The 56663-nt window shown below is 70.9% G+C and carries 51 protein-coding genes and 3 tRNA genes (1 of these 54 running past the window's edge); 18 read left to right on the top strand and 36 right to left on the bottom strand.

Annotation, left to right across the window (positions count from 1 at the left end; all coding sequences use genetic code 11):
• The 3 genes from AXK61_RS07345 to leuC all read right to left on the bottom strand — a co-directional run.
• A partial coding sequence (locus AXK61_RS07345; protein WP_068744535.1) for an HU family DNA-binding protein occupies nt 1–654 on the bottom strand: 654 nt, incomplete at its 3' end.
• Between the two features lie 168 nt (nt 655–822).
• Nucleotides 823–1410 carry a 3-isopropylmalate dehydratase small subunit gene (gene leuD, locus AXK61_RS07350; RefSeq protein WP_068572317.1) on the bottom strand — a complete coding sequence of 196 codons (588 nt, stop codon included), beginning with the start codon at nt 1408–1410 and terminating at the stop codon, nt 823–825.
• A gap of 17 nt (nt 1411–1427) precedes the next feature.
• The gene (gene leuC, locus AXK61_RS07355) at nt 1428–2873 is read right to left on the bottom strand and encodes a 3-isopropylmalate dehydratase large subunit (protein ID WP_139057987.1); all 1446 of its coding nucleotides are present in this window, start codon (nt 2871–2873) and stop codon (nt 1428–1430) included.
• A gap of 86 nt (nt 2874–2959) precedes the next feature.
• Between leuC and AXK61_RS07360 the strand changes: the two genes are divergently transcribed.
• On the top strand, nt 2960–3682 hold the full coding sequence (locus AXK61_RS07360; RefSeq protein ID WP_068572313.1) for an IclR family transcriptional regulator: 723 nt from the start codon (nt 2960–2962) through the stop codon (nt 3680–3682).
• 36 nt (nt 3683–3718) lie between these two features.
• Here the strand turns inward: AXK61_RS07360 and AXK61_RS07365 are convergent, their stop codons facing one another.
• The 4 genes from AXK61_RS07365 to AXK61_RS07380 all read right to left on the bottom strand — a co-directional run bounded on the left by AXK61_RS07365 (nt 3719) and on the right by AXK61_RS07380 (nt 7031).
• A complete protein-coding gene (locus AXK61_RS07365; RefSeq protein ID WP_068572311.1) occupies nt 3719–4855 on the bottom strand; it encodes an AAA family ATPase in 1137 nt (378 codons plus the stop codon).
• A 2-nt stretch (nt 4856–4857) separates the two neighbouring features.
• A complete protein-coding gene (locus tag AXK61_RS07370; protein WP_068744536.1) occupies nt 4858–5895 on the bottom strand; it encodes an aliphatic amidase in 1038 nt (345 codons plus the stop codon).
• Between the two features lie 40 nt (nt 5896–5935).
• A complete protein-coding gene (locus tag AXK61_RS07375) occupies nt 5936–6550 on the bottom strand; it encodes an AmiS/UreI family transporter (protein ID WP_068744537.1) in 615 nt (204 codons plus the stop codon).
• A 106-nt stretch (nt 6551–6656) separates the two neighbouring features.
• Nucleotides 6657–7031, bottom strand: coding sequence for a MarR family transcriptional regulator (locus AXK61_RS07380; RefSeq protein ID WP_068572306.1), 375 nt, complete (start codon nt 7029–7031; stop codon nt 6657–6659).
• A 123-nt stretch (nt 7032–7154) separates the two neighbouring features.
• Between AXK61_RS07380 and AXK61_RS07385 the strand changes: the two genes are divergently transcribed.
• Entirely contained in the window at nt 7155–8201 is a 1047-nt protein-coding gene (locus AXK61_RS07385) for a substrate-binding domain-containing protein (RefSeq protein WP_068572301.1), read from the top strand.
• Between the two features lie 16 nt (nt 8202–8217).
• On the opposite strand, the gene AXK61_RS07390 is transcribed toward AXK61_RS07385, so the two are convergent.
• Both AXK61_RS07390 and AXK61_RS07395 read right to left on the bottom strand, forming a co-directional pair.
• Nucleotides 8218–9483: a DUF2235 domain-containing protein gene (locus AXK61_RS07390; protein WP_068744539.1), complete on the bottom strand. Its 1266-nt coding sequence runs from the start codon at nt 9481–9483 to the stop codon at nt 8218–8220.
• Nucleotides 9484–9528: 45 nt separating this feature from the next.
• Nucleotides 9529–12153 (bottom strand): helix-turn-helix transcriptional regulator, encoded by a 2625-nt coding sequence (locus AXK61_RS07395; protein WP_068572292.1) that lies wholly within the window; start codon nt 12151–12153, stop codon nt 9529–9531.
• A 277-nt stretch (nt 12154–12430) separates the two neighbouring features.
• Here AXK61_RS07395 and AXK61_RS07400 point away from each other — a divergent pair, with 277 nt between their 5' ends.
• Genes AXK61_RS07400 through AXK61_RS07410 form a run of 3 tightly spaced genes read left to right on the top strand, consistent with a single transcriptional unit; the run spans nt 12431 to nt 15280 of the window.
• Complete coding sequence (locus AXK61_RS07400; RefSeq protein WP_068572290.1) at nt 12431–13231, top strand: hypothetical protein; 801 nt, start codon at nt 12431–12433, stop codon at nt 13229–13231.
• Nucleotides 13228–14790, top strand: a complete 1563-nt coding sequence (locus tag AXK61_RS07405; protein WP_068572288.1) for an N-acetylmuramoyl-L-alanine amidase — start codon at nt 13228–13230, stop codon at nt 14788–14790. Before AXK61_RS07400 ends, AXK61_RS07405 begins: the two co-directional genes overlap by 4 nt.
• A gap of 58 nt (nt 14791–14848) precedes the next feature.
• Nucleotides 14849–15280 carry a phage holin gene (locus AXK61_RS07410; RefSeq protein WP_139057985.1) on the top strand — a complete coding sequence of 144 codons (432 nt, stop codon included), beginning with the start codon at nt 14849–14851 and terminating at the stop codon, nt 15278–15280.
• Between the two features lie 112 nt (nt 15281–15392).
• Here the strand turns inward: AXK61_RS07410 and AXK61_RS07415 are convergent.
• From AXK61_RS07415 to AXK61_RS07435, 5 genes are all read right to left on the bottom strand, one after another.
• Nucleotides 15393–15465, bottom strand: a tRNA-Glu gene (locus tag AXK61_RS07415).
• 71 nt (nt 15466–15536) lie between these two features.
• Nucleotides 15537–15609 (bottom strand) — tRNA-Glu (locus tag AXK61_RS07420).
• A gap of 37 nt (nt 15610–15646) precedes the next feature.
• Nucleotides 15647–15718, bottom strand: a tRNA-Gln gene (locus tag AXK61_RS07425).
• Nucleotides 15719–15810: 92 nt separating this feature from the next.
• The gene (gene gltX / locus AXK61_RS07430) at nt 15811–17325 is read right to left on the bottom strand and encodes a glutamate--tRNA ligase (RefSeq protein ID WP_068744541.1); all 1515 of its coding nucleotides are present in this window, start codon (nt 17323–17325) and stop codon (nt 15811–15813) included.
• A gap of 23 nt (nt 17326–17348) precedes the next feature.
• A complete protein-coding gene (locus tag AXK61_RS07435; RefSeq protein ID WP_068744543.1) occupies nt 17349–18122 on the bottom strand; it encodes a fumarylacetoacetate hydrolase family protein in 774 nt (257 codons plus the stop codon).
• 89 nt (nt 18123–18211) lie between these two features.
• Here AXK61_RS07435 and AXK61_RS07440 point away from each other — a divergent pair, with 89 nt between their 5' ends.
• Nucleotides 18212–19426, top strand: coding sequence for an MFS transporter (locus AXK61_RS07440; RefSeq protein ID WP_068744546.1), 1215 nt, complete (start codon nt 18212–18214; stop codon nt 19424–19426).
• A gap of 78 nt (nt 19427–19504) precedes the next feature.
• On the opposite strand, the gene AXK61_RS07445 is transcribed toward AXK61_RS07440, so the two are convergent.
• Genes AXK61_RS07445 through AXK61_RS07455 form a run of 3 tightly spaced genes read right to left on the bottom strand, consistent with a single transcriptional unit; the run spans nt 19505 to nt 23575 of the window.
• The gene (locus AXK61_RS07445) at nt 19505–20524 is read right to left on the bottom strand and encodes a 3-isopropylmalate dehydrogenase (protein WP_068744547.1); all 1020 of its coding nucleotides are present in this window, start codon (nt 20522–20524) and stop codon (nt 19505–19507) included.
• Nucleotides 20521–22107, bottom strand: a complete 1587-nt coding sequence (gene serA / locus AXK61_RS07450) for a phosphoglycerate dehydrogenase (protein WP_068744549.1) — start codon at nt 22105–22107, stop codon at nt 20521–20523. Before serA ends, AXK61_RS07445 begins: the two co-directional genes overlap by 4 nt.
• A 13-nt stretch (nt 22108–22120) precedes the next feature.
• Nucleotides 22121–23575 (bottom strand): MFS transporter, encoded by a 1455-nt coding sequence (locus tag AXK61_RS07455; protein ID WP_068744739.1) that lies wholly within the window; start codon nt 23573–23575, stop codon nt 22121–22123.
• 135 nt (nt 23576–23710) lie between these two features.
• Here AXK61_RS07455 and AXK61_RS07460 point away from each other — a divergent pair, with 135 nt between their 5' ends.
• A complete protein-coding gene (locus AXK61_RS07460; protein WP_068744551.1) occupies nt 23711–24931 on the top strand; it encodes an LLM class flavin-dependent oxidoreductase in 1221 nt (406 codons plus the stop codon).
• A gap of 9 nt (nt 24932–24940) precedes the next feature.
• Nucleotides 24941–26305 (top strand): NtaA/DmoA family FMN-dependent monooxygenase, encoded by a 1365-nt coding sequence (locus AXK61_RS07465; protein WP_068744553.1) that lies wholly within the window; start codon nt 24941–24943, stop codon nt 26303–26305.
• On the opposite strand, the gene AXK61_RS07470 is transcribed toward AXK61_RS07465, so the two are convergent.
• On the bottom strand, nt 26302–27522 hold the full coding sequence (locus tag AXK61_RS07470) for a helix-turn-helix domain-containing protein (RefSeq protein WP_068744555.1): 1221 nt from the start codon (nt 27520–27522) through the stop codon (nt 26302–26304). The two genes, AXK61_RS07465 and AXK61_RS07470, sit on opposite strands and share 4 nt — an antisense overlap.
• A 148-nt stretch (nt 27523–27670) precedes the next feature.
• Between AXK61_RS07470 and AXK61_RS07475 the strand changes: the two genes are divergently transcribed.
• Genes AXK61_RS07475 through AXK61_RS07490 form a run of 4 tightly spaced genes read left to right on the top strand, consistent with a single transcriptional unit; the run spans nt 27671 to nt 32738 of the window.
• Nucleotides 27671–29143, top strand: a complete 1473-nt coding sequence (locus AXK61_RS07475; protein ID WP_068744557.1) for a class I adenylate-forming enzyme family protein — start codon at nt 27671–27673, stop codon at nt 29141–29143.
• A gap of 25 nt (nt 29144–29168) precedes the next feature.
• Nucleotides 29169–30953 carry a DUF3556 domain-containing protein gene (locus tag AXK61_RS07480; RefSeq protein WP_068744559.1) on the top strand — a complete coding sequence of 595 codons (1785 nt, stop codon included), beginning with the start codon at nt 29169–29171 and terminating at the stop codon, nt 30951–30953.
• Entirely contained in the window at nt 30950–32362 is a 1413-nt protein-coding gene (locus tag AXK61_RS07485) for a phytoene desaturase family protein (RefSeq protein ID WP_068744561.1), read from the top strand. The genes AXK61_RS07480 and AXK61_RS07485 overlap by 4 nt, the downstream gene beginning before the upstream one ends.
• A gap of 52 nt (nt 32363–32414) precedes the next feature.
• Nucleotides 32415–32738, top strand: a complete 324-nt coding sequence (locus tag AXK61_RS07490; protein WP_068744563.1) for a DUF4286 family protein — start codon at nt 32415–32417, stop codon at nt 32736–32738.
• Nucleotides 32739–32756: 18 nt separating this feature from the next.
• On the opposite strand, the gene AXK61_RS07495 is transcribed toward AXK61_RS07490, so the two are convergent.
• The 6 genes from AXK61_RS07495 to AXK61_RS07520 form a co-directional block, all read right to left on the bottom strand.
• A complete protein-coding gene (locus tag AXK61_RS07495; protein ID WP_082789264.1) occupies nt 32757–33764 on the bottom strand; it encodes an AurF N-oxygenase family protein in 1008 nt (335 codons plus the stop codon).
• A gap of 91 nt (nt 33765–33855) precedes the next feature.
• Nucleotides 33856–34224, bottom strand: a complete 369-nt coding sequence (locus tag AXK61_RS07500) for a DoxX family protein (RefSeq protein WP_068744565.1) — start codon at nt 34222–34224, stop codon at nt 33856–33858.
• Nucleotides 34221–34820, bottom strand: a complete 600-nt coding sequence (locus AXK61_RS07505) for a TetR/AcrR family transcriptional regulator (RefSeq protein WP_068744567.1) — start codon at nt 34818–34820, stop codon at nt 34221–34223. The genes AXK61_RS07500 and AXK61_RS07505 overlap by 4 nt, the downstream gene beginning before the upstream one ends.
• 90 nt (nt 34821–34910) lie before the next feature.
• Nucleotides 34911–35924, bottom strand: a complete 1014-nt coding sequence (gene ilvC, locus AXK61_RS07510; protein WP_068744569.1) for a ketol-acid reductoisomerase — start codon at nt 35922–35924, stop codon at nt 34911–34913.
• A 43-nt stretch (nt 35925–35967) separates the two neighbouring features.
• Nucleotides 35968–36471 carry an acetolactate synthase small subunit gene (gene ilvN, locus AXK61_RS07515; RefSeq protein WP_068744571.1) on the bottom strand — a complete coding sequence of 168 codons (504 nt, stop codon included), beginning with the start codon at nt 36469–36471 and terminating at the stop codon, nt 35968–35970.
• Nucleotides 36468–38423: an acetolactate synthase large subunit gene (locus AXK61_RS07520; RefSeq protein ID WP_068744573.1), complete on the bottom strand. Its 1956-nt coding sequence runs from the start codon at nt 38421–38423 to the stop codon at nt 36468–36470. Before AXK61_RS07520 ends, ilvN begins: the two co-directional genes overlap by 4 nt.
• Nucleotides 38424–38729: 306 nt before the next feature.
• Here AXK61_RS07520 and AXK61_RS07525 point away from each other — a divergent pair, with 306 nt between their 5' ends.
• Both AXK61_RS07525 and ilvD read left to right on the top strand, forming a co-directional pair.
• Nucleotides 38730–39242: a PH domain-containing protein gene (locus tag AXK61_RS07525; RefSeq protein WP_197466768.1), complete on the top strand. Its 513-nt coding sequence runs from the start codon at nt 38730–38732 to the stop codon at nt 39240–39242.
• Nucleotides 39243–39328: 86 nt separating this feature from the next.
• Nucleotides 39329–41173, top strand: coding sequence for a dihydroxy-acid dehydratase (gene ilvD / locus AXK61_RS07530; protein ID WP_068744575.1), 1845 nt, complete (start codon nt 39329–39331; stop codon nt 41171–41173).
• A 60-nt stretch (nt 41174–41233) separates the two neighbouring features.
• Here ilvD and AXK61_RS07535 read toward each other — a convergent pair whose 3' ends face one another.
• Nucleotides 41234–42379 (bottom strand): DoxX family protein, encoded by a 1146-nt coding sequence (locus tag AXK61_RS07535; protein ID WP_068744577.1) that lies wholly within the window; start codon nt 42377–42379, stop codon nt 41234–41236.
• 78 nt (nt 42380–42457) lie between these two features.
• Here AXK61_RS07535 and AXK61_RS07540 point away from each other — a divergent pair, with 78 nt between their 5' ends.
• Nucleotides 42458–43588, top strand: a complete 1131-nt coding sequence (locus AXK61_RS07540; RefSeq protein WP_068744579.1) for a PQQ-dependent sugar dehydrogenase — start codon at nt 42458–42460, stop codon at nt 43586–43588.
• Nucleotides 43589–43610: 22 nt separating this feature from the next.
• Here the strand turns inward: AXK61_RS07540 and gatB are convergent, their stop codons facing one another.
• From gatB to AXK61_RS07565, 5 genes are all read right to left on the bottom strand, one after another.
• Entirely contained in the window at nt 43611–45122 is a 1512-nt protein-coding gene (gene gatB, locus AXK61_RS07545; RefSeq protein WP_068744582.1) for an Asp-tRNA(Asn)/Glu-tRNA(Gln) amidotransferase subunit GatB, read from the bottom strand.
• 25 nt (nt 45123–45147) lie between these two features.
• A complete protein-coding gene (locus tag AXK61_RS07550) occupies nt 45148–46347 on the bottom strand; it encodes a DUF4878 domain-containing protein (protein ID WP_068744584.1) in 1200 nt (399 codons plus the stop codon).
• Between the two features lie 67 nt (nt 46348–46414).
• Entirely contained in the window at nt 46415–47446 is a 1032-nt protein-coding gene (locus AXK61_RS07555; RefSeq protein ID WP_068744747.1) for an ATP-dependent 6-phosphofructokinase, read from the bottom strand.
• 49 nt (nt 47447–47495) lie between these two features.
• On the bottom strand, nt 47496–48152 hold the full coding sequence (locus tag AXK61_RS07560) for a response regulator (protein ID WP_068744586.1): 657 nt from the start codon (nt 48150–48152) through the stop codon (nt 47496–47498).
• A gap of 10 nt (nt 48153–48162) precedes the next feature.
• Nucleotides 48163–49431, bottom strand: coding sequence for a sensor histidine kinase (locus AXK61_RS07565; protein WP_068744588.1), 1269 nt, complete (start codon nt 49429–49431; stop codon nt 48163–48165).
• A gap of 112 nt (nt 49432–49543) precedes the next feature.
• Between AXK61_RS07565 and AXK61_RS24870 the strand changes: the two genes are divergently transcribed.
• Together AXK61_RS24870 and AXK61_RS07575 are read left to right on the top strand one after the other, a co-directional pair.
• On the top strand, nt 49544–50107 hold the full coding sequence (locus AXK61_RS24870; RefSeq protein ID WP_068744590.1) for a hypothetical protein: 564 nt from the start codon (nt 49544–49546) through the stop codon (nt 50105–50107).
• Nucleotides 50104–51297, top strand: a complete 1194-nt coding sequence (locus AXK61_RS07575) for an alpha/beta-hydrolase family protein (RefSeq protein WP_068744592.1) — start codon at nt 50104–50106, stop codon at nt 51295–51297. Before AXK61_RS24870 ends, AXK61_RS07575 begins: the two co-directional genes overlap by 4 nt.
• Nucleotides 51298–51390: 93 nt before the next feature.
• On the opposite strand, the gene AXK61_RS07580 is transcribed toward AXK61_RS07575, so the two are convergent.
• The 6 genes from AXK61_RS07580 to AXK61_RS07605 all read right to left on the bottom strand — a co-directional run bounded on the left by AXK61_RS07580 (nt 51391) and on the right by AXK61_RS07605 (nt 56459).
• Entirely contained in the window at nt 51391–52302 is a 912-nt protein-coding gene (locus tag AXK61_RS07580; protein ID WP_197466769.1) for an endonuclease domain-containing protein, read from the bottom strand.
• A 170-nt stretch (nt 52303–52472) separates the two neighbouring features.
• Nucleotides 52473–53963, bottom strand: coding sequence for an Asp-tRNA(Asn)/Glu-tRNA(Gln) amidotransferase subunit GatA (gene gatA / locus AXK61_RS07585; protein WP_068744596.1), 1491 nt, complete (start codon nt 53961–53963; stop codon nt 52473–52475).
• Between the two features lie 2 nt (nt 53964–53965).
• Nucleotides 53966–54274, bottom strand: coding sequence for an Asp-tRNA(Asn)/Glu-tRNA(Gln) amidotransferase subunit GatC (gene gatC / locus AXK61_RS07590; protein ID WP_068744598.1), 309 nt, complete (start codon nt 54272–54274; stop codon nt 53966–53968).
• 21 nt (nt 54275–54295) lie between these two features.
• Nucleotides 54296–54853: a dihydrofolate reductase family protein gene (locus AXK61_RS07595; protein WP_068744600.1), complete on the bottom strand. Its 558-nt coding sequence runs from the start codon at nt 54851–54853 to the stop codon at nt 54296–54298.
• Nucleotides 54850–55785 carry a helix-turn-helix domain-containing protein gene (locus AXK61_RS07600; protein WP_068744602.1) on the bottom strand — a complete coding sequence of 312 codons (936 nt, stop codon included), beginning with the start codon at nt 55783–55785 and terminating at the stop codon, nt 54850–54852. Before AXK61_RS07600 ends, AXK61_RS07595 begins: the two co-directional genes overlap by 4 nt.
• 62 nt (nt 55786–55847) lie before the next feature.
• Nucleotides 55848–56459 carry an antibiotic biosynthesis monooxygenase gene (locus AXK61_RS07605; RefSeq protein WP_068744749.1) on the bottom strand — a complete coding sequence of 204 codons (612 nt, stop codon included), beginning with the start codon at nt 56457–56459 and terminating at the stop codon, nt 55848–55850.
• 110 nt (nt 56460–56569) lie between these two features.
• Here AXK61_RS07605 and AXK61_RS07610 point away from each other — a divergent pair, with 110 nt between their 5' ends.
• Nucleotides 56570–56663, top strand: partial view of an ACT domain-containing protein gene (locus tag AXK61_RS07610; RefSeq protein WP_068744606.1) — the 5' end (the start) only. Its footprint extends 560 nt past the window's final position; 94 of the gene's 654 nt are visible here — the first part of the coding sequence; its start codon is at nt 56570–56572; its stop codon lies beyond the right edge, outside the window.

Raw genomic sequence — 56663 nt, forward strand, 5'->3', positions numbered from 1 at the left:
GGCCGGAGCCTTCTTGGCGGGGGCCTTCGCCGCGGTCTTCTTCGCGGCGGTGGTCTTGGCCGGAGCCTTCTTGGCGGGGGCCTTCGCCGCGGTCTTCTTCGCGGCGGTGGTCTTGGCCGGAGCCTTCTTGGCGGGGGCCTTCGCCGCGGTCTTCTTCGCGGCGGTGGTCTTGGCCGGAGCCTTCTTGGCGGGGGCCTTCGCCGCCGTCTTCTTCGCGGCGGTCGCCTTGGTGACCTTGGCAGGAGCCTTCTTCGCGGCGGCCTTGGTCGCGGTGGCCTTGGCGGCCGCCTTCTTCGCGGCGGCCTTCTTCGCGGGCGCGGCCTTCGTCGCGGTCGCGGAGCTGCGACGTACGGCGGGGCCCGAGGACGGCAGCTTGGCCGAACCCGAGATCACGGCCTTGAACTGCGCGCCCGGGCGGAAGGCGGGGACCGAGGTGGGCTTGACCTTGACGGTCTCGCCGGTGCGCGGGTTGCGGGCGACACGGGCGGCGCGCTTGCGCTGCTCGAAGACGCCGAACCCGGTGATGGTGACGGACTCACCCGCGTGCACGGCACGGACGATCGTGTCGACGATCGCCTCGACGGCTGCGCCGGCGGCGCGGCGGTCGGTGCCCAGCTTCTCGGTGAGCTCTTCGATCAGTTCTGCCTTGTTCATGAACAACTTCCCTCTGCGGTCGGTGGCTCACCGCTGAGCCAACTAGGGACACCGTAAACGCACAATTGCATTTCATCCAAGAGCCACGCCACATTTGATGGCGGGTGTGTCGGAAAGACAAGCGGCGGCACCGGTTCGATCCGGTGCCGCCGCCGGCCTCTCGAGAAGCTAGATCGTGACGGGTTTGTATGCAGGCCTGCGGCTTTCGAAATCCGAGATCGCGTCAGCCTGCTGCAAGGTGATGCCGATGTCGTCCAGACCGGCCATCAGGCGGTGCCGGACCGGGTCATCGATCGTGAAGGGAACTACCAAGTCTCCGGCGGAGACCGTCCGGTCCTCGAGGTCGACGGTGATCTCGAGCCCCGGGTCGTTCTCGAGGGCCTTCCAGAGCAGCTCGACGTTCTCCTGCTCCACGAGCGCGGCCACGAGACCGGCTTTGCCCGAATTCCCCCGGAAGATGTCTGCGAACCGCGACGAGATGACGACCCGGAAGCCGTAATCCATCAGCGCCCAGACCGCGTGCTCGCGCGAGCTGCCCGTGCCGAAGTCCGGGCCCGCCACCAGGACCGAGCCGTGGTCGTACGGCGGGGTGTTGAGGATGAAGTTCGGATCGGTGCGCCACGCCGAGAACAGGCCGTCCTCGAATCCGGTCCGGGTCACGCGCTTGAGGTAGACCGCTGGAATGATCTGGTCGGTGTCGACATTGGTGCGGCGCAGCGGGACACCGATGCCGGTATGGGTGACGATGGCTTCCATCTTCTACTCTCCTTCGACTACGGGCGGGCGTTGGCGCCGGCGACGGGGGCCAGATCGGCCGGGGCGGACAGGGTGCCGCGGACGGCGGTCGCCGCCGCGACGGCCGGAGAGACCAGGTGCGTGCGGCTGCCCTTGCCCTGGCGTCCCTCGAAGTTCCGGTTCGACGTGGACGCCGACCGCTCGCCGGCAGCGAGCTGATCGGGGTTCATGCCGAGGCACATCGAGCAGCCCGCCTGGCGCCACTCCGCGCCGGCGTCGAGGAAGACCTGCCCCAGCCCCTCCTCCTCGGCCTGCGCGCGCACCCGCATGGAGCCCGGTACCACCAGCATTCGGACACCGTCGGCGACCTTGCGCCCGCGAAGGATCTCGGCGACGGCGCGCAGGTCCTCGATCCGGCCGTTGGTGCACGACCCGACGAAGACCGCGTCGACCGCGATGTCGCGCAGTGGCGTGCCGGCCTCGAGACCCATGTACTGCAGGGCCTTCGCCGCCGTCTCCTTCTCACCGTCCGAGCCGAAGGACTCCGGATCGGGGACCGAGGCGCTCAGGGGCGCACCCTGCCCCGGATTGGTGCCCCAGGTGACGAACGGGGTCAGGGCGCTGCCGTCGATGTCGACCTCGGCGTCGAAGGTCGCTCCCTCGTCCGTGCGCAGGGCGTCCCACGCCTCGATCGCGGCGTCCCAGTCGGCACCCTTCGGTGCGTGCTGGCGGCCCTCGAGGTAGTCGTAGGTGATCCGGTCGGGGGCGATCAGGCCGGCCCGGGCGCCCGCCTCGATCGACATGTTGCAGATGGTCATCCGCGCTTCCATCGACAGCTTCTCGATCGCGCTCCCGCGGTACTCCAGGACGTAGCCCTGACCACCGCCGGTGCCGATCTTGGCGATGATGGCCAGGATCAGGTCCTTCGAGGTGACGCCCGGCTGCAGCTCACCGGTGACGTTGATCGCCATCGTCTTGAAGGGCTTGAGCGGCAGGGTCTGCGTGGCGAGCACGTGCTCGACCTCGGAGGTGCCGATACCCATGGCGATCGCACCGAAGGCACCGTGCGTGGAGGTGTGGCTGTCGCCGCACACCACCGTCATCCCGGGCTGGGTCAGGCCCAGCTGCGGGCCCATGACGTGGACGATGCCCTGCTCGCCGTCGCCCATCGAGTGCAGGCGCACACCGAACTCGGCGCAGTTGCGGCGCAGCGTCTCGACCTGCGTGCGCGAGACCTCGTCGGCGATCGGCTGGACCAGCGTGTCCGTGGGCACGTTGTGGTCCTCGGTCGCGATGGTCAGGTCGGGACGGCGCACCGGGCGACCGGCCAGCCGCAGACCGTCGAAGGCCTGGGGGCTGGTCACCTCGTGCACGAGGTGCAGGTCGATGTAGATGAGATCGGGCTCGCGCGAAGCGCCCTCACCCTCCCCCTTGACGACGACGTGCTGGTCCCAGACCTTCTCTGCCATTGTCCGCGGCTGCATGATTCCCACCTGCTCCATGATCGGGCCCCGACGGTGAGCGCGGGCTGCGCGTTGAATCCCACCATGCGAGAGCCTAGTATCGAACTATGGGACACGATACCGCACCGACCGACGCCCCCGAAAGTCTCACCCCGGTGAGCGGCATCGGCGTGCTGGACAAGTCGGTCGCCGTGCTGCGCGCCGCCGCCGCGGAGCCCGCGACGCTGGCCGACCTGTGCGGCCGCACCGGCCTGCCGCGGGCCACGGCGCACCGTCTGGCCGTGGGGCTCGAGCTGCACGGATTGCTCACCCGGGACGGCGACGGCCTGTGGCGCCCCGGATCCGCGCTGCGCGAGCTCGCGGCCAGCACCGCCGACGCCTTGATCGACACCGCCGCCATGGTCCTGCCCCGCCTGCGGGAGATCACTGGGGAATCGGTGCAGCTCTACCGCCGCGAAGGCGATCACCGCGTGTGCATCGCGGCCGCCGAGCCGCCCTCCGGCCTGCGGGACACGGTACCCGTGGGCTCGCGGCTGCCGATGACGGCGGGGTCCGGCGCGAAGGTGTTGGCCGCCTGGGGCGATCCGCGCAGCGAATCGTCCTTCAGCGAGCGCACGCTTGCGGACATCCGCAAGCGGGGGTGGGCACAGAGCGCCGGCGAGCGCGAGAGCGGCGTCGCCAGCGTCTCCGCGCCCGTGCGCAATCCCCGCGGCGAGGTGGTCGCGGCGATCTCGGTGTCCGGCCCGATCGATCGCATGGGGCGGCGCCCCGGCGCGCGCTGGGCGGCGGATCTGCTCCAGGCTGCCGAGGCGCTGCAGCGCCGGATCTGACGGGGCCCGACCCGACCGGGCCGGATCCGATTGCCGCTATGCGGCCACGATCACCCGGCAGCGGACGGCGGCACCGTCGACCTCGAGGACCGCGCCGACCCTGCTCGACGTGTCCGCCATCCGGGCGGCGCGGTGGGCGATGACGGCCTCGGCGACCACGGGCCAGGCGTCGTGCCGGATGGCGCGGCGCACGGACCGCGCGCCGTAGACCGGATCGAAACCGGTGTCCACCAGGTGCTTCGCGACCGCGGCGTCGATGCTCAGGTCCACGCCGCGCTTGCGCGCCCGCTCGGCGAACATGTCCAGTTCGTGCCGTGCGACGGCCAGCGCGGTGTCACCGGAGAGCTCCTCGAAGAGCGTGACCTCGTCGATCCGGTTGAGGAACTCGGGGTCGAAGAAGCGCGCGATCGACTGCTCGGAGATGCGGTCCAGGCGCCCCTCGAGGATCCGGTCCACACGCTCGGACGCCGCCGCGGGGAGGACCCGCGTCACCGAGCGCCCGGCGCGGTGCCACGGGCGCTCCTGCTCGGCCCGCAGCTCGCGGCTGCCGAGGTTGGAGGTCATGAACACCAGGCAGTTGCGGAAGTCGTAGCGCTGCTGGCCGTTCGCGAGCGTCAGCTGCCCGCGGTCGAGAACGTGCAGCAGTGCCCGCAGGACCGTCGTGTGCGCCTTCTCGACCTCGTCGAACAGGACGATCCCCGGCATGGAGACGGTGCCCTCGATGCGATCCCTGTCGAAGACGCTCAGGCCCTCCTTGGAGCCCGAATAGCCCGGTGGCGCACCGGCGAAGGACGCCGCGTAGTGCTCCTGCGCCATCGCGGACATGTCCACCTGACAGAAGTCGTCCGGGCCGGTCCGCAGCGCGGAGGCGAGTTGCCGAACGATCTCCGTCTTGCCGGTACCCGTCGGGCCGACGAGCAGATGACTCGCCAGGGGGCGCGTCTTATCGGTGAGGCCGGCCTGCACGACGGAGAGGGTCTTGAAGATCGACTCGATCGCGTGGTCCTGTCCGAAGACGTTGGCGCGCAGCTGCGCCAGGATCCGCGCCGCATCGACCCGCCCCACCGCCGCCTTCGCGAACTCGGCGTCGGTGGGACGGGACTCGGAGGAGCCGGACGCCCGGCCGCCGATGTCGACTCCCTCGGCGGCCAGGCGATCGGTGATGAAGGGCACGGTTACGCCTCGTGCGTCTTCTCGGTGGGGATGGTGCCGACGGGGCACTCGGCCACGCCGATCGTGTCGCGCGTGAAGGACTCGACCTGCTCGCGGGCGGCCTCGGCGTCGGTGACCCACAGCTTGTAGAAGTCGAAGGGGCACTCCGCGACACCCTTGTCCCCCTCGCCGGCGGCGTGGATGCCCGTGTAACCGCGGTGCAGGATCTTGAACAGGTGATTCTGCGACTGGTCGTGCTTGCGCGCGTCCCGGATCGTCGAGACCGAGAGCTGCGCGTACTGGATGCCGTACTCCTCCTCCCCCGTCTCACCGAGCGTGCGGCCGTCGAACCCGATGATCGACGAGTGGCCGAAATACGAGTAGACACCGTCGAACCCGGCGGCGTTCGCCACCGCGACATAGCAGTTGTTCGCCCAGGCCATGGCCTTGGCCATCAGCACCTGCTGCTCCTTCGCGGGATACATGTAGCCCTGGCAGCGGACGATGAGCTCGGCACCCTTCATCGCGCAGTCGCGCCAGATCTCGGGGTAGTTGCCGTCGTCGCACACGATGAGCGACACCTTGAGTCCCTTCGGGCCGTCCACGACATAGGTCGAGCTGCCGGGGTACCAGCCCTCGATCGGGGCCCACGGGATGATCTTGCGGTACTTCTGCACGATCTCGCCCTGATCGTTGATGAGGATGAGGGTGTTGTAGGGCGGCTTGTTCGGGTGGTCCTCGTGCTGCTCGCCGGTGATCGAGAAGACGCCCCAGGTGCCGGCCTTGCGGCAGGCGTCGGAGAAGATCTTCGTCTCCTCACCGGGAACGGCCGCGGCGGTGGCGTACATCTCGTCGGGGTCGTACATGATCCCCTGCGTCGAGTACTCGGGGAAGATCACGAGATCCATGCCCGGCAGGCCGGACTTCATGCCGACGACCATCTCGGCGATCTTGTGGCAGTTCTCGAGGACCTCCTCCCGGGTGTGCAGGCGGGGCATCTTGTAGTTGACGACGGCGACGCCGACGGTGTCCGGGCTCGAGGAGATGTCTCCGTGACGCATGAGAGGTGCCTTTCGTTGATTTCCGTTGCGATCGAGGGATTTACGCGTTGCCGGGAGCGGGCATGGGCAGCTGCGGCATGACCTTGGCGCCGACGGCGCTCACCACGACCAGGGCGACTGCGATGACTGCGGCCCACATCGCTGCGGTGCCGCTGGTGGGCCAGTTGCCGCGCCACATCAGGAGCGCGGGCACGGTGCACGTCAGGTGCGAGCCGATGAGGATCAGCCACCCGGTGAACGGCGACAGGGCGGCGACGCCGCACGCCAGGATGAGGAAGAACATCAGCCACATGAGCGCCCACACGAACCAGATCACCCCGAACACGGGGTCCGCGGCGAAGGAGAAGCAGCCGAACACGATCGCCATGGCGGCCACGAAGATCGAGTACCACCCGAGGCCGCGGCCGTCGTTGCCCATGAGGTTGTTGATGCCGACGAACAGGTAGGTGAAGCCGAACAGGTAGCTCGACCCCGCCCCGAAGATCCCGTGGAGGTCACCGTCGGCGGCGACGACGGCCAGCGTCGGGAGGACGACCTGCATCGCGCCGACGAAGAGGTTGAACACGCCCGCCTCGCGGGCGGAGATCGCCCCGAGGAACCAGGCCCCGTTGACGAACAGCACGGCTCCGACGAAGAGCAATCCGATTGTGGTCATCGCGACTCCCGATTTATTACCGATTCGGCACTATCTCTGATCGGTAGTATTCGCGCGCCGTGCGGCGCGTGTCAGCGGAATCGGCGAAAAACTTTGTCGAGAAGAGTCAGGAGAGGCGGGCGACGAGGGCTTCCCACACGTCACGGCCGGTGTCCGAGATCGACAGAAGAACGCTGCGACGGTCACCCGGGGCCGGGCGACGGTACGCCAGGTTGCGTTCGACGAGGCGGTCGACCAGCCGGGTGGTGGACGACGGGGTGGTGCCCGTGCGGGCCGCCAGCTCCCCGACGGTGGCGCCCTCGACCGCTGCGAGCAGGCGCAGGGCACGGAAGTGCTCGACGGTGAGATCGTGCTCGGCGAGTGCGGGCGTGAGAACGTTCATGACGAGATCGTCGGCGTCGCACACCGCCTCGAAGGCGGTGCGGCCCGGCGCCTCGGTGAGCTCCATCCGCCCGCTCATGTCCACCTCCGGAACGTCCACAGTGCCATTGCAATACGGCAGTACTGTACCGCGAATCGACGCATGCGGGGAGCGGCTCGGCGTACGCTGGCGTTCGACCGCCCGGTCCATGGTGCCGGCACGTGCGATGAGCGGACGTCAGTGATGAGCGAATACACCGTGGGGCTGCTCTACCCTCGGCGTGGCCCCGCGGGTCTGTTCGGCCCGTCGTGCCTGAGCTGCACCACTCTCGCCGCGGACGACATCAACACCCGGGGCGGGATTCTGGGCCGCGAGCTGACGGTGCGCCCGATCGATTCCGCGACGGGCGTCGACAATGTCACGCGTGAGGTCGAAACCCTTCTGGCCGCGGGCGAGATCGACGCGATCGTCGGCTGGCACACCTCCGACGTACGGCGGGCCCTCTCGGCGCGCCTGGATCTGCGGGTCCCGTACGTCTACACGGCGCTCTACGAGGGCGGGGAGTCGACGGCGGGCGTCTTCCTCACCGGTGAGACCCCGGAGGCGCAGATCCGGCCGGCGCTCGAGTGGCTGCGGCGCGAGCGCGGGGTCGGCCGATGGTGGATCGTGGGCAGCGACTACCTGTGGGCGCGCGACAGCGCGAAGGCGTGCGCGCGGTTCGCGCGCGGACTGGGCCATGACATCGTCGGCGCCGCGTTCGTACCGGTCGGCACCGACGACTTCTCCACGGTGATCTCGGACATCGCGCGTTCCGGGGCCGACGGGGTACTGATGCTGCTGCTGGGCCAGGACGCGGTCGAGTTCAATCGGGCCTTCGCCGCCGCCGGGCTCGACGGCGCCTTCATCCGGTACTCGCCGCTGATGGACGAACACATGCTCATGGCCTCGGGCGCCGAGGCCACGGGTGACCTGTTCGCCTCCGCCGGATACTTCGACTCGGTGGTGACCTCCGAGTCGATGGAGTTCGGCGCGCACTACTTCGGGCGGTTCGGACCGGACGCGATCACGCCCACGTCGATGGGCGAGTCCTGCTTCGAGGGCATGCTGCTCTTGGAGTCGCTGCTCACCACCGCGCGCAGCACCGACGTGCGCGACATCATGGCCGGTGTCGAGCGCGTGCGCTACGACGGTGCCCGGGGCACCATGGGGCTCCGTAACGGCCACACCCGGCAGACCATGTACCTGGCGCAGGCCGAGGGCTGCGACTTCGACGTGATCGATCAACTCTGACGAGCGCGGCACCCCGTCAGCTCCGTCGGGCAGTGCTGAGCTCCGCGAAGTCCGGTGCGGTCGCGTAGAGATTCTCCAGAACGGGAGGGTCGACGGTGCCCCGCGCATCACCGGGGAGTCGCAGTATCCGGCGCACCTGGTCGACCCAACGCCGCTCGTTCGGGTTGATCGCCCGCTGCGCCGCTCCCCGCTCGATCCGCACGTCGTACGCGCGGCCCGATCTCGCATCGACGGTCGGGGCCATGGTCCGCCATCCGCCCACGAAGACCGGCTCGGTCCCGGGACGCCGCCGCGACCACACGCCGCGGATGATCGCAAGCGCGTTGATGATCCGGTATCCGGGCCCCAGAGAGTCGTGTTCGACCGGGCCGGTGCTGCAGATCCCCGGCTCGAGCCGGGACCAGTCGAACCGGAGGCCGGGGTAGTCGTCGTAGTCCTCCGGCCGGATCGGGAGCCCCGGCCGCACCGACTCGCGCAGCCGCCCCCGCTGCGCCGCCTCGCCGATCATCCAGAACAGGGCACGATCGGAGTAGTAGCTGTTCTCGTAGCCCCCGCCCACGTCGAGGTGGACCCCGTCGAACCACACCTGCCGGATGTCCCTGTGCTCCCCGCCCCACAGACAGGGCGTGAAGATCCGCCGCCGCTCGGCGAGCGCCAGCGCCTGCCGCGCACGGCACACCTTCGGGGTGAGGTCGACGTTGTGGAACCGGTACTTCGCCCGGCCGATACCCGGGACACCGAGCGCGCCGACCGTGTCGAACACGCCGAGCGTGTCGATCACGACGGTGCCGGGATCGTGGCAGTACCCGCGCTGCTCGTCGAGGGCGGCCCGATGTCCGGGCGGCGCGGCGGTGTTCGGCGCGGGTCGGCTGCGGTAGAGCGCCATCGCCGCGGGCAGGCGGTCCTTCGCCAGGCCGTCCGGGCGCAGGAGCCCGGCGTAGTCGATCATCCCGACCAGGCTACGAGCGGTGTAGGCGCCCCTGCTGAATCCGAACACCGAGATCCGGTCGCCCGGCGCGTAGTTGAGTGCCAGGAAGTAGTAGCAGTCGAGGATGTTGTCATCGAGTCCGATGCCGACGGCCCCCGCCAGCAGCCGCTCCATCCGGCTCCCCGCGGACCCGACTCCGCGTTGGTAGAAGACGATCTGCGGTGCACCGTCGTGCCCGACGGGCGCGACCGAGCGGGCGATCTTCTCCACGTTGGACACGTACCGGCTGTCGGACCGCTGCCACGTGCCGTCGCAACAGATCACGAGCGTCCTCGGGCCTCGGGCGGTGTTCATGGTCCGACCGTACGAAGGGCTCGCGGCGAGGTCACGAGTACCGCGCTACTCGAGTCGGCCCGGACTGCGGCGGGCGCCGGTGAGGGCGTCGGCGAGGCCCGCGCGATCAGTCGCATCGACCTTCGCGCACGCGCGGTAGATGTGGCCCTCCACCGTCCGTACGGACAGGAACAGGCGGTCCGCGATCTGCTTGTTCGAGAGGCCCGCGGCGATCAGGTTGGCGATCTCCCGCTCCCGGGAGGTCAGCGGCAGCGGGTGCGACGCCTCCGCGAGTGCGGGGGTCCGTAGGCCGCCGCAGGCCGCGGCCAGACGGTCCGCCGTCGCCGCCGAGGCGTGCACTGCGCCGCGCTCCCCCGCCCGGTCGTGCGCCCCCGCGGCCGCGGCCGCGGCGTCCGCCGCGGAGGGTAGGACGCCGATCCGCTCGAACTCGGCGGCGCAGGCATCGAGCTCGGCACCGTCCCGCTGCGTCATCGCGCGGGCGCAGCGGGCGTACACCGGGATGAGGACACCGTCGATCCGATCGGCCAGCTGCTCGAGCCGTTCGGCGATGTCGGGCTCCGCGTCCCCGAGCCGGGTCACGGTGTGCAGCGCCTCGGCCTCGATGGCGAACTGACCGTGGGCGGCCGCCCGCGTCGCGGCCTCGCGGCACGTCGCGATCGCGAGGGAGACGGTGCCCGCCGCGGCCTGCTGCCACGCCCGGGCGATCGCGAGCTGGTGGTCGAACACCGCTACGTTGTCGCCGAAGTGACTGCGGGCGTCGGCCATCGCGGCCGCGGCCGCAGCGGCGTCCCCGAGCGCGGCACGGGCCTGCGCCAGCTGGAAACGCGCCGGGAACACCCAGGACACGTCCGGCCGGTCACGTACCGTCGCGAGCGTCTGCTCGGACTGCTGCACCACCCCGGCGAAGCCACCCCGGGCGAGTTCGACCGCGCTGACGTGGATGCCGGCGAGCGCCCACGCCAGGAATTGGCCCGCGGAACGGAACTCGACGTACCGCTGCGCGGCCTCGTTCGCCCGCTCGAAGGCGCCCGTGAGGGTGAGCGCGAGGATCTCGCCGTACCCGGCGGGGAAGCGGAGCACGCCGTCGGTGTGCCTCTCGGCCTCGCGGCCGCGAGCCGCGAGGGTGGCGACCTCGTCACCGCGCCCGGACAGGGCGCGCGCGAATCCTCCTGCGAAGACGGCCCATTCGACCGCCCATGGCGTGGCGTCGGGCGACCCCATCACCCGATCGGACAACTCGAGGGCGCGCGGCAGATCGTCCGCGAAGGCCGCGCACGCCGCTCCGATCCCGTCCACGATCAGCGCGAGCATCGGCGTGTCGATGCGCTCGCGAAGGAGGCCGAGGACCCGATCCGCCGCGGGCACGTCGCCCACGGCCCAGAACAGGTTCCCGATCCGCTGCGCTCCCCAGAGCACGAGTTGGACCTGGTCCAGCCTGTCGGGGTCGAAGGCCCGGAGTACGCGATCGGATTCGACCGCCTCGCCCCGCCACATCAGCGCGCGGGCGAGCAGGCAGGCCGCAGGCAGACCGGCACCGCCGTCCAGCGCCGCTCGCGCGAACCGCTCCCCCATCGGGACGTCTCCCAGCATCAACGCGTCGCGGGCGGCGTCGCACAACAGGCCGGCGTCGAGGTCCTCGTCGCTGTCGAGTGCCAGCTCCGCCAGGCGGATCCGGTCCGACGCCGACGTGATCGCACGGTCCCCGAGGGCCTTGACCAGGTGACCGCGGAGACGCCGGGAGGAGGCGAACCCGAGGCGGCGGCGGATCACCTCCGAGAACAACGGATGCGCGTAGTGCACGGACAGCGTGCGGCCCTCCCGGCCGATCCGGATCAGCCCCTCCGCCTCCGCCTTCTCCACGGCGTCGTCGCCGCCGAGGTCGGCCAGCACGTCGAGGTCGATCGGCTCGCACAGCGTCAGCAGTTTGAGGACGTGGAGGACGTCGTCGTCGAGATGGTCGACCCGCCCCTCGAGCAGCGACGCCAGCTCCGAGGTGATCGCCGCCCGCCCGCGCATCTGCCAGACCCCGTCGACCTCCCGCAGCGCGCCGGATTCGAGGGCGCCCTGCACGAGGTGTTTGAGGTACAGGGCGTTCCCGCCGGACGCCTCCCACATCAGGCGCGCGGAGAGACCCTCCAACCGGCCGCCGACGGCGGCCTCGACCAACTCGACGCTCTGCTCGAGGGTGAAGGGCTCGAGCGTGATCCGGACGACGTGCCCGTCCTTCCACAGGCTCGTGATGGCGTCCGGCACCGATTCCCCGCTGCGCACGGTCGCGATGAGGTGGACCGCGCGATCGATAGCGAGCTGGTGCAGCAGGGTCGCGGACAGCTCGTCCAGCAGATGCGCGTCGTCGATGCCGACCACCATGTGCCCGTCCGCCAGCAGCGATTCGCGGGCCGCGGACAGGTAGGTGACGGGATCGGTCGCGGTGGCCGGGCCGACGAGGTGGGCGAACACCCCGAGGGGGATGCTCCGCGCGGACTCCGTCCCGGCGACCCACCGCACCCGCAGATGCGATTCGGCGGCGACCGACCGCGCCAGCGTCGTCTTCCCGACCCCGGCGGCGCCCGTCAGGATCACTCCGCAGCCCGCCGAATCCGCTTCGAGCGCGGCGCGCACGTCCCCGAACTCACGCCCACGCTCGACGATCCGGAACCGCTCCCGCATGAACTCACATTCTAGTACCGAACGGGCCTCGAAGGCTCCGTCGAGAGGCGTCCGGATTTCCTGGCGGAGAAGTTCATTCGCGTACTAAGGGTCGGAAACTCGATCTTCGTCATCGCACGGTGCCGGCACGTGCCGTGCACGCCGCCCGCAGCGCGGAATCGGGTAGCGCGCTACTCGTGATCCCGGGGACGGCGACGATGAGACTTCTCCTCGAGTCACCGTATCCGCCCGGCGAACACCACCGGCTCGGCGACCTCCCACCTCGAAGGAGCGTTCCATGTCCGATTTCGTCTTCTGCGCCCGCGGCACCGGCGAACCGTACGCGGGGAACATGCTCGACAACGTCGTCGGCCGGCTGCGGGACGTGACCGTGGAGCAGGTCGTGCACAGCGCCTCGATCAGCCTGGACAACGCCGCCCGGGACCCGCTGGCACCGTCGGGCGACAACAGCGCGACCCAGATCGTGAACTGGCTCCGCACCCGGATCGCGGCCCTCCACCCCGGGGACCGGGACATCGTGCTGGGCTACTCGCTCGGGGCCGTCGGCGTGATCCGGTGGCTGAAGACGAGCCCCGACACCCGAGGGTGCCTCATGGTCGGCACCATCGCCGATCCCAGTCGGCGCGGCGGCGTGTCCTACGGCATGCCGATCGCAACGGACCGCAGCGGCATCTACTCGACGAGCGGCACCGGCACGGTCCCCCATGACCAGCGTTCACCGGTGCCGCTCATCGAGATCGCCAGTCCCGGCGACGTGATGACCTCCTGCCCTGCGGTCTCACCCCTGCACGCCTTCGCGGGGCCGGTGATGGCCTTCACGCTGACCGACCCGAACGCGCTCATCGCACAGCTGGTGGACGACGGGATCGAGGACGTGGTCTCCGATCTCGCGAACGTCGGGCACTGGTTCGAGCCGGGCTGGTGGTCCTGGCCGGCGGACCTCGCCGGCTTCGCGAGCGGAGCGCACACCACCGCGTACGGCCTGCCCATGTGGCGCGACAGCGCGAACCGGCCCGTCTCCGGGATCGATCTGCTGGCCCGCGTGTGCAGTTGGAAGCAGTCGGTGATGCCGGTATGAGCGCCTACACGCCCGACCAGGTCGCCGCCGCGTTCATCGTGGAGGGTCTCCGCTCCGGTGTCTCGGAACGCGGCATCGTCATCTGCCTCGCGACCGGACTGGTCGAATCGAACCTCACCGTCTACGCCAACCCCGCGGACCCGGAGTCGCTCGCCGAACCCCACGACGCCGTGGGGTCGGACGCCAACAGCGTCGGCCCGCTGCAGCAGCGGGCGCCGTGGTGGGGATCCAGCGCGCGGGAGCGCATGAACCCCACGCTGAGCTCGAGGCTGTTCTACCGGGCCCTGCGCGCGCTGCCCTACGACTCGCCCGCGCACTCCCCCGGCTGGTACGCCCAGCAGGTGCAACGGTCGGCCTTCCCGGACCGCTACGACCGGCGCATCACCGAGGCGCAGGCGATCTACGACCGCCTCGCCCCTACCATCTCCGTGGCCGCCGCCTCCGCACCGTCCCCCTCCCCGCAGAACGGATCCGCCATGACCACCGCACCCACCTACACCGAACTCGACCGCATGGGCGACTCCCGGTCCGGCCGCAAAGGCGCCCGCATCCGCAACTTCCTCCTGCACACCGAGGAGGGCACGAGCACCGCGGAACGACTCGCCGCCTACTGCAACGACGCGACGCACAGCGCCAGCTACCACTACACGGTGCGCGACGGCGTCGTCTGCGATCTGGTGGACACCGACTTCGCCTCGTGGAGCGTGCTCAGCGCGAACCCGTACACGATCAATCTGTGCTTCGCCGGGAGCAGCGCCGGGTGGACCCGTTCCGACTGGCTCGACCGCGGCGACGACATCCGCATCGCCGCCTGGCTCGCGGTCGCCGACGCACGCAAGTACGGCTTCGCGACCGACGTGATCACACCGCCCTACCGCGTCGCGGACGGCATCAGCGATCACTGCTACGTGACGCGGGCGCTCGGCATCGGCTCGCACACCGACGTGGGCGACGGCTTCCCGTGGGACTTCTTCGCAGCCGCCGTGGCGGAGTTCACGACCGGCACCGCGCCCGTGGGAGCGCCTCGCGTCCAGGGCGATCCGGCCGAGTCTCAGGCCGAGTCGGCGATCGCGGGGGCCGCGTCCCGGGCCGACGGGTGGATCGGCGAGCGGACCGATCCCGCGATCATCGCCTGCCCCGACGGCCGCGGCCGGTTCGCGATGTACGACCACGGCCGCGTCTACTGGACCGCGGCCACCGGTGCCCACCCGATCCCCACGCGACTGCTCGAGTCCTACACCGCCTACGAGCGGGAGGCCGGGCCGCTCGGCTACCCGGTGGTCGACCACACGAACCTCCCGGACGGCCAGGTCGAGGCCTTCGAACGGGGCGTGCTGTACCGCCGCACCGACGCCGCGGAGGGCTTCTTCGTCACCGGCCGGATCGGCGACCGGTGGGCCCGCGACGGGTACGAGAAGGGACCACTCGGCTGGCCCGTCTCCGCGCAGGCGGCGGCCGCCGACGGGAGCGTGCACCAGGACTTCCAGCACGGGCGGATGTACTGGTCCCCGACCGGCACCACCGTCGTCGGCGCGGCGGACGCCGCGGCGATCGCCTGACACCGCCGGTCACCGACCCGCGGTCCTCCGAACCCCTCCAGAACACCAGGTGGACAACATGAACGACATCAGAAGCCGGATCTTCCGGCGCCGGATCCCCGAGTCGGCCCGGCGAGCCGTGTACACCGTCGCCGGCCCGCTCATCACGATTCTCGCCGCGGGCGGGATCATCTCCACGAGCCACGCCGCGGCGTGGACCTCCCTCGTCCTCGCGATCGTCACGCTGGTGATCGCCGTCGTCAACGGAGAGGCCGGCTGGCGGAACGCCGTGTACGTCCTGACCGGGACCCTACAGGCCCTGCTGCAGGGCTACGGGATCGGCACCGATGCGGTCTGGGCGTCGGTCTCGGGCCTCGTCGTCGCCCTGCTGGGCATCGGGCTGGCCGCTGCGTTCACGCCGTCGGGCCTCACCGCCGAGGCCGCCGCACCGCCCGCCGCTGAGCCGGTCGTCGCGCCCCCGACCCGGCTGACCGTCGTCGGCACCGCGTGACGCCGGGCGATCGGGACCAGGCGCCGGGCCGGGGCGCACCGCGCGCCGACGACGGGGACGGCCCGGAAAACGACGAAGGCCCGGATCGTGAGATCCGGGCCTTCGTCCTACGTACCCCCGATGGGATTCGAACCCACGCTACCGCCGTGAGAGGGCGGCGTCCTAGGCCGCTAGACGACGGGGGCCAGAACTGGTGCTGCCGCGCCGAGGCGCCGCAGCAGTTCGATGAAGGTAACACAGCACCTGCACCGAAACGTACCCCCGATGGGATTCGAACCCACGCTACCGCCGTGAGAGGGCGGCGTCCTAGGCCGCTAGACGACGGGGGCTAGGACACGCCCCCACTCGCGCGGGGGCGTTGTCACGCTGGCCTACCAGGACTCGAACCTAGAACAACTGAACCAGAATCAGCCGTGTTGCCAATTACACCATAGGCCATTGGCTCTTCTCGAGGCCGTCTCCGACCTCGTTTTGAGCCGCGGTCAAGCTTACCCAGCCGCACTGGGAACGCCAAATCGCCAGGTCATCCCCTACTGGGGCGTGGCACCGTCCGCCGGCACCAGGGTGCGCGCGGAGGCCAGGCGACCGAGGGTCCGCTCCCGCCCGAGCAGCTCCAGCGACTCGAACAGGGGCGGGCTGATCGGCGAGCCGGTGACGCCCACCCGGATCGGCGCGTAGGCCTTGCGGGGCTTGAGCTCCAGCTCGTCGATCAGTGTGCTCTTGAGCGCGTCCTCGATCGACTCGGTGGTCCAGTCCGTGACGCCGGCGAGCGCCTCCGAGGCGGCGTCCAGCACCTGCCCCGCGTCGGCCTTGATGTTCTTGGCCGCTGCCGCGTCGTCGACCCGGAACTCGGCCTCGTCGACATAGAGGAACTTCAGCAGGTCCCACGCGTCCGAGAGGACCACGATACGGGTCTGCACGAGCTCCGCCACGGTCGGGAACTCCGGGCCGAGGCGGGCACCGTCGACGAAGCCCCGCTCGACGAGGAAGGACCGCAGGCGGGCCTCGAAGTCCGCCGGCGTGAGCAGCCGGATGTGCTCGGCGTTGATCGCGTCGGCCTTCTTCTGGTCGAACCGGGCCGGGTTGGAGTTCACCCGGTGCACGTCGAACGCGGCGATCATCTCATCGAGGCTGAACACGTCGTTATCGGCGGAGATGCCCCAGCCGAGCAGCGCGAGGTAGTTGAGCAGCCCCTCCGGAATGAAGCCGCGGTCGCGGTGATGGAACAGGTTGGACTCGGGGTCGCGCTTGGAGAGCTTCTTATTGCCCTCCCCCATCACGAAGGGCAGGTGCCCGAACTCGGGCGTCCGCTCCGCGACGCCGATCGCCACCAGCGCCTCGTACAGCGCGAGCTGCCGCGGCGTGGAGCTGAGCAGGTCCTCGCCGCGCAGGACGTGCGTGATCTTCATCATCGCGTCGTCGACGGGGTTGACCAGGGTGTACAGCGGGTCGCCGTTCGCGCGGGTGAGGGCGAAGTCGGGGACGCTGCCCGCGGCGAAGGTGGTCTCGCCGCGCACCATGTCGTTCCAGGTGAAGTCGTGGTCGGGCATGCGCAGGCGCACGACGGGGCTGCGGCCCCCGGCGAGGTAGGCGGCCTTCTGCTCCGCCGTGAGGTCGCGATCGAAGTTGTCGTAGCCCAGCTTCGGGTTGCGGCCGGCGGCGACGTGCCGCGCCTCCACCTCCTCCGGGGTCGAGAAGGCCTCGTAGGCGTAGCCGCCCTCGACAAGGCGCCGCACGACGTCCAGGTGCAGATCCTTGCGTTCCGACTGCCGGTACGGCCCGTACGGCCCGCCAACCTCGGGCCCCTCGTCCCAGTCCAGGCCGAGCCAGCGCAGCGATTCGAGGATCGCGGCGTAGCTCTCCTCGCTGTCTCGGGCGGCGTCGGTGTCCTCGATCCGGAAGACGAAGGTGCCGCCGGTGTGTCGCGCGTGGGCGAAGTTGAACAGCGCGGTGCGCACCATGCCGACGTGCGGCGTGCCGGTGGGCGACGGGCAGAAGCGCACGCGCACGGGCGCGTTCGACGGTGCGGGGGTCGAGTCAGTCACGCCGTCCAGCGTAGTCGGCGCGCCTATCGGTCCTCGGCGAGGCTGGTGAGCGTGCCGATGCCCTCGACGGTGACCGCCACGTGCTGCCCGGCGGTGATCGGGCCGACGCCCTCCGGCGTGCCGGTGAGGATCACATCGCCCGGCAACAGGGTCATCACGGACGAGATCCACTCGACGATGTCGCCGATGGAGTGGATCATCAGCGAGGTGCGGGAGTCCTGCTTGATCTGGCCGTCGAGCTCGGTGTAGATCCGCGCGTCCGACGGGTCGAACTCCGTCTCGATCCACGGGCCGAGCGGGCAGAACGTGTCGTAGCCCTTGCCGCGCGTCCACTGACCGTCGTGCTGCTGCTGATCGCGCGCGGTGACATCGTTCGCGACGGTGTACCCCAGGATCACGTCCTTCGCGCGCGCGGCCGGCACGTCGCGGCAGGGCTGGCCGATCACGACGGCGAGCTCGCCCTCGTAGTCCACCTGCTGCGAGCTGCGGGGCAGCTTGATCGGCGCGAGCGGGCCGATGATCGAGGTGTTGGGCTTGATGAAGATCACCGGATCCTTGGGCGCCTCGCCGCCCATCTCCGCCGCGTGCGCCGCGTAGTTCTTGCCGATGCAGACCACCTTGCTGGCGAGGATCGGCGCGAGCAGGCGCACGTCGTCCAGCGCCCAGCTACGGCCGGTGAACTCCGGTGTGCCGAAAGGATGCTCGGAGATCTCGCGGGCCCGAGCACCATCCTCCGGGTCACCCTCGATGGCCGCGAACGCGACCCCGTCACTGCTGGCGATTCGTGCAAGGCGCATACGGCAAGCCTACCGGTCGACGGCAATACTTCGACCAGCTAGGCTTCATCTCACAATGTAAGCTACGCGTTCCACTGATTGGGATTCATATGGAGATGTCAGCCGCCCGCCGCTGGTGGATCCTGGTGGTGTCGATGACCGCCGCGATCACCACGACCGCCGCCGTGAACGCCGCCGCGTTCCTCATCCCGCAGCTCATCCGCAGCGGCCTCCCGGTGCAGAGTGCGGGCCTGTTCGCCGCAGCGGCGCCCGCGGGCCTGCTGCTCACGACGATCCTGTGGGGCGCCCTCATCGACCGGTACGGCGAGCGGCGGGTCCTGCTGATCAGCATGGCGGGGGCAGCAATCGCGCTGGCGGCCACCGTCGCGTCGTTCGCGACGCGCGCCCCGCTGTACCTATCGGCGATCGGCCTCTTCTTCGCCTCCGCGATGGCCGCCAGCGGGAACGGCGCGAGCGGCCGGATCGTGGTCGGCTGGTTCCCCGCATCCAGCCGCGGCACCGCCATGGGGATCAGGCAGACCTCGCAACCCCTGGGCATCGCGATCCTGTCGCTCACGATGCCGTTGCTGGCCAATCGCATCGGCCTCACCGCGGCGATGACGGTCCCACTGATCGTGGCCGTCGTGTCCCTGATCCTGGTGTGGGTGTTCATCATCGACCCGCCCCGCCCCGAGGCCGGGCCGGCGGCGACCGCGGCGCAGGTGAACCCCTACCGGGAGGACTCCTTCCTCGTCCGTATCCACGCCGTGTCGCTGCTCCTGGTCCTGCCGCAGGGCGCGATCTGGACCTGGGGCATCACGTGGCTGATCGTCGGCCTGCACTGGGCGCCGGCGACGGCGGGTCTCCTGATCTCGGTGAGCCAGCTGTTCGGCGCCCTCGGACGGATCGCCGCGGGCGCATGGTCGGACCGACTGGGATCGCGCACCGCCCCGATCCGGTGGATCGCACTGGCGGCCGCCGCAGCGGTGGGCGGACTGGGCGCGCTCGCCGCGATCGGCTCCCCTGTCGCAGTGGTGGTGTTCCTGATCGCCTCAGTGGTCACCGTCGCCGATAACGGGCTGGCCTTCACCGCCATCGCCGAGAAGGCCGGCCCGTTCTACAGCGGTCGCGCGCTGGGCATCCAGAACACCGGACAGTTCGTCGCCACGACCGCGGCCGGGCCGATCCTGGGTGCCCTGATCCACGCGACGAGCTTCGGCGCCGCCTTCGCGATCGTGGCCCTGGCGCCGCTGCTCGCCTATCCGCTCGTCCCCTCCGACGCGAAGCCCGCGGACCTGCCGGAGGCGGCACCGTCGACCCCCTGAAAGTGACTTAACAGCGTTAGCCCATAGAGAACCCGCAGGTGGAGATATGGGCTAACGCTGTTAAGTCAGGGGTGGGGGTTACGCCGTGAGGGCGGCGGCGATACGGTCGCCGACCTCGGCGGTGCGGATCGGGGCGTCACCGCGGGCGGCGAGGTCCGCGGTCACCGCGTCCTCGATGCGCTGCGCGCCCTCGGCGTTACCGAGGTGCCGCAGCAACATCGCCGCCGACAGGATGGCCGCGGTGGGATCCGCGACGCCCTGGCCGACGATGTCCGGGGCGCTGCCGTGCACAGGCTCGAACATCGACGGGTTGGTGCCCGTCGCGTCGATGTTGCCCGACGCGGCGAGGCCGATGCCGCCGGAGATCGCGCCGGCCTCGTCGGTGAGGATGTCGCCGAAGAGGTTGTCGGTGACGATCACGTCGAACCGCGACGGGTCGGTCACCAGGTAGATCGTCGCCGCGTCGATGTGGCTGTAATCCACCGCGACGTCAGGGAACTCCTGCGCCACCTCGTCGACGGTGCGCTGCCACAGCGAGCCGCCGAAGACGAGCACGTTCGTCTTGTGCACCAGCGTCAGCTTCTTCCGCCGGGTGCGCGCCAGCTCGAAGGCGAAGCGCACCACGCGCTCCGCGCCGAACCGGGTGTTGACCGAGGTCTCGTTGGCGACCTCCTGCGGGGTGCCGACCCGGATCGCGCCGCCGTTGCCCGTGTACGCGCCCTCGGTGCCCTCGCGGACCACGACGAAGTCGATCTCGCCCGGGTTCTTCAGGGGCGACTCGACGCCCGGGAAGAGCTTCGACGGGCGCAGGTTCACGTGGTGGTCCAGCGCGAAGCGCATCTTCAGCAGCAGCCCGCGCTCGAGCACGCCCGGCGGGACCTTGCGCGGGTCGCCGATGGCGCCGAGCAGGATCGCATCGTGCTCGCGCAGCGACGCCAGGTCCTCGTCGGTGAGCAGCTCGCCGTTGCGCTCGTAGCGGCGCGCGCCCAGGTCGTACTCGGTGGTCTCGATCTCGCCGACCACCGCGCGCAGCACCTTGAGCGCCTCCGCCGTCACCTCGGGGCCGATGCCGTCCCCGCCGATCACCGCGAGCTTCACGAGAGATCCACCTGCGCGATGGTGGTGGCCGCGACGGCCTCACCGATGGCCTGCTGGACCTCGGCGGGCACGGCCTGGCTGACGCGCAGCAGCACCGTCGCCCCGTCGCCCTCGGCGTCCTGGCTGAGCGCAGCGGCCTGGATGTCGATGCCGGCATCGCCGAGGAGCGTGCCGATCTTGCCCAGCGAGCCCGGCTGATCGCCGTAGGCGATGAACAGGTTCAGGCCCTCGGCGCGCAGGTCGAAGTTGCGGCCGTTGATGTTGGTGACCTTCTCCACCCGGCCCAGGCCCGACAGGGTGCCCGAGACGTTCGCGACCGTGCCATCGCCGTACACGGCGCGCACGTCCACGAGGCTGCGGTGGTTGGGGCTCTCGGAGACCTTCTCGAGCTCGACGGTGACCCCGCGCTCCTCCGCCAGGGCGGGGGCGTTGACGAAGGTGACCGCGTCCTCGATGACGGCGGAGAACAGGCCGCGCAGCGCCGAGAGCTGCAGGATGTCGACGTTCTCGCTGGCCAGTTCACCACGGACGGTGACGCCGATCTTCTCAGGCAGCTGGCCGGGCAGGCCGCCGAGCAGCACGCCGAGCTTGCGGGTGAGCTCGAGCCAGGGCGCGACCTCCTCGTCGACGGCGCCGCCCTTGACGTTCACGGCGTCCGGGACGAACTCGCCGGCCAGGGCCAGACGCACGCTCTTGGCGACGTCGGTGCCGGCGCGGTCCTGGGCCTCCGAGGTGGAGGCGCCGAGGTGCGGCGTCACGACGACCTGGGGCAGCTCGAACAGCGGGCTGTCCGTGCAGGGCTCGGTCTCGAAGACGTCGAGGCCGGCGCCGAAGACCCGACCCGAGGTGATCGCGTCCGCGAGGGCCTGCTCGTCGACGAGGCCGCCGCGGGCGGCGTTGACGATGATGACGCCCTGCTTGGCCTTGGCCAGGAGCTCGCGGCCGATGAGGCCCTTGGTCTCCGGGGTCTTGGGCAGGTGCACCGAGATGAAGTCGGCGCGCTCGACGAGCTCGTCGATGCTGACCAGCTCGATGCCGAGCTGCGCGGCGCGGGCCGGGCTGACATAGGGGTCGTACGCGATGATCTTGGTCTCGAACGCGGCGAGGCGCTGCGCCACGAGCTGGCCGATGCGGCCCATGCCGACGACGCCCACGGTCTTGCCGAGGATCTCGACGCCGTTGAACGAGCTGCGCTTCCAGGTGTGCTCGCGCAGGGTCTTGTCCGCGGCGGGGATCTGGCGCGCGGTCGCGAGCATCAGCGCGACAGCGTGCTCGGCGGCGGTGTGGATGTTCGAGGTGGGGGCGTTCACCACGAGGACGCCGCGCTCGGTGGCGGCGGGCACGTCCACGTTGTCAAGGCCGACGCCGGCGCGGGCGACGATCTTGAGCTTGGTGGCGGCGGCGAGGACCTCCGCGTCGACGGTGGTCGCGGAGCGCACGAGCAGCGCGTCGGCCTCGGGGACCGCGGCGAGCAGCGCGGGGCGGTCGGGGCCGTCGACCCACTTCACCTCGACGTCGTCACCGAGCGCCTCCACAGTCGACGGTGCCAGCTTGTCGGCGATCAATACCACGGGACGGGTCACTTGCGCTCCTCATTCACGGTGCCGGTTGCACCGTCAGCTTAGTGACCTGGTGCTCGGCGGAACTCGGGCGGGTCGCGCGGCGCCGCGCATCGAGCACCGCGCAGCCGAGCCCCGCGACGAACATCGCGAGGCACAACGCCAGCGCGAGAACCAGTCCGCCCGCGTCGTGCGGGCGGGCCAGGTACAGGCCCGACGTCGCAGTGAGGGCCACCGTCGCCGACAGTCGCTGCACCAACTGGAGGAAGCCCGCCGCCACGCCGTTCGCGGCGGGCGGGGCGTACTCCAGCGTCAGGGCCCGATTGGGGGCGTCGACGAGGCCCGACGCCACGCCCGAGGCGGTGGACAGGGCCGCGACCACGATCAGCACGCCCGGGCCGCTGAGCACGCCGACGGCGCTCACGTAGGCGACGACGATCACGGCCTCGGCGACCAGCGCCCAGACCACGGTCGCCCGGCCGAACCTCGCGGCGACCCGCCACCCGACCCCGGAGGACGCCGCCATGGCCAGACCGCCGCCCACCAGCACCAGGGCCGCGTGCAGGGCGCTGAGCCCCTGGCGCTCGATCAGATACATCGTGAGGACGGTGTTCGCGGACAGCGCCGCACCAAAGTAGAAGGTCGCCACGCCGGCACCGAGCGTGAAGCCGCGTGCGGCCAGCAGCTCGGGGACGAGCACCGGGGTACCGCCGCGGCGCGCGTAGCCGCGCTCCCAGCGCACGAGGAGCACGACGATCACTCCGGCCGCGACGACGCAGGCGGCGGCGCCCACCGCTCCGAGGCGCGCGACGAGCGGGACCAGCACCAGCAGCACCGCGGCGGCCAGCAGCGCGAGCCCGACGAGGTCGAACCGGGCCGCGCCGCGCGGCGCACCGTCGCGGCGCAGGAACACCGCGGCACCCACCAGCGCGAGCACCCCGAACGGGACGTTGAGCGCGAGCGCCCACCGCCAGCCGGTCTCCTCCCCCGCCAGGCCGAGCACCAGGCCCCCGGTCACCGGCCCGGCCACGCCCGCCAGCCCGATCGCCACGCCGTAGGCGGCGAGCGCGCGGGCCCGGAGCACCCCGGTGAACCGATCGGCGATGATGCCCAACACCTGCGAGCTGATGACGCCGGCGGCGACGCCCTGCAGCAGGCGCGCGGCCACGACCTGCCAGGCCCCGTCCGCGAGGGCGGAGACCAGCGCCGACGACGAGAACACCGCGACCCCGCCCAGGAACAGCCTGCGCCGGCCCAGCACGTCGCCGAGCCGGCCCGCCGGAACCAGCGCCAGTCCGAAACCCAGGGAGTAGGCGGCGAGCACCCATTGCGTCTGACCGGGGGTGGCATCGAGCTGCGCGCGCAGCGCGGGGAGGGAGACCGCGACCGCACCCGAATCGAGCAGCGTCGCGAATCCCGCGAGGCAGCACACCAGCACCTCCCACCGGGCCCGGCCCCGCGGCCCCGGCGGCGCGGTTCCCCCGTTTCGCATCGTCTCCACGGCGAGTGCAAACCCTCGGTGGCCGTGGACATTTCCCCCAGATCGGGATGATCCGAATCGTTGACGCCGGGCGGGCGCGGGACGAACGTGAGTGTCCAGATCCGATGACCACGAGACGGGAACCACATGGCGCAGAACGCATCCTCCTCCGCGGACCGGCCGACGGGAGGGACGCCGGAGCTGCATCTCGGCGTCGCGCTGGACGGCGCGGGATGGCACCCGGCCGCCTGGCGCGAACCCGCCGCGCGGCCGCGGGAACTCGGGTCGGCGGGGTACTGGACCGACCTCGCGAGCGAGGCCGAGACCGGGCTGCTCGACTTCGTCTCGATCGAGGACGCCCTGCGCGTACCGTCGCACGACGTCGGCCGGGTCCGCAGTCGCGTCGACGCGCACCTCATCGCGGCGCTGGTCGCCCCGACGACCTCCCACATCGGCCTGATACCGACCGTGACGACGACGCACACCGAGCCCTTCCACGTCTCCACCGCGATCGCGACGCTCGACTACACCTCGCGCGGCCGCGCGGGCTGGCAGCCCCGGATCTCGCCGACCGCGGCGGAGGCGGCGCATTTCGGGCGCCGGACCATCGCGGACCCGACACCCGCCGAGCTCGCCGGTTCGCAGCCGTCGCAGGCCCTCGTCGACCTGTTCGACGAGGCCGCCGACGCCGTGGAGGTCGCCCGCCGCCTGTGGGACAGCTGGGAGGACGACGCGGAGATCCGGGACGTCGCGACGCGCCGCTTCATCGACCGGGACAAGCTGCACCGCGCGGACTTCTCCGGGCGCTTCTTCTCGGTCCGCGGGCCGTCGATCACGCCGCGACCGCCCCAGGGGCAGCCGGTGGTGGCGGCGCTGGGACACGCTCCGGTTCCGTACGAGTTCGCCGCCCGCGCCGCCGACCTGTTGTTCGTGACCCCCACGCTCGCGGACGGGCCCGCCCCCGTCCTCGCCCTGGTCGACGAGGCCGTGCGGCGCGCGGGGCGCGACGGGGAGCGGCTGCGGGTGTACGGCGATGTGGTCGTGTTCCTCAACAGCGGAACCGAATCCGGCGCCGAGCGCCTGGCCCGGCTCGACGCGGCCGCCGGATCCCCGTTCACCTCCGACGCCGCGATCTTCGCCGGCTCCGCGGACGACCTCGCCGACCTGCTCCTCGACTGGTCGGACGCCGGCGTGGACGGGGTGCGCCTGCGCCCCGGTGCGCTGCCCGACGACCTCACCGCGATCACCCGCCGCCTGGTCCCGGCGCTGCAGGCGCGCGGCCGATTCCGCACGGGGTACCCCGACGGTCCGCTCCGTGCCCTGCTGGGCCTGCCGTCGACCGTCCCCAACCGCTACGCGACCGTCTGAGGAGACGCCATGAGCGAGAACAAGAAGCAGGTCATCCTAGGCGCCTACCTGGGCGGGGTGAACCACCACACGGCGTGGTGGCACCCGGACGCGGGAAGCCAGATCGACTTCAGCAGCTTCGAACACACGGCGCGCACCGCCGAGCGGGGCCGGTTCGACTTCTTCTTCCTCGCCGAGGGCCTGATCCTGCGCGAGCGCGCCGGGCAGGTCTTCGACCAGGACATCATCGGACGCCCCGACACCTTCACGGTGCTGGCGTCGCTGGCCGCCGTCACGCGGCATCTGGGCCTCGCCGGCACCGTCAACGCGACGTTCAACGAGCCCTACGAGCTGGCGCGCCGGTTCGCGAGCCTGGACCAGCTCTCCGGCGGCCGCGCCGCGTGGAACGTGGTGACCTCCTTCGACGCGTTCACCGGCCAGAACTTCCGGCGCGGCGGCTACCTGGACCCGGCCGACCGGTACGTGCGCGCCGAGGAGACCCTCGAGGCGGTCCGGGCGCTGTGGGACAGCTGGGGCGAGGCCGAGCCCCTGGCGGACAAGACCGGCGGCCGCTTCGTCGCCGATCCGGGTACCGGCGACTTCGGCATCCGCGGCGAGCAGTTCGACATCGAGGGCACGTTCACGGTGCCGCGCAGCCCGCAGGGTCGCCCGGTGGTCCTGCAGGCGGGCGTCTCGCCGCAGGGCCGGCAGTTCGCCGCCGCGAACGCCGACGCGATCTTCTCCCCCTACGGCAAGCTCCCCGAGGCCGCGGATTTCTACCGCGACATCAAGTCCCGCGCGGTGGCCGCGGGCCGCGGCGCCGACGACATCAAGATCCTGCCGTCCGCGAGCTTCGTCCTCGGCGACACCCCGGCGGACGCCGCCGAGAAGCACCGCGAGGTGGTGCACGGTCAGGTGACCGGGCAGACGGCCCTGATCCTGTTGGAGCAGATCTGGAACCGCGACCTGTCGGACGTCGACCCCGACGGCCCGGTCCCCGCCATCGATCCCGACCCGGAGGCGCCGCCGATCATCCAGGGTCGCGCCTTCGTCCACCAGGACCGGTTCGCGACGGCGCAGCGGCTGCGCGAGGTCGGCGAGGCGAAGAAGCTGTCGCTGCGCGAGGTGGTGATCGACCAGTTCGAGCGCGGGCCGCTGATCGGCACGCCGGAGCAGGTCGCCGCGCAGATCGACGATTTCGTCCAGAAGGACGGGTCCGACGGCTTCATCCTCGGCTCGCACCTGGTGCCGACCGGGCTCGACGAGTTCGTCGATCGCGTCGTGCCGCTGCTGCAGGACCGCGGGGTCCTGCGGGCCGACTACGCCGAGGCGAGCACGCTGCGCGACAACCTGGGGCTCCCGGTGCCGCACCGCCGAGTGCAGGCGCGCGCCTAGGGCGCTCCGAAGATCCGGCGCACTGCGAGCGCCACCTCGACGTCGAGCCGGTCGTCGCCGATCTCTCGGCCCCTACGTTGCACCGCCCGGCGCACCCGGTACTTCACCGAGTTGGCGTGGAGGACCTGCTGCTCTGCGGTGGCTTTGAAGCTTCCTCCGGTGCGCAGGAAGATCTCGAGCGTGCTGCGCAGGCGCTCGTCGGCGGCGGACGTCCCGGTCAGGTCCCCGAGCACGCCGTCGGCCCAGGCCCGCGCCGCGGGGACGTCGTGTGCGACAAGGGCCGCCAGGCCGACCCCGGGATCCGTCGCGACCAGCAGCCGCGCGTCCGTCGCGTCGGCGACCCGCCGCACCTCGCGCGCCGCCCGGTTCGTCGCGCGGAAGCCCTCGAGTCCGTCGCGCGGCGGCCCGAACACGACGCGCGGCGCGTCCGGATCGGTGGCGGCGTACGCCCGGGCGGCGGCGATCGCCGCGTCGCCGTCGGCGACCGGCAGCCAAGCCCAGGCGGTGAGCCGGTCGACCGCGACCGTGAGCGGCGGCGCGGCGGCGCCCGCCGCGGCCCCGAGCTCGCGGAGGAAGCGCTCGATCCGCTCGACCTCGTCGACGCCCTCGGAGTACCAGACGACCATCCCGATGTGGGTGGCGCGCAGCGGGTACCGGATGCTCGCGGACGCCGCGGCCACGCTCGGCACCTCGCCGTCCAGCACCTCGAGCACGCGCACGGTCCGGGCCCCGCTGCGGGCGTCCACCCACGCCGCGCGCTCGGTCTCGTACTCGTCGAGGACGCGGCGGGTGACGACGTCGTTGTAGTCGAAGGACCAGCCGACAAGCCAGCGCATCGCGGCCTCACGCAGGTCCTGCTCCACCCCGGCCTCCGCGTCGACGGCGTCGCCGATGAGGGCGATCATGGTCTGCTGCCCGAGGTAGTACGCGCGGACGAGCGAGGTGGCCGCCATCCCGCGCTGCGCCACGCGCCGCGGGTACTCGAGCGCTGCGAGCGGGACCTCGATCCGCTGCACGGGCACGTCGAGGACGACGGCGTGGGTGACGTTCTCGACGTTGGCCTCGACGCTCGCGGCCAGGGAGCCGAAGATCGCGTCGTCGGCGCGCAGGTCGGGAAGGTCGGCCGCGATCCGCTCCGTCATGGCGTCGGACACGGCGCGACGCGACGCCGCGCCCAGCACCCGGGCGATCAGCCTGCGCGGAGCGTCGGGATCCATCGCCAAATCTTAGCGCGCATCACGGAATGATTCCGAGTGAATTCGTCCTCCCAAGACGAATTCTGCGTCACATCTCGTCGCCGGTGGACGATGTGACCCCGGTCACGCGCGGCCTACCGTGAGTGCACCCACCGGACTAGGAGCCACCGTGACCTACGACTTCACCACCTTCGCCCACCTGCCCGCGGTGCGCGCCGCCGCGGCCCCGCACGCGCCCGCGGTCGCCGACGACGCCGTCGACCTCGACAACGCCGCCTTCGAGGGTGCCGTGCGCAGCGCCGCCGCCGCCCTGCGCGCGGCGGGCGTCGGCCCCGGGGACGTGGTCGCGGTGAAGCTGCCCAACACGGCGCTGCTCGTGGTCACCCTGTTCGCGTCCTGGCACCTGGGCGCGGCCGCGACCCCAATCAACCCGTACCTCGCCGATCCGGAGGTCGAGTACCAGGTGCAGGACGCCGGCGCCGCAGTCCTGGTGACGGACGGTTCCGCCCCCGCTGGCGCCACCGTCGTCTCCGCGGACGCCTTGCTCGCTCACGAGCCCGACCACGCCGAACCCGTTGCGGCACCGTCGGACCTGGCGCTGCTGATCTACACCTCCGGGACCACCGGGCGCCCGAAGGGCGTCATGCTCGACCATGCGAACCTGGTCGCGATGAGCGAGATGTCCTCCGCCGCCTTCGACTTCGACGCGGAGGATCACAGTCTGCTGATCCTGCCACTCTTCCACGTCAACGCGATCGTGGTGTCGACGCTCAATCCGCTGCGCGGCGGCGGCCGCGTGACGATCGCCGCGCGGTTCGACCCGCGCACCTTCTTCGACGTGCTCTCCGAGACCGGGGCGACGTACTTCTCCGCGGTGCCCACGATCTACACGATGCTGGCGGGCCTGCCGCCCGAGGTGCGGCCGGACCTGTCGAAGGTCCGCTTCGGCGTGTGCGGGGCCGCGCCCGCGAGCCGGGAACTGCTGGAGGGCTTCGAGGCCCGCTTCGGCTTCCCCCTGATCGAGGGCTACGGCCTGTCCGAGTGCACCTGCGCCGCGACGTGCAACCCGCTCGACGGGGAGCGCAAGGTGGGCAGCGTGGGGGTGGCGCTGCCCGGCCAACGAATCCGGATCGCCGGGCCCGACGGTGCCGACGTCCCCGTCGGGGAGCCGGGCGAGGTGCTGCTCGCGGGACCGAACATCATGCGCGGCTACCTCGGCCGGCCCGAGGAGACCGCGAAGACGATCGTCGACGGGTGGCTGCACACCGGCGACGTCGGCGTCCTCGACGAGGACGGTTACCTCCGCCTCGTGGACCGCGCGAAGGACATGATCATCCGCGGCGGGGAGAACATCTACCCCAAGGAGATCGAGACCGCCGTGTACGGCGTGACCGGCGTCGCCGAGGCCGCGGTGATCGGCCGGCCGGACGCCAAGTACGGCGAACTGCCCGTGCTCTACGTCTCCGCCGCACCCGGCGTGCGGCTCGACGTCGACGCCATCGCGGAGCACGCCCGCGCGCAGCTCGCGAAGTACAAGCAGCCCGTCGCGATCACCGTGCTCGACGCGCTGCCGAAGAACCCCGTCGGCAAGATCGACAAGCCGTCCCTGCGTCGCCTCGACGCCGCCGCCCCGACCGCCTGACCCCCTCCCCGGAAGGACATCTGTCATGGGATTCATGAAACCCGACCTCCCCGAGGTCGATCCGGCGGAGTTCATCACCCGCCCGCTCCAGGACCGCCTCCGCTTCGCCACCCAGCGCTGGGTGGACCACGGCTTCGGCACGCAGAAGGTCGCCTTCGTCATCTACGTCGTGAAGCTGCTGGTGCTGTACGCCTTCGGCGGCGTGCTCTTCGCCACCGCCACCTCGGGCCTGCACTTCTGGGAGGTGTCGACCTGGTGGAACCAGCCCATCGTGTACCAGAAGCTGGTGCTGTGGACCACCCTGCTCGAGGCCGTCGGCGTCGCCGGGGCGTGGGGCCCGCTGACCTTCAAGATCAAGCCGATGACCGGTGGAATCCGGTTCTGGGCCCGCACGGGAACGATCCGGCTGCGCCCCTACACCTGGGTCCCGGGCACCGCCGGGACCCGGCGGACCGCGCTCGACGTCGGCCTGTACTGGCTGTTGCTCGCCTCGCTGGTGATGGGCGTCGTGCTCCCCGGCGTGATCGTGACCGACTCGTCGCCGTACGAGCTGGTGGCGCCGTGGCTGATGATCGCCCCGGTCGCGCTGCTCATCCTGATCGGCCTGCGGGACAAGACGATCTTCCTCGCCGCCCGCGGCGAGCAGTACATGCCGGCGCTGATCATGTTCGGGCTTCTACCGCTCCTGTCCTTCGCGACGATGATCGTCGGGCTCAAGCTGCTCATCGTGGTGGTCTGGGTCGGCGCCGGGATGTCGAAGATCGGGAAGCACTTCATCAACGTCATCCCCGTGATGGTGTCCAACTCACCGTGCATGCCCTTCAAGGGCCTGCGGCGCGCCCACTACCGCAACGCCCCGCACGACCTGCTGCCGTCGCGGCTCGCCCGGTTCATGGCCGAGGGGCTCGGCACCTTCGTGGAGATCGTCGCGCCGCTCATCCTGCTGTTCTCCATGAACCGGACCGTGACGGTGGTGTGCGCCGTGTTCATGGTGTGCTACCACCTGTTCATCATGTCCACCTTCCCCCTGGCGGTCCCGCTCGAGTGGAACCTGCTGTTCGCGTACACGGCGCTGTTCCTGTTCGTCGGGTTCCCGGCGCAGGACGGCTATTCGGTGCTCGACATGTCCCCGTCGTGGCTGATCCTGGTCGTCCTCGCCGCCCTCCTCTTCTTCCCCGTGCTGGGCAACATCCGGCCCGACAAGGTCTCCTTCCTGCCCTCGCTCCGGCAGTACGCCGGCAACTGGGCGACCGGCATGTGGGCGTTCGCGCCCGGCGCCGAGGAGAAGCTGAACCGCGTCCAGCGGCAGACGACCAACACCGTCGACCAGTTCGTCGCGACCGGGGTTCCGCGGGAGTGGGCCGAGACACTCATGAACATGGGCCTCGGCTGGCGGGCGATGCACAGCAACGGCCGCGGCCTGTTCTCGACGCTCCTGAGCCACGTGCCCGACGTCGAGCAACGCACCCTCCGCGAGGGCGAGCTGGTGTGCAACACCCTGATCGGCTTCAACTTCGGCGACGGCCATCTCCACGACGAGACGCTGATCGCGGCGGTGCAGGAGCAGGCGGGCTTCGAACCCGGCGAGCTGATCGTGGTCTGGGCCGAATCGCAGCCCGTCACCCGCATGAGCCAGGACTTCAAGATCATCGACGCCGCGCTGGGCGTGGTGGCGCGCGGCCGGTGGAGCGTGACGGAGTGCGTGACGACGCAGCCCTGGCTGCCGGACGGCCCCGTCGCATGTGAGATCACCTGGTCGGCGGACCACGACCGCTTCCCCCTCGGCACCGGGCTAGGCTCGCGGGCATGACCACCGGCACCGTCGTCGGCAGCGGGCCCAACGGGCTCGCCGCCGCGATCACCCTCGCCCGCGCGGGCGTCGAGACCACCCTGCTGGAGGCGGCGAGCACGGTCGGCGGCGGGCTCCGGTCCTTCGAGGGCATCGTCCCCGGTCTCATCCACGATCACTGCTCGGCGATCCACCCCATGGCCGTGGGCTCGCCCTTCCTCGCCACCATCGACCTCGAGAGGCGCGGGTTGCACTGGCACTCCGCCGAGCTCGAGTGCGTGCATCCGCTCGACGACGGGACAGCGGGGGTGCTGCGGCGCACCGTCGGGGACACGGCCGAGGGTTTGGGGCCCGACGGTGCCGCCTGGCGCGCGTTGTTCGGCCGACCCGTGACGAACATGGACAAGATCGGGCCGTCGATGCTGGGACCGCTGCTCCGGATGCCGCGGCACCCGGTGGCGCTGGCCGGATTCGGTGCGCCCACTCCCCTGCCTGCCGCGGCGCTCGCCCGCGCCTTCCGCACCCCGCAGGCACGGGGGCTGTGGGGCGGCGTGGCCGCGCACGCCTTCCGGCCCCTGCACGAGCCGATGAGCTCGGCGATCGGCAAGGGCATGCTCACGGCCGGCCACGCCTTCGGCTGGCAGGTGGCCGAGGGCGGCTCCGGAGCGATCGCCGCCGCCCTGCTCGCCGAGTTCGAGGACCTGGGCGGGCGCGTGGAGACCGGGGTGCGGGTGACCGCGGCGAACCTCCCCGCCGCCGACGTGACGCTGTTCGACCTCGATCCGCGCCAGGTGGCGGCGGTCCTCGGCGACCGCCTTCCGGCCCGGGTGCGCCGCGCCTTCGGGCGCTTCCGGTACGGCCCCGGCGCCTTCAAGGTGGACTTCGCCGTGGAGGGCGGCGTGCCCTGGACCAACCCGGACGCACGCCGCTCCAGCACCGTCCACCTGGGCGGCGAGTTCGCGGAGATCGCGGCGACGGAGAAGGCCATCGCGGCAAGACGGATGCCCGAGCGGCCCTTCGTCCTGGTGGGCCAGCAGTACCTCGCGGACCCGTCGCGGAGCGTCGGCGACGTCCACCCCGTCTGGTCCTACGCGCACGTGCCGAGCGGCTACGCCGGCGACGCCACCGAGGCGATCATCGCGCAGATCGAGCGCTTCGCCCCAGGCTTCCGGGAGCGCATCGTGGGCACCGCCGTGTGCTCGACGACGGAGATGTCGCGGTACAACGCCAACTTCGTCGGCGGCGACATCAACACCGGTTCGAAGGACCCGCTGCAGCTGGTGTTCGGGCCGCGGATCACCCTGCAGCCCTACGACCTCGGCGCGCCCGGTATGTACATCTGCTCCGCCGCAACGCCGCCCGGGCCTGCCGCGCACGGGATGTGCGGATTCCACGCCGCGACGCGAGCGCTCGACCGGCTCGGCCGCTGAACGCCCCGAAGTCCCAACGATCGGGGCACCGTCGCCCCGGAACGGAGATCACATGACCGAGATCCTGCTGCTGGTGCGGTCCGCCGCCGCCTCGCCCGAGGTGGAGGACGAGTACAACGCCTGGTACGACGAGGTGCACGTGCCGCAGATCCTCGAGCGCGTGCCCGGCGTGACCTCTGCGCGGCGCTACCGCCTCGCCGACGCGCAACTCGCCCCGGCGGACAAGCTGCCCGTCGCCTACCTGGCCGAGTACCGCATCGAGACCGACGATCCCGCGGCCTCGGCGGCCGCGCTCGGCGCGGCGCTCACCGACGGCACGCTCGACATGAGCCGGACCATCGCGCGGCCCGAGATCCTGTTCTACCGGCCGGTGTAGCGCTCCCCGGCGACCGGCCTACTGCGCGGCGTAGGCCGGCTCGCTGCGGAACCGGGAGATGCGGCCGTCGATGCCGCAGATCCGCCACATGAGCTTGCTCAGCGGGTTCATGAGCCCGCACTTCTCGGCCATCATCCGCACGTCGCCGAAGACGTCGCGCTTCATCTGCTGCGACTCGTCCGAGCGCCAGAAGATGTCCTTCTTCACGGACCGCGGCACGTCGAAGGTCTCCCAGAACTCCTTCGGCGGCATCATGATCATCGTGACCATCACGCGCATGGTGATCGGCAGCATGAGCGAGAGCACGAGCCGCGGGAAGGCGCCGCGGGTGGGGATCCGGTGCTCGAGCAGCTGATGCGCGAAGCCGATGTGCCGGGCCTCCTCCGCCACGTGGATCTGCATGACCGAGCTCATCGCCGGGTGCTGCTCGGAGCCCGAACGCAGGAACTGCTTCTGCAGGTGATCGATCGGCTCCTCGCCGCCGAGCACCATCATGTAGAAGTACAGCGGCGTCATGGTCGCGAAGAGCGGCACGATCGGCGAGATGCGGCGGAGGAACCAGCTGCCGCCCGGGACGTCCATGCCCACGCGGTTGACGAACTCCTGGAACATCAGCGTGTGCTGGCACTCCTCCTTCGCCTCGTGCGTGGCGTAGCGGAACTCCGGCGAGTTGTTCGGCAGGGCCGCCGTGTACTGCATGATGCCGCGGATCAGCATGGACTCGAACTGCAGTCCCACCTTCGCGACGTTGGCCTGGCGCCACATCCCGATCTCGATCTGCTTGGCCAGCGGCTGCGCCTGGTACCACGGGTGCCGGCCGATCGGATCGAAGCGGGAGTCGCACACCCAGCGCGGATCGTCCGGGACGATCGCCAGCTCGGGGTCGTCCCAGTCGATGTCGAGGTACGGATCGAAATTGCGATTGACCGATGCCTCGGACAAGTCGCTGAGAGTCTGCTCGTACTCCGCCTGTCCGGGGAACGGGTCCCCCATCGTGCGAGACATGTGCGTCAGAGCCAGCCGCATCGATTCACTCCTTGGTCGCAGGTTCACCCTGTGATAGCCGATTGGCGAAACACTATCAGATAAACAAGCTCCAAAGCTGGTTTATCTCGACTCAGACGTACGAGACCACCAGGACCGCTACAGAGAAGACGAGCATTCCCAGGCAGTTCACCCAGAAGGTGGCGCCGAGGAACCGGGCCCGGACGTGCGCGACGGCGGCGCACACGAAGTACGCCACGACGCCCGCGTTCGCCGCGACGCCGACACCGGGGTAATGCAGGCCGGCGAGCAGGCCGGCCACGGCGACCAGCTTGATCGCGATCAGGGTCCACCACCAGTCCCGCGGCAGGCGGACACCGTCGAGACAGTCCCGGATGAAGGCGGGCGGACGCACCGACAGCAGCGCGTCGCCGAGCAGGACCGCGGCGAGCACGACGGTGAGTGCGGGCCAGTGCGGCGTGTCGATCAGTCCGGTGGTCATCGCGGAACCCCTTCTCCCAGTATCTGAATGATCGCCTCGACCAGACGCTCGGCCGCGGCCTCCCGGGCGAGGGCGCCGCCGGAGGTCGCGAACAGCAGGCCGATGTAGACGAAGTAGAGGGTGCGCCCTGCGGCGCCGGGATCGACATGCCCGGCCGCGCGCAGGATCCGCGCGAATTCGGCCTGCAACTCGTCCCCGAGGTCGCCGAACGTCCGCGAGCGGTGCTTCCCGCGCGCGAGGACGGCCGCGTACTCGCGGGAGAGGTCACCGTCGGCGTTGAAGTAGGCGACGAAGGGCTCGACGGTGCCCACGAGCCGTGCGATCGCCTCGTCGCGTCCCAGTGAGGGCAGCGGTTCCCCCGTCGCGCGCTCGGCGTGCACCGCGGCGATCCACTCGTCGACGACGGCGACGAGGAGCGCGTCCTTGTCCCCCACCGCCATCACCGTGCCGCCGCTGACGCCCGCGTCCGCGGCGATGCCGCGCACCGTCGTTCCGGCGAAACCGCGCGCGCGGAAGGACCGGTCGGCGGCGGCGAGCACCCGCGCGCGCGTCTCGACTTTGGCCGCCGCGCGCGACTGAACAGGTTCACTGAACATGTTCAGTACATTACCCGCGATCCCCTGACAACGCAAGAGCCCCGCCGGACCAGGGCGGTACGGCGGGGCTCTCGACGATGCGCGGTGAGACTACGCGGTCTCGGTGATCGGGCGATCGACCCAGCTCATCAGGTCGCGCAGCTTCTTGCCGGTGACCTCGATGGGATGCTCGGCGTTCTCCTTGCGGAGGCCCTCGAGCTCCTTGTTGCCACCCTCGACGTTGGCGACCAGACGCTTGACGAAGGTGCCGTCCTGGATGTCCGTGAGGATGTCCTGCATGCGCTTCTTGGTGTCGGCGTCGATGACGCGCGGGCCCGACAGGTAGCCGCCGAACTCCGCGGTGTCGGACACCGAGTAGTTCATGCGGGCGATGCCGCCCTCGTACATGAGATCCACGATGAGCTTGAGCTCGTGCAGGCACTCGAAGTAGGCCATCTCGGGGGCGTAGCCCGCCTCGACCAGCACCTCGAAGCCCACCTTGACGAGCTCCTCGGTGCCGCCGCAGAGCACGGCCTGCTCACCGAAGAGATCCGTCTCGGTCTCCTCCTTGAACGTGGTCTTGATGACGCCGGCGCGGGCGCCACCGATCGCGGCGGCGTAGCTCAGCGCGAGCGCCTGGCCGTTACCGGTCGGATCCTGGTCCACGGCGATGAGGGCGGGCACGCCCTTGCCGTCGACGAACTGGCGGCGCACCAGGTGGCCGGGGCCCTTGGGGGCGACCATCGCAACGGTGACGTTGGCCGGGGCCTCGATCAGCTTGAAGTGGATGTTCAGGCCGTGGCCGAAGAACAGCGCGTCGCCGTCCTTGAGGTTGGGCTCGATGTCGGCCTTGAAGATCTCGGCCTGCGCGGTGTCGGGCGCGAGCAGCATGATCACGTCGGCCCACTCGGCCACCTCGGCCGGCGTGCCCACGGTCAGGCCCTGCTCCTCGGCCTTGGCGCGCGACTTCGAGCCCTCCTTGAGGCCGATCCGCACGTCCACGCCCGAATCGCGGAGGCTCAGCGAGTGCGCGTGACCCTGCGAGCCGTAGCCGATGACGGCGACCTTCTTGCCCTGAATGATGGAGAGGTCGGCGTCCTCGTCGTAGAACAGTTCGATTGCCACGGTGGTTCCTTGTCCCTTCTGAAAATTTTTTGCAGTAGTTAAGTTAGCGGGTCGCGGTGATCGACTTGGGGCCGCGTCCCAGCGCGATGACGCCGGACTGGGCGATCTCGCGGATCCCGAAGGGATCCAGGACCGCCAGCAGCGCGTCGAGCTTGTCCGGCGTACCGGTGGCCTCGATGGTCACCGAGTCGGGCGAGACGTCCACGATCTTGGCACGGAACAGGTCGACGGTGTCGGTGACCTGGCCACGTGTGGCGGCGTCGGCGCGCACCTTGATGAGCATGAGCTCGCGCGCCACCGACGACGTCGAATCCTGTTCGACGATCTTCAGCACGGAGACCAGCTTGTTGAGCTGCTTGGTGACCTGCTCGAGCGGCAGCTCGTCGACCGTGACGACGATGGTCATGCGGCTGACGCCCTTGAGCTCGGTCCCACCGACGGCGAGGGACTCGATGTTGAAGCCGCGACGCGAGAACAGCGACGAGACGCGGGCGAGCACGCCCGGCCGGTCCTCGACCAGAACGCTCAGCGTGTGCGTGGTGCTCACTTCTGCTCCTCCGAACGCTCCATCGCGGCGTGGATGACGGCGGGCTCGTCGGCCGCGTCGTCCTCGTCGAACAGCGGACGGATGTCCCGTGCCGCCATGATCTCGTCGTTGCTGGTGCCCGCGGCGACCATCGGCCACACCTGGGCGTCGGCGCCCACGATGAAGTCGATGACCACCGGGCGGTCGTTGATCTCCCGCGCCTGCGCGATGATCGCGTCGACGTCCTCGGCGCGCTCGCAGCGGAAGGACACGCAGCCCATCGCCTCACCGAGCTTGACGAAATCCGGGATCCGCATCGAGTGCGTGGACAGGTCGGTGCTCGAGTAGCGCTGGTCGTAGAACAGCGTCTGCCACTGGCGGACCATGCCCAGGTTGCCGTTGTTGATGATGGCGACCTTGATCGGCGCGCCCTCGATCGCGGCGGTGGCGAGCTCCTGATTGGTCATCTGGAAGCAACCGTCACCGTCGATCGCCCAGACCTCCTTCTCGGGCGCGCCCATCTTGGCGCCGAGCGCCGCGGGGACCGCGTAGCCCATCGTGCCGAGGCCGCCCGAGTTCAGCCAGGTACGCGGCTTCTCGTACTTGACGAACTGCGCAGCCCACATCTGGTGCTGGCCGACGCCGGCGCAGTAGATCGCGTCGGGCCCCGCGGCGATACCGAGGCGCTCGATCACGTACTCGGGGCTCAGCGCACCGTCGGACGGGGTGTTGTACGCCAGCGGATAGGTCGCGCGGACGCCGTCCAGGTACTCCCACCAGGCGGTGAGGTCCGGGGCGGCGATGGTGGCGCGGTCCTCGGAGATCGCGGCGATGAGCTCGGCGATGACCTCCTTGCAATCGCCCACGATCGGGACGTCCGCGAACCGGTTCTTGCCGATCTCCGCCGGGTCGATGTCGGCGTGGATGACCTTCGCGTCGGGCGCGAAGGAGTCGAGCTTGCCGGTGACGCGGTCGTCGAACCGGGCGCCGAGGGTGACCAACAGGTCCGAACGCTGCAGCGCGGCCACGGCGCCGACGGTGCCGTGCATGCCGGGCATGCCCATGTGCTGCTGATGGCTGTCGGGGAAGACGCCGCGCGCCATCAGGGTGGTGACCACCGGGATACCGGTCAGCTCGGCCAGCTTGAGCAGTTCCTCGGACGCCTCCGCCTTGAGCACGCCGCCGCCGACGTAGAGCACCGGCGACTTCGCCGCCGCGATGAGGCGCGCGGCCTCGCGGATCTGCTTACCGTGCGGCTTGGTCACGGGACGGTACCCGGGCAGGTCGATCTGCGGCGGCCAGGAGAAGACCGTGTCCTCCTGCAGCACGTCCTTCGGGATGTCGACCAGCACGGCGCCGGGGCGGCCGCTCTGCGCGAGATAGAAGGCCTCGGCGATGACGCGCGGGATGTCGGCCGCGTCGTAGACCAGGAAGTTGTGCTTGGTGACGGGCATCGTGATGCCCGAGATGTCGGCCTCCTGGAAGGCGTCCGTGCCGATCAGCGGGCGGCCGACCTGGCCGGTGATCGCGACGATCGGGACCGAGTCCATCTGCGCGTCGGCGAGCGGGGTCACCAGGTTGGTGGCGCCGGGGCCGGAGGTGGCCATGCACACGCCGACCTTGCCGGTGGCCTGCGCGTAGCCGGTGGCGGCGTGGCCGGCGCCCTGCTCGTGCCGGACCAGGACGTGCCGCACCTTCTTCGAGTCGAGCAGCGGGTCGTACACCGGGAGGATGCACCCGCCGGGAATGCCGAAGACCGTGTCGACGCCGATCTCCTCGAGCGACCGGACGACCGACTGCGCACCGGTGACCCGCTCGGGGGCTACGGTACGGGCGCCCTCGAGGTGGCCGCTCGCGACGTCGGACGCCACGTGCTGCTTCGAGGCGGCGGGATGCGCGCCGGGGATCCCGGCGCCGGGCTTGCGGGCCCCGGGCTTCTGCCCTGGGTGGGGCCGAGCTGTAGGTGCGCTCACGATGTGACCTTCTCGTGCTCTAGCGTTGCTCTGCTCAAACATGGACTATCGGCGTGCGATGCGTCGCCCGAAGCTATCCGGGCAACAAAAAACCCCCGTCAGCGGTGGCTGAGCGAGGGTAGCGCGTCGATGCTGGTGTGAAACGGCTGTAACCGGTTCAGGCGGCGACGCGCCGACCGATTACGAGGAGCTGGTAGCTGTATTTCACACAAGTGAAACTAGGCGTCCGTGTGCATTCGCGTCAAACCAGTGAGCCGCGCCGTCTCATATGTTGGGAATCGGCTGCCGCGTGAGACAATGCGTGTTATGAGCGAGAGTCCCGCCGCGCCGGCGTCCACCGGCGCCACGCGCACCGTGACCACCGACCACACCGCGGACACCGCGGTGCCGATCGCCGCGGGCGACCGGGTGGTCTTCAAGCACCCGTCGATCGCGCTGATCGGGGTGGCGCTGTTCGCCGTCTGCCTCGCGCCCATCGTCGGCCCGTGGACCGTCGGCCGCTCGGTCGACGGCAGTACAGCGGGCGTCGGCGCCGCCGTCCTCGGCTGGGCACTGCTCGTCATCCCCGTCCTGCTCGCCCTATGGATCCTGCGGGTCCGCACCGTCATCGGTCCCGACGGTGTCCGGTCCGTCCGCGTCCTGCGCGCCACCACCATCGCGTGGGACGAGATGTCGGGGATTAGGATCGGGAACAACGGTGCGGTGTACGCAGTCCGCGCCGACGGTTCCGAGGTGCGACTACCCGCCGTCACCATCAGCCAGCTCCCCCGCGTCGCGGCCGCCTCCGGTGGCCGGATCCCGGACGTCACCGCGGAATAATTCCCGCGGAACAAGCCTTCACCTGTTCACGGGGAGCGCATTCCTCACCAGCCCGCACGATAGAAAAGATCCGAGGCGAGAAGCTCATGCCACCGCTCCGCTCACGCACCACCACCGTCGGACGAGAGGCGGCCGGCGCTCGCGCGCTCTGGCGCGCCACCGGAATGACCGACGACGACTTCGGCAAGCCGATCATCGCGATCGCGAACTCGTACACCCAGTTCGTGCCCGGTCACGTGCACCTGAAGAACGTCGGCGAGATCGTCGCGGAGGCGATCGTCGCGGCGGGTGGCGTCGCGAAGGAGTTCCACACCATCGCCGTGGACGACGGCATCGCCATGGGCCACGGGGGCATGCTGTACTCACTGCCCAGCCGCGAGATCATCGCCGACTCGGTCGAGTACATGGTCAACGCGCACACCGCCGACGCGCTGGTCTGTATCTCGAACTGCGACAAGATCACCCCCGGCATGCTCAATGCCGCGATGCGCCTGAACATCCCCACCGTGTTCGTCTCCGGCGGCCCGATGGAGGCCGGGACGTCGGTCGTCATCAACGGCGTCGTTCGCCCGGGCACCGATCTCATCGACGCGATGATCGCGTCCGCCGACGGCAATGTCAGCGACCAGGAGCTCCTCGAGGTCGAGCGCTCGGCGTGCCCGACGTGCGGCTCGTGTTCGGGCATGTTCACCGCCAACTCCATGAACTGCCTCACCGAGGCCCTCGGCCTGTCGCTGCCCGGCAACGGCTCCACGCTGGCGACACAGACCGCGCGCCGCGACCTGTTCACCCGCGCGGGCGAGCTGATCGTCGACATCGCCACGAAGTACTACCGGGACGACGACGAGTCGGTCCTGCCCCGCTCCGTCGCCACCCGCGAGGCCTTCGAGAACGCCATGGCGCTCGACGTCGCGATGGGCGGGTCGACGAACACGGTGCTGCACATCCTGGCCGCTGCGCAGGAGGGCGAGGTCGCCTTCGACCTGCATGACATCGACCGCATCTCGCGCAAGGTCCCGTGCCTGGCGAAGGTGGCGCCGAACTCACCGAAGTACTACATGGAGCACGTGCACCGGGCCGGTGGCATCCCCGCGATCCTCGGCGAGCTCGACCGCGCGGGCCTGTTGAACCGGAACGTCCGGCCCGTCCACGCGCCGTCTCTTGAGGCATACCTCGCTGACTGGGACATCCGCAGCGGCACCGCCACCGACACGGCGATCGAGCTCTTCCACGCCGCACCCGGCGGGGTCCGGACCACCGAGCCCTTCTCCACGTCGAACCGGTGGGAATCGCTCGACACCGACGCCGCCGAGGGCTGCATCCGCGACAAGGAGCACGCCTACACGGTGGAGGGCGGCCTCTGCGTGCTGCACGGCAACATCGCGCAGAACGGCGCCGTCCTCAAGACCGCCGGGGTCGAGGAGGAGCTGTGGCACTTCCAGGGCCCGGCGCGCGTCGTCGAGAGCCAGGAGGACGCGGTGCACGCGATCCTGTCGAAGGAACTGCAGGCCGGCGAGGTCCTGGTCATCCGCTACGAGGGTCCCGCGGGCGGCCCGGGCATGCAGGAGATGCTGCACCCCACGTCCTTCATGAAGGGCACGGGCATGGGCAAGAAGTGCGGTCTCGTCACCGACGGCCGCTTCTCCGGCGGCTCGTCGGGCCTCGTCATCGGCCACGCCTCCCCCGAGGCGGCGTCGGGCGGCAACATCGGCCTCGTCGAGAACGGCGACGAGATCCTGATCGACGTGCACTCGCGCACCCTCAAGGTCCTCGTCGACGACGAGGAGCTCGCGCGGCGCCGCGCCAAGATGGAGGCCTCCGAGCGCCCCTGGCAGCCCCGGGACCGGCAGCGCACCGTCAGCACTGCGCTGCGCGCCTACGCCGCCCTGGCGACGTCCGCGGACCGCGGCGCGGTCCGGCAGGTGCCCTGATCGAGCGCTGAACGCGACGGAACCCCGGCCGGGCGGCCGGGGTTCCTGCGTCTCACCGGGTCAGCGCTTGACGAGCGGGTTCGCGCCGTTGAGGAGGACCCACACGGTGACGGCGCCCGCGACCGCCACGACCAGCCAGATCACCGAGCCGGCGTGTGGCCGCCGGGCCCACCCGCGGCCGAAGTCCAGCGACAGCCTGCCCGGGCCGGCGAGCAGGATCGCGACGGCGGCCAGGACGAGCATGAGCTCGTACTCGACCCCGTTCGGCGCGAAGAAGACGAAGCCGTGGCCGGCGGTGGTCAGCTTGAACAGCCCCGCCGAGAGCATCACGCCGACCGCACCCGCGGCGGCGATGGGGGTCAGCAGGCCCAGAACGAGCATCGCGCCGCCGCCCAGCTCGATGACGCCGGTGCCGATCGAGAGCACCTTGGTGAACCGCTGGAATCCGACCGACGGATCGTTGCCGTTCTGCAGGTACCGCGCGAACCCGTCGATGCCCGGCCCGCCCCAGATCCCGAACAGCTTCTGCACGCCGTGCGCCGCAAGAATCACACCGACGGCGACCCGCAGCACCAGCAGACCGAGATCGGTGGTGCCACGGCGCGCGGCCTTGCGGGCCTCGTCGAGCTCTGCGGAGGCGTCACCGACGGGCTTGCCGAACCGGCGCCCCTGCGGCGGCGCGATCTCCTCCGTCGCGGCGGTCTCGAGCGGGATGCCCTCGGCCTCCGCCCGGGCCTGGGCGGCGCGCTCGCGGCCCCGTCGGCGGTTGTAGCGCTTGCCGAACTCGTCCCGCTCCTCGCTGGACAGTGCGCCGGCCCGGCCCGCGACCGGGGCGGCGTCCGGCGTGCCGCTGGCGGAGATCGCCGCGGTGGCGGCGCTCGCGGACGCGATCGCCGCGGCGAGATCGCTCGTGTCCGGCACGGCCGCCGTCGGGGCGTCGTCGCCCGACGGTGCCGCCGGCGGGGTGTCCTGCGTGCCGGACGCGCTCGAGGACGCCGAGGCCGGGGCCGTTCCGGCGGGCTCGTCGCGGTAGCGCGGGAGCACCGGTCCGATGCCGGTGTCCGAGTCGTCGTGGGGATCCAGGACGAATCCGCCCGTCGGATGCCGCTCCCCGAACCGGGGCAGGTCCCCCGTGGACGAGAAGTCGTACGGCGACCCGGCCGCGCTCTCGCTGGTCTCTTTCTCGATTCCGTCCTTGTCGCTCACACGCCCCACCCTAAGGGGCGCGCACGGTGCGGGCCGGGAGCGAACCGCGCCCGGAGACCGAATCGGTAGGGTGGCGGCATGAGTGAGGGGTCCCGGCGCGCGCGTGTCCGCGCGCGACACGCCGTCGTACTCGCGGCGGCCGCGGCGCTGCTGGCGGGCTGCGTCGACTTCTCCGGCAGTGAGGCCGCCCCGTTCACCGGGCCGCCGACGGGCGAGGCCACGACCACGACGCGCAAGCCCGGTCCCGCCCTGCCCAGCGCGGTCCCCAAGCCGCCGGGCCCGTGCATCGACCAGGATCCGATGGTCCTCGCGACCTGCCTCACCGAGCCGACATCGCTGATCACCACCGGTGATCTGGAGCACGCGTACGTCTCCGAGCGCGGGGGCTCCATCACCTACACCACTACGGACCTGCCGAACCGCGAGATCCTGCGGATCGGGGTCGACACGTCGGGCGACGGCGGGCTGCTGTCGATCGCCCTGTCACCGTCGTACGACGAGGACCGGCTGTTCTACGCCTACGTGAGCACCCCCACCGACAACCGGATCGTGCGCGTGACGCCGGGAGACGAACCGAAGGTGATCCTGTCCGGAATCCCCAAGGGCGCCACGGGCAACGCCGGCTCGATCATGTTCCGGGGCCGCGACCTGATCGTCGCGACCGGCAACGCGGGCGACGCGAATGCGGCGCGCGACCCCGGGTCGCTCGCCGGCAAGGTTCTGCTGCTGCCCTCGCCGAACACGATCTCGCCCGTCCGGCCGAGGGTGCTCGCGAGCGACGGTGGGGTCCGGCAGTCGGTGTGCGGCTTCGCCCAGGGCGGGCCGATCTTCATCGCCGATCAGGGGCTCACGCAGGACCGGCTGCGCGTGATCACGAACCCGGGCTCGCCGGATTCGGTGGTGTGGAGCTGGCCGGACCGTCCGGGCCTCGCGGGCTGTGCCGTCGTCAAGGGCGCGGTGTTCGTCAGCGAGTCGCGCGCGGGCAAGGTCGAGATGGTGCGCGTGCCGAAGGACCCGGCCACTGCCGACGGCGAGCCCGTCCAGATGGTCGACCGCACCCGCTACGGCATCTTCGGGCGCCTCGCGATCGGTCCGAAGGACCTCCCGCAGGGGCTGACGACGAACAAGCCGAACCCGAAGGCCCCCACGGACGATCGGGTCGTCCTCCTCCCGATCCCCAGCAGCGAGGCCGGCGGCGGGAACGACTGACACTCCCGCGGGTCGCGCCCGGCTACTCGCAGGCGGCGAGCACCAGCTCGCGCACGCGTGCCGCGTCGGCCTGGCCGCGGGTGGCCTTCATGACATCGCCGACGATCTTGCCGGCGGCCTGCACCTTGCCGCTGCGGACCTTCTCGACGATGTCCGGGTTGGCGGCGAGCGCCTCGTCGACGGCCTTCTGCAGGGCTCCGTCATCGCGCACCACCTCGAGGCCACGCGCGGCGACGACCTCGTCGGGCTCGCCCTCGCCGTCGAGCACGCCGACGATGACCTGCTGCGCGAGCTTGCTCGTGAGCTTGCCCTCGTCGATGAGCGCGATCACGCGCGCCACCTGGGCGGGGGTGATCGCCAGGGCATCGAGCTCGACCTCCCGTGAATTCGCCTGCTGCGGCAGGAAGCTCCCCCACCACGAGCGAGCGGCGTCCGGGGTGGCCCCGGCGTCGACGGTCGCGATGATGGCGTCGATGGCGCCCAGGTTCACCAGGTCGCGCATGACCTCGTCGGAGAGCTTCCACTCCTCCTGGATCCGGGCACGGCGCAGCCACGGCAGCTCCGGGATCGTGCCGCGCAGCTGCTCGACGAGCTCCGCCGCCGGCGCGACGGGGCCGAGGTCCGGGTCCGGGAAGTAGCGGTAGTCGTCCGCCGTCTCCTTGGGGCGCCCGGCCGTGGTGGTCCCGTCGCCCTCCTGGAAGTGCCGGGTCTCGAGCACGACGGTGCCGCCGGCGTCGAGCACCGCTGCCTGACGGCGCATCTCGTACCGCACCGCGACCTCGACGCTGCGCAGCGAGTTGACGTTCTTGGTCTCGGTGCGCGTGCCGAACTCCGTCTGCCCGACGGGCCTGAGCGAGACGTTCGAATCGCACCGCATCGAACCCTGGTCCATCCGGACGTCGGAGACGTCGAGCGAGGCGAGCAGGTCGCGGAGCGCGGTGACGTACGCGCGGGCGACCTCGGGGGCCCGCTCCCCCGCGCCCTCGATGGGGCGCGAGACGATCTCGACCAGCGGCACGCCGGCGCGGTTGAAGTCGAGGAGCGAGTGCGAGGCGCCGTGGATGCGGCCGGTGGCCGAACCGATGTGCGTGGACTTGCCCGTGTCCTCCTCCATGTGCGCGCGCTCGATCTCCACCCGCCAGACGGTGCCGTCCTCGAGCGGGACGTCGAGGTAGCCGTCGTAGGCGATCGGGTCCTCGTACTGGCTGATCTGGTAGTTCTTCGGCTGGTCCGGGTAGAAGTAGTTCTTCCGCGCGAACACCGAGCTCGGCCGGATCGAGCAGTTCAGTGCCAGGCCGATGCGAATGGCCGAGCGCACCGCCTCGTCGTTGACGACCGGCAGTGCGCCCGGCATCCCCAGGCACGTGGGGCAGACCTGGGTGTTGGGCTCGGCGCCGAACTCGGTGCGGCAGCCGCAGAACATCTTGGTGGCCGTGCCGAGCTCGACGTGGACCTCCATGCCCATCACGGGCTCGTAGCGGGCCACGACGTCCGCGTACTCGGGGAGATCCAGTTCGGCAAGCTCGGCACTCATGGCGTCAAGCCTAATGCTCCGCCGGTCAGCGGCTGGACACCGCCACCGCGTCAGCGGTCACCGTGACCGTCGACGAGACGTAACCGGAGTCCGAGCCGGTGATCGGGCGACCGTCGCGGCCGGTGGCGGTGAAGTTCCACACCTGCGAGCCGCTGATGCTGAGCTGTCCGTCGCGGACGTCACCGCTGAGGTCGATCTCGTCCACGTTGGGCGCGGTCCAGCTGTAGGTGCCCTTCTCGCCGGAGAAGTCGGACTGCGGGCACCCCGACGGGTAGCCGTCCTTCGAGGCCGCGCACGCCGAGTAGCGCGCGGCGATCTGCTGCCGCACCGACGTCTTGGCGGCGTCGCTGAGGCCGAAGCCGATGTTGAGGCTGCCGCTCACGCTGAAGCGCGAGAGTCCCTTGACCGACGCCTGGCCCTTGTCGTCGGTCGAGCTGTACTTCGACTTCTGTGCCACCAGATTCTTGTTCGACGATCCCAGGTCGAGGGCACCGGGGAACACGTACACGACACCGGACTCGGGCAGCGGCTTGCCGAGGATCGTGACGTTCTTCTTGTCCGAGTCGTAGCTGAAGTACGGCTTGAGCTGGACCGCGGCGGTCGCGAGCTTCCAGTCGTCGCCGACCTTCTCCATGCTCAGCTCCTCGTCGTAGGACACCTGGCCGATCGTGACGGTCAGGTGCACGGTGCCCATGTAGCCGCCGGACTCGCTGACGATCTTGAGGTCCTTGATCGGCGCGAGGTCGCGCTGCTTCCGGAGCACCTCGTCGGTGAGCAGCTCGGTCGAGGCGGGCGCCTCCTTGCCGTAGCTCAGCGCCTTCTTCGCGTCACCCGCCTGGAGCGCGGCGAAGTAGGCCTTGACCGTCGCGCCGGGCGAACCGGTGTCGCCGCCACCACCGACGCTCTTGACGATGGCGATGCCGGCGATGAGCACGATCACCAGCAGCACGGCGCCGCCGCCGATCAGGGCGGGGATCAACCAGCCCGGCCGCGGCTTCTTCGGGGCGCCCGGGGCCGGCGGGAACCCGGGCGCTCCGGGACCCTGCGGGCCCTGGCCGCCGGGGGGCGCGAAGGCCGGTTGGGCCGGGTACTGCGGGTTCGACGGTGCGCCGAACTGCGCGTTCTCGCCCGACTGCCAGGTCGGGCGCAGCTGCGTCTGCTCGTGGGGGTCGGACGGATCCTGGCCCGGGTAGCCGCCCGGGTTCGAGGGAGGGTTCGGATTCATACCGGCGAGTCTGCGGTGCACTTCTTAAGGCTCGCTTCAGAGAGGCCAGTGGTCGCGCTCCGGAGGTTCAGCCGAAGAACTCCGCGGCGTCGTCGTAGCGCTCCCGCGGGACCCGCTTGAGTTGCTTGACGGCTTCCGCGAGGGGCACGAGCCCGATGGACGTGCCACGCAACGACACCATCTGCCCGACCTTCCCCGCATGCGCCGCATCAGCGGCGTTGACGCCGTAGCGGGTGGCCAGCACCCGATCCGCCGGCGTCGGCGTCCCACCCCGCTGCACATGCCCCAGCACAGTGGTGCGGACCTCCTTGCTGATCCGCTTCTCGATCTCCACCCCCAACTGGTGCGCCACCCCCGTGAACCGCTCGTGCCCGAACTCATCCGTCCCGCCGACCCGCAACTGCATCGTCCCCTCCGCCGGCTTCGCACCCTCCGCGACGACCACGATGAAACTCGCATGGCCACGCTGGAAGCGACGTTTGATCATGACGCACAACTCCTCCACATCGAACGGCACCTCGGGAATGAGGACGGCATGGGCACCGGACGCGAGCCCGGAGTTCAGCGCGATCCACCCCGCATGCCGGCCCATCACCTCCACCAGCATCACCCGCTGATGCGACTCCGCGGTCGAATGCAACCGATCGATCGCGTCCGTCGCGATCGTCAGCGCCGTATCGAACCCGAACGTGACGTCGGTGCAGTCGATGTCGTTGTCGATGGTCTTCGGCACCCCCACCACCGGCACCCCCTCATCCGCCAACCACGACGCCGCCGTCAGCGTGCCCTCCCCACCGATCGGGATCAACACATCGATGCCGTTGTCGTCGAGGGTCCGCCGGATCCGGTCCAACCCCGCCCGCAGCACATCCGGATGGGTGCGAGCGGTGCCCAGCATCGTGCCGCCCTTGGTCAGCAGCCGATCGTTGCGCTCATCGTCGGACAACTGCACCCGCCGGTCCTCCAACAGGCCGCGCCACCCGTCCTGAAACCCGACCACCGCCGACCCGTACCGCGAATCACACGTCCGGACCACCGCCCGGATCACCGCGTTCAACCCCGGACAGTCACCACCACCTGTCAACACACCGATGCGCAGACTCATGGACGTAGATCTTGCCGCGCCGACCCGTGACCTGTCAGGACAATCATCCCGGCGTGACGACGCCCGTCTCGTACGCGTAGACCACCGCCTGCGCCCGATCGCGCAGCCCGAGCTTCTGCAGGACCTTGCTGACGTGTGTCTTCACGGTCTGGTCCGAGACGAACAGCGCCTCGGCGATCTCCGCGTTGGACCGTCCGGCCGCGATCGCCTCCAGGACCTCCCGCTCCCGGGGCGTGAGGGTCTTCAGCTCGGGCGGCGCGGTCCGACGGTGCGCCCGCGCGGCGGTCACCTCGGCGATCATCCGGCGGGTCACCGACGGCGCCAGCAGCGACTGGCCCTCGTGCACCACCCGGACGGCGCGGACCAGTTCCTCCGCGGGCGCGTCCTTGAGCATGAACCCGGACGCACCGACCCGCAGCGCCTCGTAGACGTAGTCGTCGATGTCGAAGGTGGTGAGCATGAGCACGCGGACGCCGTCGTGCCGGCGCAGGATCTCGGCGGCGGCCTCGAGCCCGTTCATCTCCGGCATGCGGACGTCCATGAGCACGACGTCGGGCCGCAGCCGCGCGACCTCGGCCACGGCGGCCTTGCCGTCGGGGGCGTCCCCGATCACGGAGATGTCGGGCTGCGCACCCAGCAGGGCACCGAAGCCCTGGCGGACCATGGCCTGATCGTCGGCGATGAAGACGGTGATGGACACCCTCGTGAGCCTAGGCCCCGTCGGGCCGGGCGGGGAGCGTGGCGCGCACGGCGAAACCCCCGCCCACCGTCGGGACCGCGGAGAGCGAGCCGCCGACGGTGCGCGCCCGCTCCGCCATCCCGGGGATCCCCTGCCCGAGTCCGGGGCCGCCGAGGTCGGCGTCGGAGGTGCGGGGCCCGTTCTCGACGCGCAGGTTCAGCGTGCCGGTCTCGAGGGTCAGGGCGACGGTGATCGCCGCGCCCTGGGCGTGGCGGGTCGCGTTCGCGATGGACTCCTGGACGATGCGGTAGGCGACGAGCGCAGTGGTCTCGCCGATCGCGGACGGATCGGGTAGGGGGAGGTATTCGACGACGACGCCGGCCGCGCGGGCGCCGTCGATGAGCTCGTCGACGCCGCCGAGCCCGGGGGCGGGCGCGAGCTCCGCGGAGGCGTCGTCGAGTCGCAGCACGCCGAGGAGCGCACGGACCTCGTTGAGCGCCTCGCGGGCGGAGACGGCGATGCCGTCGAACTCGGCACGGGCCCGCGCGGAGACATCGGGGACGCGGTACTGCGCGGTCTGCGCCTGGACCACGACGAGCGACATCCGGTGCGCGACGATGTCGTGCAGGTCGCGGGCGATGCGTGTGCGCTCCTCGAGGATGGCGCGACGGCCGCGCTCGAGCTCGCTGACCTCGGTCTGCTCCTCGAGCCGGTTGCGGGACTGCAGCGCCAGCCGCAACAGCAGGATGATCACCAGCGAGACCATGATCCCCGCGACCCATCCGCCGCCGGTGCCGTCCTGCGCGTTGACCCAGAACAGCACCGACGAGGCCGCCGCGATGGCCACGGCGTCGAGCGGCCGGCACTTGAGGAAGGCGATCCAGCTGGTGATCAGCATCGCCATGATCAGCGAGACCTGCCAGTTCCACTGCCAGTCCTGCTTCGCGTCGAACCACAGGAGCGGGAAGATCGCCGCCGTCGCGGCGACGATCCCCCACGCGGCGCGCGGGTGCGCCCAGGCGATCGCGATGGGCAGCACGGACAGCCCGCTGATGATCGGCAGCAGCGCCGCGGGAACGGTGAACTGCTCGTTCAGGGTGGGCCAGGCGACCGCCCACATGATGAGCGCGACCAGGAGGAACAGCCAGTTGACCTTCCGGGACAGGAAGATCCCGAGCGGCGTCGCGTGCAGCGCACCGTCGGGGGCCTTGATGTGCAGGGCGCTCTGCCGGTCCAGGTAGCGGCCGGCGCGCACCGTCGCTCGCCCGATCCGCTCGATCCTCTTCGTGGTCGTCCTCATGGGAGCCAACGCTAGGGGCGGCGCGCGCACGCCGTCCTCATACTTTCGGGTGAGATCGGACCACTCGCACAGCCGATCCGCCGCTGCGCCGGGCGTTCCTAGCGTCGTCGCCATGACCCGCCGCATGCTCGCCGCCGCAGCCGTACTCGCCGTTCCCTTGTCCTTCGGCATCTCCCTACCCGCCGCCGCGGAGAACGTCGTGCCCGCAGAAGACGCGTCCTCGGCCGCGGCGGTCCGCGCCGTCTCCGCCCCGACGGTGGCCGTCGTCGACCAGATCCGTTCGATCCCCGCCGGCTTCGGCTACGTCGCCGCCGCCGGCCCCGGCTACGCGGTCGACCCGCACGGCGAATGCTCGTCCGTCGTACCCCTGCCCGCCGATTTCGACGCGCCGTGCAAGGCGCACGACCTCGGCTACGACCTGCTGCGGCACGCCGACGCCGCCGGGCACCCACTCGGGGGGTGGGCGCGCCGGCTCATCGACGACACCCTCGCCGAGCGGCTGTCCGCCGCGTGCGGCGCCCGGCCCGTCCAGCAGCGTCGGCAGTGCGCCGAGGTCGCGGGGATCGCCGTGCTCGCCGTCCGCGCCAACACCTGGCGCCAGCACGACGGTCCGCCCCGCGCCGAGTCCGTCGCCGAGCTCGCGACGAGCTGGCTCACCGTCGGGGGCCGGCTGTGATCGCGGCGCCGCGGCTGCGCGCGGGCGTACCGACCGGGTACGCCGTCGGGGTCGCCTGCGCGGCGTTCCCGAACCAGTTGCCGCGTGCGGTCGTCGTACAGGTGGTGGTGTGCCTGGTGTTCGGCGCCGTGGGCGCCGGCATCGGGGTGGTGATCGCGCGCCGGCGATCCGTGCACTACCGCGCCGCCGGGTACCTCGCCGCCGCCGCGCTCGTGGGATGGCTGCTGTGGCAGAACCATCTGCGGGCGGCCGCGGGAGTGGGACCGGTGGGTCCGGTGGGGTTCGCCGTGCTGGTGGGCGTGGTCGGAGCTGCGCCGTTCGCGGTCGCGGTCCTGTGGTCCGTCCGGCTGCGGGCCGCGGTCGCCGCGGTGGCGGCGATCGTGGCTGCGGCGGGGGTCGCCTGGCCCGCGACGGCCCGCCCGCCCGAGGAGTCCGCCTCGTATGCACAACGTTTCGCCGACATCGGCTCGCGCACGCCCGGCGTGCGGGTGTACACCTCCCTGTCCGACGGTGCCTCCCCCGCCCGGCGCGCCGCCGTCGCGGTCGACCGGCTCGTCGCGGCCGGCGGGCTCGCGCGGCGGGCCGTCGTGGTCGCGGTCCCCACCGGATCCGGCTGGGTCGACCCGCATTTCGTCCGCGGCGTCGAGGAGGCGATGCGCGGCGACAGCGCGATCGTGGCCGTGCAGTACACGCAGATGCCGAGCTGGCAGTCGTTCGTGCTGCACCGCGACGCCGCCGCGGCGACGACCGCGGCCCTCATCGACGAACTGCACAGGCGGGCACCGTCGACCGCGCTGCGCCTGTACGGCCAGAGCCTGGGGACGGTGGGTGTGGTCGCCGCGCAGCGGCGCGCCGAGGAGCTGCGGGCCCCGATCGCGGCGACCCTGCAGGTGGGCACACCGGCGGGGGTCGCGCTCGCCGGCCCCGCGCAACTCAACGCCTCCGACCCGGTCGGGATCTGGTCGCCGCGGCTGCTCGTCACACCGCCCGACCGCGCCGCGACGGCACCCGGCAGCGCGACACCGCGCCCGCCGTGGGTTCCGCTGCTCGGATTCCTCCAGGCCACCGTCGACCTGCTCGGCGCCACCGCCCCGCCGCCCGGGCTGGGCCACCGTTACGACGAACGGCAGGGCTCCGACCTGGTGAGCGGTCTCACCGCGCGGGGTGCCCTCCCCGCCGCAGCCGCCTGACCCTCGCCCCCCTTCGTAACGTAACAGCGTTAGCCCAGATGGCTTCCTGCGGAAACGTGTGCATCCGTTGCTTGCTACCCGCGGGTAACTCGGCTAGGCGGTGAAGTCGTGCTCGCTCAGTCCCCTGCGCACCCTGCGGAGCAGGACCTCCGGACGGTTCGCCAGCGGCCCGGCCGTCACGATGATGAGGTTCCAGCCCAGGTCCTTCTCGAGCACGTTCCACCGCTCGACGTCGGCGGCGTGCTGCTTCCCGTCGCGGTGATGGGCCCCGTCGTACTCGACGGCCACCTTGTACACCTCATCGGCGAGGTCGAGGAAGTACTCGCCGTCGAGAACCGGGACCTGCGGGATCATGTTCGTCAGGCCGGCGCGGTGGAGCGTCAACCGCGAGAAGGTCTCCCACGGGGACTGCGAACGGCCGTCGGCCTCTCGCAGCACCTCGCGGATCCGGCTGCCCCGCCACCACTCCCGTCGGTCGAGCTCGGCCTCGATCTGTTCCACCGTCGCCATCGCCGGTCGGGCCACCCAGGCCGGACGGTGCGCCGTGGCCGGCCTCCCGAACACGCGCAGGCACTGATCTGCGGCGGCGATGCCCTCATCGCCGCGGGTGTAGCGCATGAGGTCCATGGCCGTACGGATCGGTGCGGTGCAGGGCAGTCCGTAGCGGATCACCACGTCGTCGGCGGTGAACTCCGCCGTCCGGCTGATCACGCCGCGACGACGGATCTGCTTGGGGCCCAGCACTTCCACGAGCTCCCGCGACTTCGCCATGGTGTGCAGATGCAGTCGTGCGGCGGTCCAGCCGCACAGTGCCGAACCGGGATACTCCCGGATCATCGCCGTGGCGAGGTCGCCGACGGTCCCTCCCGTCTCCCCTCGCGGAACGCGGAACCCGGGCGTGATGCAGCGGTAGTCCTTCTCCGCCGCATACCGGCCCACGTCGGCGATCAACTCCGCCGAGCGATGTACCTCGCGCTCGAACGCCCCCATGCCCATTGGACGCACCGGACCCACGATCCGGTTCCCGCGGGTTGATTACCCGTGAGTAGCAAGCGGCGGATGCACACGTTTCCGCAGGAAGCTCCCTGGGCTAACGCTGTTAAGTTCCGGGGCGGGGCCCGACGGTGCCGCCGCGCACCGTCGGGCTACTGCGCACCGTCGGGCTATGCGGACCGTCAGGCGACGGGGCCGCGGGCGGCCTCGTAGGCCGCGCCGACGCGGTAGAGTCGGTCGTCCGCCTGCGCGGGCGCCAGGATCTGCAGGCCGACGGGCAGGCCGTCGTCCGTCGACAGTCCCGAGGGCACCGACATGCCGCAGTGACCGGCGAGGTTCGTCGGCAGCGTGAACAGGTCGAACAGGTACATCGCCAGCGGGTCGCCGACCTTCTCCCCCAGCTTGAACGCCGTGGTGGGCGTGGTGGGCGAGACGATGACGTCGACGCTCTCGTAGGCGCGGGCGAAGTCGTCCGCGAGCAGGGTGCGGACCTTCTGGGCACTGCCGTAGTAGGCGTCGTAGTAGCCCGAGCTCAGCGCATAGGTGCCGATGATGATGCGGCGCTTGACCTCCGGACCGAAACCGGCCTCGCGGGTGAGCGCCATGACCTCGTCCGCGGAATGCGTACCGTCGTCGCCGGTGCGCAAGCCGTAACGCATGGCGTCGAACCGGGCGAGGTTCGAGGAGACCTCCGACGGGAGGATCAGGTAGTACGCGGCCAGCGAGTACCGCAGCGTGGGCAGCGACACCTCGACCGTCTCGGCGCCCAGGTCCCGCAGCTGCTGCACGGCCTTCAGATACGACGCCTGCACCCCCGGCTCGGTGCCGTCGGCGCCGAACTCCTTGACCAGGCCCACGCGCACGCCCTTCAGGTCGCCGGAGGCCCCCGCAAGCGCGGCCGCGACCACGCCGGGAACGGGGGCGTCCAGCGAGGTCGAGTCGCGCGGGTCGTGCCCGGCGATCACCTCGTGCAGCAGCGCGGTGTCGAGGACGGTGCGTGCGCAGGGCCCGCCCTGGTCCAGCGACGACGCGCACGCGACCAACCCGTAGCGGCTGACGGCGCCGTAGGTCGGGCGCACGCCGACGGTGGCCGTCAGCGACGCGGGCTGGCGGATCGACCCGCCGGTGTCGGTGCCGATGGCGAGCGGCGCCTCGTACGAGGCGAGCGCCGCGGCGCTGCCACCGCCGGAGCCGCCGGGGGTGCGGTCGGCGGCCCACGGGTTGCGGGTCACGCCGTACGCCGAGTTCTCCGTCGACGAGCCCATGGCGAACTCGTCCATGTTCGTCTTGCCGAGGATCGGGATGCCGGCGGCGCGCAGCTTCGCGGTGACCGTCGCGTCGTACGGCGCGGTCCACCCCTCGAGGATCTTGGAGCCGCAGGTGGTGGGCGCGTCGGTCGTGGTGAACACGTCCTTGAGCGCCAGCGGGACGCCGGCGAGCGCGGACGCGGGCTGCTCGCCGCGGGCCCGGGCCTCGTCGACGGTGCGCGCCGCCGCCAGGGCCGCATCGGCGCCGACGTGCAGGAAGGCGCCCAGGTCGCCGTCGACCTCGGCGATCCGGTCCAGGTGCGCCTGGGTTACTTCGACGGAGCTCAGCTCGCCGGCGGCGATCTTCGCGGCCAGGTCGGCGGCGGTGGAACCCGTGATCTCGTTCGATGCTCGAAGTTCGGTCATGGTCACTCCTCCCCCAGGATGCGCGGCACGGCGAAGCGGTCGCCCTCGCGGGCGGGCGCGCCGGAGAGTGCCTGCTCCGGCGTGAGGCCGGGCACCGGCACGTCGGCCCGATCGACGTTCACATTGCCGACCGGCAGCGTCAGCGGCGCGACGTCGGTATCGGCACCGTCGGAGCCGATCTCGGTCACCACCTTGACGTGCTCGAGGATCGAATCGAGCTGCGTGGCGAACACGTCGAGCTCTTCGTCGGTGACGGCGAGGCGCGACAGTCGCGCGAGGTGCGCGACCTCGTCCCGGGAGATGGCAGACATGCCTATGATCCTAGGCGGCGCTCAGCCGCGCGCCCCCACCACCCGGTAGCGGCCGCAGAGGAAGGCCTTGTTCCGCGCCCACTCCACCAGCTCGAAGTCGAAGGCCCGCGGGAACAGGGGCCGCCCCGCACCGACGGTGGCGGGCGCGTAGCTGATCACCACCTCGTCGAGCATTCCGGCCTCGGCGAACTGGGCGGCGAGGTCGCCGCCACCCACGACCCACACGCCCTTCTCCCTTGCCGCCGCCTCCAGTTGCTCCCGGTGTGCGGCCGGCTCACCCGCGATGAAGCGGACGCCGGGGTGGATGGGCGACAGGTCCCGGTGGGTGAACACGAACACCGGGTAGTCCGCGTAGTACCAGGGCTCGTCGCCGGCCTCGACCCGGTCGACCACCCACTGGTAGGTGGTGTAGCCCATGACGATCGCGCCCACCCCGACCATGTACTCCTCGATGTTCATCGGCCCGGCCTCGTCGATCGGCTGGCTGAGCAGCCAGTCCAGGCTGTCGTTCGAGTCGGCGAGGAAGCCGTCGAGCGTGGAAGCGGTGTAGTAGCAGTAGGCGGTCTTCGGAGATGTCATTGTGGTCCTCCCGTCATTCTCCGGTGCCAGATGATCGGGTCGGGGTCCATTTCGGGGGTATCGACGGCGACGCCCGCGTCCGCGAGCATCCAGCGCGCCAGCAGCCGACGGTGCGCGGAGAAGGTCAGCTCGTGCGCGACGATCTGGGACAGCAGGAACGACTCGGGCGGGTCGCACAGCGCGTCGATCACGCGGTCGCCCCACGCCCCGCGCCGGTCGACGTCGCGGATCAGGCCGAGCCACCGCGGCGAGTTCTCCGCGTGCGCCCGGGCGAGGGCGGCGGGATCCTCGTCGGGCGGCAGCTCGGGAGCGGGTTCGCCGGCGATGGACGCGTGCCAGGGCGCGGTGCTGAACACGAGGTGCCACATCACCTGCGCCAGTGACTCGTCGGGGCCCTCCCAGTGCCGCGGCCGCGACCCCGGCAGCCGCACCTTCCGGTACTCGTCGGGTGCCAGCGCGGCGACCGCGTCGAGCAGCGCCCCGATGTCGGCCGCGTCGTGCTGCACCTGCAGCGCCAGCACGTTCCCCGACGAATCCGGATGCCCCTCCCCGGCATCGACGTAGAGCACCGTCGGGGAGTGGAAGTGCAGGCCGTTGGGCGCCGGTAGCCAATGCCCGACAGTGCGCGGCAACCCGGTCGGCGAGTGCCCGTAGGCGCGCGCGAAGGCGCGGATGAATCCCTCGACGGACCCGTAGCCGGCCGCGAAGGCTGCGTCGGTCACCGTCGAACCGCGCTGCAGCTGCCAGGCGGCTCGTTCGAGGAGGATGCGTCGGCGGAGCGCGACGGGCGGCTCGCCGACGCCCGCGGAGACCCGCCGAGCGAAGTGGGACGGTGAGCTGTACGCGTTGGCCGCCATGGCGTCGAGATCGTCGTGCGGCTCGGCGAGCACGGCGTCGAGGAGCCTGCGCAGCGGGTCAACGGGTTCGGCCATGTGCACCAGTATCGGCCCCGCTGCCGCCCGCCCGCTTGACCGTTCTTGCTCGAACTACGCGCTCAGCGCAGAGAGCGCCGCTCCAGCCAGGGCTTGATCCGCGCGGTGATCCACGGCAGGACCAGGAACACCATGAGCGGCGTGTTGATCAGTGTCGCGATCAGGGTTCGCGCCCCCAGGTCCCAGCCGTGGGAGCCGAGCGGTAGGTGGGGCAGCACCAGGAAGTTGATCAGGAGCGAGAGCGGGAAGAATCCCAGCCAGATCGCCACGGCCTGCTTCCACCGTGGAGGGACCCTCACCACGGGTGCTGCGACGGGCACGGCACCGTCGGCCTGCGGGGAGAACCAGCCCTCGATCCCGGACAGGCGGTGCGTGGCGGTCTCCACCGCCACGCCCTCGCCCCGCTGGAGCCAGTGCTTGCGCACCCGCGAGCGCTGCCATTGGGCGAGCTCGGGCTCGGAGGCGAAGCGGTAGATCACGAAGTACTCGTCGGACTGGTGCGCGGAGCGCACCCATCCGCCGCCCAGGAACCCGGGATAGGTTCGAGCCAGGGCGATTCCCGCATCGGTCCAAGCCAGGAAGTCGTGTTCGCGACCGGGAGAGATGCGTCGGGCGACGGAGGTGAGCGCGGCCTTGTGGGCCTCGGGCGCCTCCGAACGGGTATCGGTGGGCATGCGCATAAGTGTCGAGGACGCGGGCATCCCACGGCCAACGGGAGCGGTGTGATCTTCATGACGCCGCGCGCGGACCTGCACCGTCGCGATACTGGTGACAGAATCGTGGGGTGTCCTACCTCCTGCGCGTTCGCCTCACCGACCGTCCCGGCAGCCTCGGCTCCCTCGCCGTGGCACTCGGCTCCGTCGGCGCCGACATCCTCT

The organism is Tsukamurella pseudospumae, assembly GCF_001575205.1.
Lineage (GTDB): Bacteria > Actinomycetota > Actinomycetes > Mycobacteriales > Mycobacteriaceae > Tsukamurella > Tsukamurella pseudospumae.

Excerpts from the sequence above, each read along its gene's own strand:
- AXK61_RS24870 (WP_068744590.1), top strand. The coding sequence starts at position 49,544 with ATGACCCGCCGCATGCTCGCCGCCGCAGCCGTACTCGCCGTTCCCTTG.
- AXK61_RS07435 (WP_068744543.1), bottom strand. The coding sequence starts at position 18,122 with ATGCGCCTTGCACGAATCGCCAGCAGTGACGGGGTCGCGTTCGCGGCC.
- AXK61_RS07385 (WP_068572301.1), top strand. The coding sequence starts at position 7,155 with ATGAGCGAATACACCGTGGGGCTGCTCTACCCTCGGCGTGGCCCCGCG.
- AXK61_RS07470 (WP_068744555.1), bottom strand. The coding sequence starts at position 27,522 with ATGGATCCCGACGCTCCGCGCAGGCTGATCGCCCGGGTGCTGGGCGCG.
- AXK61_RS07595 (WP_068744600.1), bottom strand. The coding sequence starts at position 54,853 with ATGACATCTCCGAAGACCGCCTACTGCTACTACACCGCTTCCACGCTC.
- AXK61_RS07395 (WP_068572292.1), bottom strand. The coding sequence starts at position 12,153 with ATGCGGGAGCGGTTCCGGATCGTCGAGCGTGGGCGTGAGTTCGGGGAC.
- AXK61_RS07405 (WP_068572288.1), top strand. The coding sequence starts at position 13,228 with ATGAGCGCCTACACGCCCGACCAGGTCGCCGCCGCGTTCATCGTGGAG.
- gatB (WP_068744582.1), bottom strand. The coding sequence starts at position 45,122 with ATGAGTGCCGAGCTTGCCGAACTGGATCTCCCCGAGTACGCGGACGTC.
- AXK61_RS07495 (WP_082789264.1), bottom strand. The coding sequence starts at position 33,764 with ATGCGGCTGGCTCTGACGCACATGTCTCGCACGATGGGGGACCCGTTC.
- AXK61_RS07605 (WP_068744749.1), bottom strand. The coding sequence starts at position 56,459 with ATGCCCACCGATACCCGTTCGGAGGCGCCCGAGGCCCACAAGGCCGCG.
- leuD (WP_068572317.1), bottom strand. The coding sequence starts at position 1,410 with ATGGAAGCCATCGTCACCCATACCGGCATCGGTGTCCCGCTGCGCCGC.
- AXK61_RS07400 (WP_068572290.1), top strand. The coding sequence starts at position 12,431 with ATGTCCGATTTCGTCTTCTGCGCCCGCGGCACCGGCGAACCGTACGCG.
- AXK61_RS07455 (WP_068744739.1), bottom strand. The coding sequence starts at position 23,575 with ATGCGAAACGGGGGAACCGCGCCGCCGGGGCCGCGGGGCCGGGCCCGG.
- AXK61_RS07460 (WP_068744551.1), top strand. The coding sequence starts at position 23,711 with ATGGCGCAGAACGCATCCTCCTCCGCGGACCGGCCGACGGGAGGGACG.
- AXK61_RS07480 (WP_068744559.1), top strand. The coding sequence starts at position 29,169 with ATGGGATTCATGAAACCCGACCTCCCCGAGGTCGATCCGGCGGAGTTC.
- gatC (WP_068744598.1), bottom strand. The coding sequence starts at position 54,274 with ATGTCTGCCATCTCCCGGGACGAGGTCGCGCACCTCGCGCGACTGTCG.
- AXK61_RS07390 (WP_068744539.1), bottom strand. The coding sequence starts at position 9,483 with ATGAACACCGCCCGAGGCCCGAGGACGCTCGTGATCTGTTGCGACGGC.
- AXK61_RS07600 (WP_068744602.1), bottom strand. The coding sequence starts at position 55,785 with ATGGCCGAACCCGTTGACCCGCTGCGCAGGCTCCTCGACGCCGTGCTC.
- leuC (WP_139057987.1), bottom strand. The coding sequence starts at position 2,873 with ATGCAGCCGCGGACAATGGCAGAGAAGGTCTGGGACCAGCACGTCGTC.
- ilvD (WP_068744575.1), top strand. The coding sequence starts at position 39,329 with ATGCCACCGCTCCGCTCACGCACCACCACCGTCGGACGAGAGGCGGCC.
- AXK61_RS07565 (WP_068744588.1), bottom strand. The coding sequence starts at position 49,431 with ATGAGGACGACCACGAAGAGGATCGAGCGGATCGGGCGAGCGACGGTG.
- AXK61_RS07525 (WP_197466768.1), top strand. The coding sequence starts at position 38,730 with ATGAGCGAGAGTCCCGCCGCGCCGGCGTCCACCGGCGCCACGCGCACC.
- AXK61_RS07540 (WP_068744579.1), top strand. The coding sequence starts at position 42,458 with ATGAGTGAGGGGTCCCGGCGCGCGCGTGTCCGCGCGCGACACGCCGTC.
- AXK61_RS07440 (WP_068744546.1), top strand. The coding sequence starts at position 18,212 with ATGGAGATGTCAGCCGCCCGCCGCTGGTGGATCCTGGTGGTGTCGATG.
- AXK61_RS07485 (WP_068744561.1), top strand. The coding sequence starts at position 30,950 with ATGACCACCGGCACCGTCGTCGGCAGCGGGCCCAACGGGCTCGCCGCC.
- AXK61_RS07465 (WP_068744553.1), top strand. The coding sequence starts at position 24,941 with ATGAGCGAGAACAAGAAGCAGGTCATCCTAGGCGCCTACCTGGGCGGG.
- AXK61_RS07490 (WP_068744563.1), top strand. The coding sequence starts at position 32,415 with ATGACCGAGATCCTGCTGCTGGTGCGGTCCGCCGCCGCCTCGCCCGAG.
- AXK61_RS07360 (WP_068572313.1), top strand. The coding sequence starts at position 2,960 with ATGGGACACGATACCGCACCGACCGACGCCCCCGAAAGTCTCACCCCG.
- AXK61_RS07500 (WP_068744565.1), bottom strand. The coding sequence starts at position 34,224 with ATGACCACCGGACTGATCGACACGCCGCACTGGCCCGCACTCACCGTC.
- gatA (WP_068744596.1), bottom strand. The coding sequence starts at position 53,963 with ATGACCGAACTTCGAGCATCGAACGAGATCACGGGTTCCACCGCCGCC.
- AXK61_RS07370 (WP_068744536.1), bottom strand. The coding sequence starts at position 5,895 with ATGCGTCACGGAGACATCTCCTCGAGCCCGGACACCGTCGGCGTCGCC.
- AXK61_RS07550 (WP_068744584.1), bottom strand. The coding sequence starts at position 46,347 with ATGAATCCGAACCCTCCCTCGAACCCGGGCGGCTACCCGGGCCAGGAT.
- AXK61_RS07410 (WP_139057985.1), top strand. The coding sequence starts at position 14,849 with ATGAACGACATCAGAAGCCGGATCTTCCGGCGCCGGATCCCCGAGTCG.
- AXK61_RS07505 (WP_068744567.1), bottom strand. The coding sequence starts at position 34,820 with ATGTTCAGTGAACCTGTTCAGTCGCGCGCGGCGGCCAAAGTCGAGACG.
- AXK61_RS07375 (WP_068744537.1), bottom strand. The coding sequence starts at position 6,550 with ATGACCACAATCGGATTGCTCTTCGTCGGAGCCGTGCTGTTCGTCAAC.